Origin of the sequence: Mycobacterium sp. MAC_080597_8934, assembly GCF_000523975.1 — a bacterium.
In the GTDB taxonomy this organism is placed as follows: domain Bacteria; phylum Actinomycetota; class Actinomycetes; order Mycobacteriales; family Mycobacteriaceae; genus Mycobacterium; species Mycobacterium avium.
Map to the genome: position 1 here is coordinate 341,792 of NZ_JAOS01000028.1, position 48,230 is coordinate 390,021.

Below are 48,230 nucleotides of genomic sequence, written 5' to 3' on the forward strand. Positions count from 1 at the left end.
CGTAAGCCACGCAGGGTCCTTCCTATCAGTTCGTGGCGCTCATCCCTGGTCGAACGCTCGGACAACGTCTTGTGCACCCGAAGGTAGCCGGACAACACCAGATCGCCGACCAGGACGCGCGCCACGCCCAGCGGCAGGTCCAGCCGGGCCGAGATCTCGGCGACCGACGGGCTATCCAGGCACAGCCGCACGATCCTGCCGCGCGCGTCGCCGGGCGGCCACCGGTGCGTCAGGCCGGCCTGCAACGTCTGGATCGGCGCCTCCACCGGCAGGTCGACGGTGGTGTCGGTGCGCCCCGACGTCAGCGTGTACGGCCGGACCAGATTCCCGCTGCGGGAGGTCGGCCAGGTCTCGGGGGTGTCCATCGGGCGCTCACGAGACGCTGGACCGGCGGGTGGACTGCACCACCCCGCCCACCTGCTCGACGAGGACGGCCATCTCGTAGCCGATCTGACCGATGTCGCAGGACGCCGCGGCGAGTGTGGCCAGATGCGAGCCGTCCCCGACCTGCATCAGCAGCAGGTAGCCGTTGGACATCTCGACCACGGACTGCAGCACCTGCCCGCCCTCGAACAGCTGGGCGGCGCCCGTCGCGAGGCTGGCCAGCCCGGAGGCGACGGCGGCCAGCTGGTCGGCGCGTTCGCGCGGCAGGTGTTCGCTGGCGGCGACGGGCAGCCCGTCGACGGACACCAGCAGCGCGTGCGCGACGCCGGGGACCTCGCGGGCGAACTTCGTCACCAGCCAGTCCAGCGACCGGTCCGGGGCTGCAGACCAGGAGTTGTCGGGTGCGGTCATTGTTGGTCGTGTCCTTCGCTGCTTTCCCGGGCGTGCGACCGTCCGGTGCGCACGCCACCGAAATGGCTGCTGAACGAGGCGCGGACCGCCTCGGGGTCGCGGGTGACGGCCGCGTGCTGCGGCCGGCGCGGCGCGGGTGAGCGGCCGTTGAGCCCCGGCTCGTCGTCGGGTTCGGCCGCGGCCCCATGGGCGCCACCCGGCACCAGCCGGGCGCCGGGGGTGCGCACGGGCAGGCCGTGGTCGGTGGTGTGCGACTCGACGGGCTTGTCCTCGGCGGCGGCCGCCAGCGTCCAGCCCCGGTCCCACACCGACTGCCAGTCCAGGTCGGGGCTGTTGACCAGGTCGTGCGGGTCGCCCAGCATCTCCGAGAGCATGCGCCGGTAGATGACGTCGTCGTCGGCCGGGCCGGTGCTGGCGGCGGGCGGAATGGAGGCGTCGGGCTTCGGCTTCGGGGCCGGTTTCGGGGGCGGTTTCGGGGGCGCCTCGGGCGGCGTCTCGGTGCGCGGGCGGGCGGCGAAGAAGGCCGAGGTGTCCGACGCCGCACGGGCCGGCCGCGGCGCCGACTGCTGCGGTTCGGGGGCGGGCTCCGGGGCCGGCTGCTGCGGTTCCGGGGCCGGCCTGGGCGCCGGGCTGGCCTCCCACCAGGGCTTCGCCAGCTCACGGCGCTGCCGGCGGGGCTGCGGTTCGGCCGGCGGGGCGGGAACCGCGGCAACATCCGCGATGCCGCTGGACCCAGGATTGCGGCGGGGCAGCAGGGTGACCGGCGGTGTGGACGCGTCGCGGCGTTGCGGGTGCCGCGCGCGCCGGCTGCTGGGTGCCGTCGTGCCGGCCGCCCTCCTCGGCGGGTGCGGCGATGGCGCTGGCGAGTTTGGCGCTCGGCGACGAGACCGCCCGGATGTGCCGGGGCCCGGACGGCTCGGCGACGACCCGGCCGGCGAGCACCGTCGGCGGCAGGTACACCTCGGCGGTGGTGCCCGAGCCGGATTCGTTGGCCGCCGGGCCGCGCAACCCCACCCGCATCCCGTGCCAGGCCGCGATCCGGCCCACCACGAAAAGGCCGAGATGCCGGGCGTTTTCGGGATGCGGGTCGGGGTTGGCGTCGCCGCCGGCCTGCAGCCGCATGTTGGCGATGCGCCGGTCGGCGTCGTTCATCCCCAGGCCGGAGTCGGCGATGCGCACCACCACTCCCCCGTCACCGCCGCGCGACGCCGACACCCGGGCCGAGGTGGTCGGCGGCGAGTACCGCAGCGCGTTGTCGATCAGCTCGGCGAACAGGTGGATGGCGCCGCCGGCGGCCGCCCCGAGCAGCGAGCACTCGGGCAGCCCGGCGATCTCGACCCGGCGGTAGTCCTCCACCTCGGACACCGCGGCGTTGATCACGGTGGCCAGCGGCACCGGATCGCGCTGGTCGCGCGCCAGCTTCGCGCCGGCCAGCACCAGCAGGTTGGCGCTGTTGCGGCGCAGCCGGGCCGCCAGATGGTCCAGCCGGAACAGGTTGTCCAGCCGTTCGGGATTGTCCTCGTTGCGCTCCAGCCGGTCGATGAGCGCCAGCTGCTGGTCGACCAGCGAGCGGCTGCGCCGCGACATGGTCTCGAACATGTCGTTGACCAGCAGCCGCAGCCGCGCCTCGTCGCCGGCCAGCAGCAGGGCCTGGGTGTGCAGCTCGTCCACGGCGTGCGCGACCTGGCCGATCTCCTCGGTGGTGTACACCGGCAGCGGAGCCGGAATCGGTTCGGCCCCACCGGCTTTCACGTGTGCGATCTCCTCCTCGAGATCGGTGTGGGCCACCTTGAGCGCGCCGTCGCGCAGCGTGCGCAGCGGCCGCACCAGGGCCCGCGCCACCAGCAGCACCACCGCCAGCGCGATCACGATGGCGGCCAGCACCAGGGCGGTGTCCAGGATGGCCGAGTTGCGCCGTTCGGCGGCCTGCGCGTGCACCGACTTGGTCACCGACGCGGTGGTGTTCTTGATGACCTGGTCGGCGATGTCGTCGGTGGTCTGGATCGAGCGCAGCAGGTCGGGGTTGTCGACCAGCACGCTGGCCGGGTCGGACATGATCGCCATCCGGCTGACCATCTGCTGTTGCAGCGTCTTGGCCTCGGGCGATCCGGCGCCGAGCACCTCGCTCATGCCGAACAGCGTCGACGGTTCGGTGCCGGCCAGGGTCGCCATCGAGGTGCGCAGCTGCGGCTCGGGCAGCTCGGCTCCCCGGGTGACCAGGATCTTCTGCATGGTCATCTGCCCGCGGGCGCCGACCGCCCGGCTCAGGCCCTGGGCCTGCGCCCGGATCCGCTCGTCGTCGACCCGCACCGACGCGTTGATGACGTTTTCGGCGGTCAACAGGATCGGCGCGTAGAAGGTCACCCGCTCCCGCAGGCCGAGGCTGCCCTCGGCCACCTTGTTCACCAGCATCTGGCCGGCGTCCAGCAGGTTGTTCACCCCGGCGCGGACGTCGTCGGTGACGTCGGTGTCGCCCAGCCGGGTCTGCAGTTCGTTCTTGCGGGCCTCGTAGTTTTTCTTGGCGCCCTCGGCGTCGCGCCCGGCGGAGCCGGCCAGCAGCGCGACGTCCAGCGCCGACATGTACTTGGTGATGGCCGGGACGACGTCGGCGCGGGCGGCGGCCAGCCGCAGGCCCGCCGCGTTGGCCATCGCGCCGTGGATGCGCAGCACCCCGAAAACCGTCGCCAGCATCAGCGGAACCAGGACGATGGCCAGCACTTTCCACCGCACCGGCCAGTTGCTCAGCGACCAGGCCGGCGGGCGTTTGGCCGGCACGGCGCCGCCGCCCAGCGGTGCGGGCCCCGGAGCTTCCGCCACGGCCGGTTCGGCCGGGCGGCTGAACATGGTCACGTCGTCGCGGCCGCGCGACCGGCCGCTGCGCTCAGTGCTGAAACAAACCCGAGGCTCATGAAACTTCCTGCTTTATTTCGCCATTTCGCCCGCCGCGCGCCAGATCGGCGTGTGCGTAAGTGTGGCAACCCGACGAGTATGACAGCCCGCGGCCCAGCCCACCAGAATCGTCACTGAGCAGACAGGTCCCTCCAAGGTGGCGCCGCCCGGCCGTCGTCGGCCCTGGCAAACACCGCGGCGGGCGGAAGGTCAGGCCGGGCGCAGCACGGCGACCAGGAACTCGGAGTCCTCGGTGAACGGCCGCAGGTCCCAGCTGGACAGCAGCAGATCGGGGGCGAACCCGGCGTCGGCCGCGTCGTTGAGGAAGTCGGTGAACTCGTACTCGCGGTAGGCGCCGAAGCCGATCGCGGCGCGGCCGTCGGCGGCCAGGTGTGCGCGCAGCCGGCTCAGCACCAGCACGCGGGTGCTGGGCGCCAGGAACGTCATGACGTTGCCGGCCGAGACGATCACGTCGAACGGGTCGGTGATGCCGCGGGCGGGCAGGTCGAGCTCGGCGAGGTCGCCGACCAGCCAGCGCGGCCCGGGATGGTCGTGCTCGGCGGCTTCGATCAGCGCCGGGTCGACGTCGACGCCGACCACCTGGTGGCCGGCCGCGGCGAGGTAGCTGCCCAGCCGGCCGGGTCCGCAGCCGGCGTCGAGGATGCGGGCGCCCCGGGGCGCCATGGCGTCCACGAACCGGGCCTCGCCGGCCAGGTCGTCGCCGGCGCGGGCCATGGCGCGGAAGCGCTCGATGTACCAGTGCGAATGACCGGGATCGGCAGCGACCTTCTGCATCCAGATGCTCTGCTCGACCATGCGACCATTATCTCGTTGTGTTCAAGCTGATGTTCGTCTCCCCGCGCATCGCCCCCAACACGGGCAACGCCATTCGGACGGCGGCGGCGACCGGCTGCGAATTGCATCTGGTCGAGCCGATGGGCTTCGACCTGTCCGAACCCAAGCTGCGCCGGGCCGGGCTGGACTATCACGACCTCGCCTCGGTCACCGTGCACGCCTCGCTGGCCGCCGCGTGGGACGCACTGACGCCGGCCCGGGTGGTCGCGTTCACCTCGCACGCCCCCGCGTCGTTCGCCGAGCTGCGCTACCGGCCGGGCGACGTGCTGATGTTCGGCCCCGAACCCACCGGGCTGGACGCGGCCACGCTGGCCGACCCGCACGTCACCACCCAGGTGCGCATCCCGATGCTGGCCGGGCGGCGCTCACTGAACCTGTCCAACGCCGCGGCGATCGCCGTCTACGAGGCGTGGCGGCAGCACGGCTACGCCGGTGCGACCTGATTTCATCGCGGCGACCCGCTTCGCCCGGCTGCGCCGCGCTTGCGATCGCCGCGCATTCACCAGCTGTCCCAGTGCGTGACCTGCTCGGCGGGCAGCCGCTTGGCCGGGCGGAAGTCGGTGCCCTTGGTGTAGGCGATCGGGAACAGCCCGCCCTGGCTGTAGCGGTCGTGCGGGATGCCGAGCAGCTCGGCGGCCTGCTTCTCGCCGTCGTTGATCAGGTGCAGCGTGGTCCAGCAGGTGCCCAGCCCGCGCGAGCGCAGCGCCAGGCAAAAGCTCCACGCCGCCGGGAACAGCGACGCCCAGAACGACGCGCTCAGCCCCAGCGGCGCGTTCTCCACCCGCCCCTCCAGGCACGGGATCAGCAGCACCGGCGCCTCGTGCATGTGCTCGGCGAGGTAGACCGCCGAGTCCTTGACCTTGGGCATCCGCTCGCCGCGGGTGTCGCCCTCGGGGTACTCGGCGGCGGGCAGGCTCAGGTAGGCGCGGGCGTTGGCCAGGTAAATGTCGGCGATCGCCTTCTTCTTGTCGGCGTCCTCGACGAAAACCCATTGCCAGCCTTGGGCATTGGACCCGGTGGGCGCCTGCAGCGCCAGTTCCAGGCATTCCATCAGGACCTCGCGGGGCACCGGCTTGTCGAAGTCGAGCCGCTTGCGGACCGAGCGGGTGGTGGTCAGGACTTCGTCGACGGACAGGTTCAGGGTCATGCTTGGAGACTACCGTCGGCCGGCCGGTCGGCCCGTCGGTCGGCCCGTCGCCACCGAACGTGCACTCACGGTGACGTTCACGCGAAATTTTCGCCGCCAGTGCACGTTCGGCGGGCCGGTCAGCGGAAGTCGCGGGAGCGCGAGCCGACGGCCAGGGTGATGCGGCCCAACCGTTCGGCGACGACGGTGATGGCGCCGCTGGCGTTTTGCACCTGCCCGCGCACCAGCAGCGCCGGCGCGGTGTTGGCCAGCTTGCGATGCCGCGCCCACACCCCCGGGGTGCAGAGCACGTTGACCATCCCGGTCTCGTCCTCGAGGTTGAGGAAGGTCACCCCCTGCGCGGTGCCGGGCCGCTGCCGATGCGTCACCGCGCCCGCGATCAGGACCCGGTCGCCGTCGGGCACCGACCCCAGCCTCGCCGCGGGCACCACCCCCATCGCGTCCAGGTCGTCGCGCAGGAACTGGGTCGGATAGCTGTCCGGGGAGATGCCGGTGGCCCACACGTCGGCGGCGGCCAGCTCCAGCTCGCTCATCCCCGGCAGCGCCGGGATGTGCGAGGACGAACCCACCCCGGGCAGCCGGTCCGGCCGCTGGGTGGCCGCCGCCCCGGCCGCCCACAGCGCCTCGCGCCGCGACATCCCGAAGCAGCCGAACGCCCCGGCGGTGGCCAGCGCCTCGGTCTGCGGCACCGAAAGCTGCAGCCGGGCGGTCAGGTCCAGCAGGGAAGTGAACGGGCCGTTGGCCTTTCGCTCCTGCACCAGCTTTTCGGCCAGGTCGTCGCCGATGTGGCGGACGGCACCCAGGCCGAGGCGCACCTCGGTGCCGGCGTTCTCCAGCGTGGCGTGCGCCAGGCTGGCGTTGACGTCCGGGCCGTGCACCGTCACGCCGTGCCGGCGGGCGTCGGCCACCAGCGACTGCGGCGAGTAGAACCCCATCGGCTGGGCGCGCAGCAGCGCCGCGCAGAACGCCGCGGGGTGGTGCAGCTTGAACCACGACGAGTAGAACACCAGCGACGCGAAGCTCAGCGCATGGCTTTCCGGGAAGCCGAAATTGGCGAACGCCTCCAGCTTTTCGTAGGTCCGGTCGATCACCTCGTCGGGGGCGCCGTGCAGCGCCCGCATGCCGTCGTAGAACCGGCCGCGCAGCCGTCGCATCCGCTCGGTGGAGCGCTTGGACCCCATGGCGCGGCGCAGCTGATCGGCCTCGGCGGCGGAGAACCCGGCGCAGTCCACCGCAAGCTGCATCAGCTGCTCCTGAAACAGCGGCACCCCCAACGTCTTTCGCAGCGCCGGCTCCATCGACGGGTGGTCGTAGAGTACCGGGTCCACCCCATTGCGCCGCCGGATGTAGGGATGCACCGACCCGCCCTGGATGGGCCCGGGACGGATCAACGCCACCTCCACCACCAGGTCGTAGAACACCCGGGGCTTCAGCCGCGGCAGGGTGGCCATCTGCGCGCGCGACTCCACCTGGAACACGCCGACGGAATCGGCGCGGGCCAGCATCTCGTACACCGCCGGCTCGGACAGGTCGAGCCGCGCCAGGTCCACCTCGATCCCCTTGTGCTCGGCCACCAGGTCGATGGCGTAGTGCAGCGCCGAGAGCATGCCCAACCCGAGCAGGTCGAACTTCACCAAACCGATTGCCGCGCAATCGTCTTTGTCCCACTGCAGCACGCTGCGATTCTCCATCCGGGCCCACTCCACCGGGCACACGTCGGCGATCGGGCGGTCGCAGATCACCATGCCGCCCGAATGAATGCCCAGGTGTCGCGGCAGGTTGCGGACCTGGTTGGCCAGGTCGATCACCTGCGGCGGGATGCCTTCCACGTCCGGGGAATCCGCCAGACCGCTCCAGCTGCTGATCTGCTTGCTCCACGCGTCCTGCTGGCCCTGCGAGAAGCCCAGCGCGCGGGCCATGTCGCGCACCGCGATCTTTCCCCGGTAGGTGATGACGTTGGCGACCTGGGCGGCGTAGTCGCGGCCGTAGCGGTCGTAGACGTACTGGATCACCTTTTCGCGCTGGTCGGATTCGATGTCCATGTCGATGTCGGGCGGGCCGTCGCGGGCCGGCGACAGGAAGCGCTCGAACAGCAGCTCGTTGGCCACCGGGTCCACCGCGGTGACGCCCAGGGCGTAGCAGACCGCGGAGTTGGCCGCCGATCCCCGGCCCTGACACAGGATGTTGTTCTCCCGGCAGAACCGGGCGATGTCGTGCACCACCAGGAAATAGCCCGGAAACTGCAGTTGCGCAATGACTTTCAGCTCATGCTCGATCTGGGCGTAGGCCCGCGGCGCGTGCTCGGGTGACCCGTAGCGGTCGCGCGCCCCGGTCATGGTCAACTGCCGCAGCCAGCTGTCCTCGGTGTGCCCGTCGGGCACGTCGAACGGCGGCAGCCGCGGCGCGATCAGCGCCAGCCCGAACGCGCACTGCTCGCCCAGCTCGGCGGCGGCGGTCACCGCCTCGGGACACCACGCGAACAGCCGGGCCATCTCCTCGCCGGAGCGCAGGTGCGAACCGCCCAGCGGGGCCAGCCATCCGGCGGCCGAATCCAACGACTCCCGGGCCCGGATGGCGCCCACCGCCATGGCCAGCCGGCGCCGCGACGGCCCGGCGAAATGCGCGCCGGTGGTGGCCACGACGCCGACCCCGAAGCGCGGGGCCAGCGCGGCCAGCGCCGCGTTGCGTTCGTCGTCGAGCGGTTGGCCGTGCCGGGTCAGCTCGATGCTGACCCGCGCCGCGCCGAACCGGTCCACCAGATCGGCCAGCGCCCGCGCCGCCGCGTCCGGCCCGCCGTCGGAAAGCGCTTGGCGGACATGGCCTTTGCGGCAACCGGTCAGGATGTGCCAGTGCCCGCCGGCGGCCTCGGTCAGCGCGTCGATATCGTAGCGGGGCTTGCCCTTCTCGCCGCCGGCCAGATGCGCCGCGGCCAGCTGCCGCGACAGCCGCCGGTACCCCTCGGCGCCGCGGGCCAGCACCAGCAGGTGCGGGCCGGGCGGGTCGGGCGCCTCGGTGCGCGCGCTGGGGCCCAAAGACAGTTCGGCGCCGAACACGGTGCGCACGTCGAGTTCGGCCGCCGCCTCGGCGAACCGCACCGCCCCGTACAACCCGTCGTGGTCGGTGAGCGCCAGGGCGCGCAGGTCCAGCCGGGCGGCCTCCTCGACCATCTCCTCGGGCGTGCTCGCCCCGTCCAGGAAGCTGAACGCGGAATGCGCGTGCAATTCGGCATAGGGAACCGACGAACGGGCCGCCCGGCCCTCGTCGGGCGGCCGGTACGTCGCGCGCCCGCGCGACAGCGGGCCGTCTGGTTCCGGGGCCGGCGACTCACCGGCGCGGCGCGGCTTGCTGTCGAGCACCCGCTCCATCTCCGCCCAACTCGGCGGCCCGTTGAACCAGCCCACGAACCCAAGTATATCGAACTGGTGTTCGATTTAATCGCGGCCCGGTACAACCGTTGTTAAACCGATCTTCAACTCCTAAACAAGGTCTTAACGCTGCGGGGGTTACCGCGGCCGGGGCACTGGACGAATACTGGTACGGGTTCAAAAAAGCGGACACGGGCGGGACCGAGCATGGCGCAGACACTCGATACGGCGTTCCTCAAGGCCCACGATCCGGATCAGCACGCGAGCCTGGCGATCGGGGCGGTCGCCATCGTCGACGGCACCGTGCCCGACCCCGCGCAACTGGAACACCTTGTGGCAGAACGCATCCTGCCGATCGCGCGGTGCACGCAGCTGCTGCGGGCGCACCCGCTGAACCGGGAGTGGGTGGACTGCCCGGACTTCGATCTGGCCCGGCACCTGCGCCGGGTGGCGATCGCGGGCACCGGCGACGAGACCGAGCTGTCGCGGGTGATCGGCCAGGCGCTGCGCCGGCCGCTGGACCCGGGTCGCCCGCCGTGGGAATGCTGGGTGATCGAGGGCCTGCGCGGCAACCGGTGGGCGATGTTGATGAAGACCCATCACGGCCTGCTGGACGGCAACCCGGCCGCCCGCCTGATCACCCGGCTCTGCGACGACGCCGACGCCGACATGTTCGCCAATAATGCTGCGGCACAACCTGTTTCATCCTCGACCGGCTGGCTCGACGCGCTGAGCCGGGTGTCGTCGCTGACCGGTGGGCTGCTCGGGGCGCTCCGGCTCGCCGGGCGGGCCGAGGCGGTGGCGCCGGTGCGCCGCTACGCCACGGTGCGGGTGCCGATCGGCGACGTCGACCGGGTCTGCCGCAAATTCGGTGTCAGCGCCAACGACGTCGCGCTGGCCGCCGTCACCGAGGGATTCCGCACGGTGCTGCTCGACCGCGGCGAGCAACCGCGGGTCGACTCGCTGCGCACCCTGGTCCCGCTGCCGGTCCGCTCGGCGGTGCTCTCGCACCTGCCCGTCGAACACGACGACCCGGTGCGCCGGCTGCAGACCGTGCACGCCCGGTGCAACCCCGCCGCCGGGACGCAGCCGGCCGGCATCGTCGAATCGGCGATCGGACTGCTCCCGAACATGGTGCGCGGCAATCTGATCCAGCTGCTGTCCCGGCTGCCGCAGCGTGCCGTCGTCACGCTGGCCACCAACGTGCCGGGGCCGCGCCGACGGCTGCGGGTGATGGGCCAGACGCTGGAGCGGCTGCTGCCGGTCCCCCCGACGGCCACCCAGCTGCACACCGGGGTCGCGGTGCTCAGCTACGGCGACGAACTGGTTTTCGGCATCACCGCCGGGCCGGGCGACGGGTTCGACGTCACGCGGCTGGCCGCCGCCGTCGAGCTGGGCATGGCGCGGCTGGCGGCCCTCGGCGACGACTCCGTGCTGCTGTTCGCCGACCGGCGGCGCCGCCGCGCGGCCCGCCCGCCGCTGGGCCGGGTGCCGCCCGCGCACCCATCGGCGCCCGGGCACGCGCGTCACTGACCGGCTCGGGGCGCGACCGTGCCGCCGTGAGAAGGTTTTCCTCATGGGCGAATCGGGGCCGGTGGTGATCGATCCGCGCCGCCACGACGCGGTGTTGTTCGGGGTCGGCGACGCGCTGGGCTCGGCACTGGCGAGCCAACTGGGACAGATCGGGGTGGGCACCGCGGCGATCGCGGCGGACGGCCCGGCGGCGGCGGCCGACCGGCTGCGGGTCCGCCCGGGCCGCTGCGTGGTGGTGGCCGGCGACCCCGCGGCCGTCGAGGCGGCCCGCGCCGCCGGGTTCGCGTTGGTGATCGGGCTGGCGCCCGTCGGGCGCGACGGCGACGGGCTGCGCGGGGCCGGGGCCGACGCGGTGGTCGCCGAGCTGGAACAGATCACCGTGCGCACCGGCGACCGCCGGATGTCGCAGCTGCCGGATGCCTCCCAGGCCCTGACCGGCGGCGCCGACGGGCTGGCCGGTCGGCACCCGGCGGTGTTCTTCGACTTCGACGGCACGCTGTCGGACATCGTCGACGATCCCGATGCGGCCCGCCCGGTGGCCGGGGCCACCGCGGCGCTGACCCGGCTGGCCGCGCGTTGCCCGGTCGCGGTGCTGTCCGGGCGCGATCTGGCCGACGTGACGAAACGCGTTGGGGTGCCGGGGATCTGGTATGCGGGAAGCCACGGTTTCGAGCTGACCGCACCCGACGGCAGCCACCACCAGAACGACGACGCCGCCGCAGCCATCCCGGTGCTGGCGCAAGCGGCCGGGCGGCTGCGCGACGAGCTCGGCGCGATCCCGGGTGTTGTAGTGGAGCACAAGCGATTCGGCGTCGCGGTGCACTACCGCAACGCGGCACGCGACCGCGTCGGCGAGGTGGCGGCGGCGGTGCGCGCCGCGGGCAGGCACGACGCGCTGCGGGTGACCACCGGCCGCGAGGTCATCGAGCTGCGCCCGGACCTGGACTGGGACAAGGGCAAGACGCTGCGCTGGGTGATCGAGCACCTGCGCCGGTCCGGGTCGGGTGCGCTGACACCGGTCTACCTCGGCGACGACATCACCGACGAGGACGCGTTCGACGCGGTGCGCGGCGGGCCTGTCCAGGGCGTGCCAATCCTGGTGCGGCACAACGACGACGGCGACCGCGCCACCGCGGCCCTGTTCGCGCTGGACAGTCCCGCCCGGGCCGCCGAGTTCACCGAGCGGCTGGCCGATCAGCTCGAACGCGGCGAGGGTTAGGCGTACTCCACCGCGCCGTCGTCGAGCACCACCCGGGCGTTGGAGCCGTCCGGGTTCGACGCCTCGGTGCGAAACACCGCCTTGCCCGGCTCGGTGCGCCAGATCAGCGTGATCAGCGTCTCGCCGGGGAACACCGGCGAGGTGAACCGCGACGCGATCGAGGTGATGTTGGCCGCGACGCCGCCGCCGAGCTCGGCCACCAGCGCCCGCCCGGACACCCCGTAGGTGCACAGCCCGTGCAGGATCGGCTTGGGGAAGCCGGCCAGTTCCCGGGCGAACCACGGGTCGCTGTGCAGCGGGTTGCGGTCCCCGGAGAGCCGGTAGATCAGCGCCTGGTCCTCCCGGGTGGGCAGCGCGATCCGCGCGTCGGGCTCGCGGTCGGGGAATTCCGGCGCGATCGGCCGCTGCCCGGGCATCCCGCCGAACCCGCCCTCGCCCCGGATGACCAGGGTGGTCAGCGTCTCGGCGATCAGCTGCCCGGAGTCCGGCTCGGTGCCGCGGCCGCGCAACACCAGGATCGCGTTCTTGCCCTCGCCCTTGTCCTGGATGTCGGCGACCTCCGAGACCACCGAGAGCTTGCCCGCCGGCGGCAGCGGCGCGTGCAGCCGGATGCTCTGCGAGCCGTGTAACAGCATGGCCCAGTTGAACTTTCCGACCAGCCCGGCCGCGCCGAAGGCCGGGCAGCAGATCACCGCGTAGGTGGGCAGCACCTGCTGGTCGATGCCGTGGCTGTTCTCGGTGGTGAAGGCCAGGTCGTCGACCCCGGCGCCGACACCGAGCGCATAAAGCAGGGTGTCCCGGTCGGTCCATTCGAACAGCAGGGGTTCGGTCACCGCGCCGACGGCACTCGGGTCAATCGCCATGGGAGTCTCCTTTTCGCGGAATTCGAGAGCTTTTCTCCCGCTAACCATCGCAAACCCTTCCCAGCGGAGCCGTCGGCAGGGCAGGCTATCTCTCATGCCCAAGCGCAGCATGATCCGGAAGGTCTCGGTGGCGCTGGCCGCGCTCATCGCGACGGTGACCGTCGCCGCCTGCGGCGGCTCACCGCAGGCCCGGTCCATCACGGTGACCTTCGTCCGGCACGCCCAGTCCGAGGCCAACGCCAGCGGCACCATCGACACCGAGGTGCCCGGGCCGGGTCTGTCCCCGGAGGGCAAGGGGCAGGCCGAACAGGTCGCCCACCAACTCGGCCGCAAGGACTACGACAGCGTCTACGCCTCCACCATGACCCGGGCCCAGCAAACCGCGGCCCCGCTGGCCGCCGAGCTCGGCAAGCAGGTCGAGGTGCTGCCCGGCATCCAGGAGATCAACGCCGGCTGGTACAACGGCAAACCCGAGTCGATGGCGAAGTCGACCTACCTGGTGGCGCCGGCGAACTGGCTCAAGGGCGACGTCTCCGACAGCATCCCCGGCTCGATCAGCGGCAAGGAGTTCAACGACCAGTTCACCGCGGCCGTCAACAAGATCTACAACAGCGGCCACCGCAACCCGGTGGTGTTCTCGCACGCGAACTCGATCATGGTGTGGACGCTGATGAACACCCGCAACGCCAAGGACAGCCTGATGAACACCCATCCGCTGCCCAACACCGGCCGGGTGGTGATCAACGGCAACCCGATCACCGGCTGGACGCTGGTGGATTGGGACGGGATCCGCGACTTCCGCAGCTAGCCCCCGGCCGCCCCGAAGCTCGCCGCCCAAGCTCGCTCCCCAAGCTCGGCGGTTGACGCGCGAGGCCGGCACCGCCACGATGTCTTCATGCGGTATGTCGTTACCGGCGGTACCGGGTTTATTGGTCGCCGCGTCGTCACTCGTCTTCTGCAAACCCGGCCCGACGCGCAGGTGTGGGTGCTGGTCCGCCGGCAGTCGCTGGGCCGGTTCGAACGGCTCTCGGCGCGGGGCGACACCCCGTGGGGCGACCGGGTGAAACCGCTGGTCGGAGAGCTGCCGGCGCTGGAGCTCAGCGACGAGACCCTGGCCGAGCTGGGACACGTCGACCACCTGGTGCACTGCGCGGCGATCTACGACATCACCGCCGGGGAGGCCGAGCAGCGGGCCGCCAACGTGGACGGCACCCGCGCCGTGATCGAGCTGGCGCAACGGCTCGGCGCCACCCTGCACCACGTGTCGTCCATCGCGGTGGCCGGTGACTTCCCCGGCGAGTACACCGAGGACGACTTCGACGTGGGCCAGCAACTGCCCACGCCGTATCACCAGACCAAGTTCGAGGCCGAGCTGCTGGTGCGCTCGGCGCCCGGCCTGCGTCATCGCATCTACCGCCCGGCGGTGGTGGTGGGCGACTCGCGCACCGGCGAGATGGACAAGGTGGACGGGCCGTACTACTTCTTCGGCGTGCTGGCCAAGCTGGCGGTGCTGCCCAGGTTCACCCCGATGCTGCTGCCCGACACCGGGCGCACCAACATCGTGCCGGTCGACTACGTCGCCGACGCGCTGGTCGCGCTGATGCACGCCGACGGCCTGGACGGGCAGACCTTCCACCTCACCGCCGAGAAGACCATCGGCCTGCGCGGCATCTACCGGGGCGTGGCCAAGGCGGCCGGGCTGCCGCCGCTGCGCGGGTCGCTGCCCGGCGCGGTGGCCGCCCCGGTGCTCAAGGTGCGCGGCCGCGCCCGGGTGGTGCGCGACATGGCGGCCACCCAGCTCGGCATCCCCGCGCAGGTGTTCGACCTGGTCGACCTGGCCCCCACCTTCGTCAGCGAGAAGACGCGAAATGCGTTGGCGGGCACCGGAATCGAAGTTCCCGAGTTCGCCGGCTACGCGCCCAGGCTGTGGCGGTACTGGGCCGAGCACCTCGACCCCGACCGGGCGCGCCGCGACGATCCGCGGGGACCGCTGTACGGCCGGCACGTCATCGTCACCGGCGCCTCCAGCGGCATCGGCCGGGCGTCGGCCATCGCGATCGCGCAGCGGGGCGCCACCGTGTTCGCGCTGGCCCGCAACGGCGCCGCACTCGACGCGCTGGTCGACGAGATCCGCGCCAATGGCGGTGCGGCCCATGCCTTTACCTGTGACGTCACCGATTCCGCGTCGGTGGAACACACCGTCAAGGACATCCTGGGCCGGTTCGACCACGTCGACTACCTGGTGAACAACGCCGGCCGGTCGATCCGCCGCTCGGTGGTCAACTCGACCGATCGGCTGCACGACTACGAACGGGTGATGGCGGTCAACTACTTCGGCGCGGTGCGGATGGTGCTGGCGCTGCTGCCGCATTGGCGGGAGCGGCGATTCGGTCACGTCGTCAACGTGTCCAGCGCCGGTGTGCAGGCACGCAACCCCAAGTACAGCTCCTATCTGCCGACCAAGGCGGCCCTGGACGCGTTCGCCGACGTGGTCGGCTCGGAGGTGCTGTCCGACCACATCACCTTCACCAACATCCACATGCCGCTGGTGCGCACCCCGATGATCGTGCCGTCGCACCGGCTCAACCCGGTGCGGGCGATCAGCCCGGAGCGCGCGGCGGCGATGGTGGTGCGCGGGCTGGTGGAAAAGCCGGCCCGCATCGACACCCCGCTGGGCACCCTGGCCGAGGCCGGAAACTACTTCGCGCCGAGGACTTCTCGGCGGGTCCTGCACCAGCTCTACCTCGGCTACCCGGACTCGGCCGCGGCGCGCGGGGTGGCCACCGAACCCCGGCCGGTGGAACGCACCGAACGCACTGCACCCCGCAAGCCGCGCCGGCCCGTCCGCGCCGTCACGCGCGGCCTGCGCACACCGCGCCCGGTCAGGCGGCTGGTGCGCCTGGTCCCCGGCGTGCACTGGTGATCCGCGCACACGTTTACCCGGGCGCGATCGCGGTACTCCGGCGCGATGGTAGGCAGTGCCGGCCGGGCTGACATCGATCCCGTGGGAGTGGCCGCCGAACTGGTGGCCGCGACGGGCGCGGCGGTGCTGCCCGCGCTGAGTGTGACGCGCAGCCTGGGTGTGGGCCGCAAGGAGTGGACGCGGTTCGCCCGGGACCCGTTGCTGTACAAGGTGATACGGCTGCTGTCCCGGATCGCCGCCGCCCTCGACGAGGTCGGCGAGTGGAACGTCCAGGTGCACCCGTTCCACATCCGGTCGGCGCCGCAGGAGTGCGGCGCCGGCGGTCAACCGACGCCCAGGGCCGGCGGCTGCTGACGGCGACGCTGGCCGAGCCGGGCACCCTGCTGGTCAGCGACGACCGCCGCACCCTGCACCAGGTGTCGCCGATCCGGCCGCTCGAGGGCGACGGCCCGGCCCGCCGGGACGTCCTGGTGATCACCTTCGCGTCCGGCCGGCCCTGATCGTCGCGGTATCGTGGCCGCGGTGACTCCAGTTTTCGTCGATGTCGACACCGGCGTGGATGATGCGCTGGCGCTGATGTACCTGTTCGCCAGCCCGGACGCCGACGTGGTCGGCATCGCATCGACCGGCGGAAACGTTGCGGTGGAGCAGGTTTGCGAAAACAACCTGGGCCTGCTGCAGCTGTGCGGGCTGACCGGCATCCCGGTGTCCAAGGGTTCCGGGCACACCCTGACCGGCCCGATGCGGCTGCCGTCAAAAGTCCACGGCCCCAGGGGATTGGGCTATGCCGAGCTGCCGCCCAGCGACCACCGGGTCACCGACCACGACTCGGCAACCGCCTGGGTGCGCGCCGCGCACGCCCACCCCGGGGAGCTGATCGGGGTGGCGACCGGGCCGCTGACCAACCTGGCGCTGGCGCTGCGGGCCGAGCCCGCGCTGCCGACCCTGCTGCGCCGGCTGGTGATCATGGGCGGCTCCTACGACCATCGGGGCAACACCACCGCGGTGGCGGAATGGAACATCAGCGTGGACCCCGAGGCCGCGGCCGAGGTGCTGGCCGGCTGGGGTGGCGCCGACGTCGGGCGGGAGCGGCTGCCGATCCTGTGCGGGCTGGACCTGACCCGCAAGGTGGCGATGACGCCGGATCACCTGACGCGGCTGGCCACCGCCGCGGACTCCGGCACCCGCCCGCTGAGTGCCGACGACGAACCCGGAACCCGGTCCGCGGCCGCCAACCCGCTGATCCGGGTGATCGAGGACGCGATGCGGTTCTACCTGGAGGCCTATCACGACCTCGGCCACGGCTATCAGGCGCACATGCACGACCCGTTGGCCGCCGCCGTCGCGCTGGACCCCACCCTGGTGGCCACCCGTCCGGCGACGGTGGAGATCGAGCTGACCGGCACCCTGACCCGCGCCATGACGGTCACCGACTGGTCGGGTCGTCGAGAACCCAACGCGCTCATCAGGATTGATGTGGACTCGGCGGCATTCTTCGACCGGTTCATCGAACGGGTGGGGCCGTTCGCCCGCCGGGTGGGCGGCGGCCGGTGACGACGGTATCCGCGAAACGAAGGCGGGCCGTCACACGAAAATCGGCGGTTGCCGGTCACCTGCGCCGGTGACGTCGGCGGATTGTGTTTTCATGAAGATGGACGAGTGGGGGCGCGACGTCACGCGTGGACGGCTCCCGTCAAGTGAAAGGTATCGAGTGTCATGACGGAGCTGGTTACCGGGGAAACGCTGCCGAACGTGGTCGTCACTGGCATCGCCATGACGACCGCGCTGGCAACCGACGCCGATACCACCTGGAAGCTGTTGCTGGACAGTCAAAGTGGTATCCGCAAGCTCGAGGATTCCTTTGTCGAGGAGTTCGACCTGCCGGTGCGCATCGGCGGTCACCTGCTGGAGGATTTCGACGACGGGCTGACCCGGGCCGAGCGGCACCGGATGGGCTACCTGCAGATGATGTCGACGGTGCTGGGCCGGCGGGTCTGGGAGAACGCCGGCTCGCCCGAAGTTGACAGTAACCGGCTCATGGTGTCCATCGGCACCGGCCTGGGCTCGGCGGAGCAGATCGTGTTCAGCTACGACGACCTGCGCGCGCGGGGCATGAAGGGGGTCTCGCCGCTGGCGGTGTCGAAGTACATGCCCGACGGCGCGGCCGTCGCGGTGGGCCTGGAACGGCACGCCAAGGCCGGCGTGATCACGCCGGTGTCGGCGTGCGCGTCGGGCTCCGAGGGCATCGCCCAGGCGTGGCGCAGCATCGTCTTCGGCGAGGCCGACGTCGCGATCTGCGGGGGCGTGGAGGTCCGCATCGAGGCGGTGGCGATCGCGGCGTTCGCCCAGATGCGCATCGTGATGTCGACCAAGAACGACGACCCCGTCGGCGCCTGTCGCCCGTTCGACCGGGACCGCACCGGCTTCGTGTTCGGCGAGGCCGGCGCGCTGATGGTGATCGAAACCGAGGAACACGCCAAGGCCCGCGGGGCCAACATCCTGGCCCGCATCATGGGCGCCAGCATCACCTCCGACGGCTACCACATGGTCGCCCCGGACCCCAACGGCGAACGCGCCGGACACGCCATGAGCCGCGCCATCCAGCTGGCCGGGCTGACCCCGAAAGACATCACCCACGTCAATGCGCACGCCACCGGCACCTCGGTGGGCGACGTGGCCGAGGGCAAGGCGATCAACAACGCGCTGGGCCCGCACGGCGGCAACGCCGCCGTCTACGCCCCCAAGGCCGCGCTCGGCCACTCGGTCGGCGCCGTCGGCGCCGTCGAGTCCATCCTGACCGTGCTGGCCCTGCGCGACCAGGTCGTCCCGCCCACCCTGAACCTGGAAAACCTCGACCCCGAAATCGATTTGGACGTGGTGGCGGGCAAACCGCGGCCGGGCAACTACCAGTACGCGATCAACAACTCGTTCGGCTTCGGCGGCCACAACGTCGCCATCGCCTTCGGACGGTACTGAACCCGCGGTCGCGCCGGCCCTCGTTTGGTGATCCGAGCAGAGGGTAAAGCAGCGACTATGGCCTTCGCCGAGTATCAGAACGAGCTCTACGACCAGTCGTTGCACGGCAACCAGCCGCAGTATCCGATCAGATTCGAGGAGCTGGAGGCCAAGGCGTCGGCGGCGATGACCCCGAAGGTGCTGGGGTATGTCGCCGGCGGCGCCGGCGACGAGCACACCCAGCGGGCCAACTGCGAGGCGTTCAAGCGGTGGGGCTTGTACCCGCGGATGGGGATCGCCCCCGAACAGCGCGACATGTCCGTCGAGCTGTTCGGCACCCGGTTCCCGTCGCCGATATTCATGGCGCCCATCGGCGTGATCGGGGTGTGCGACCCCGACGGCCACGGCGACCTGGCCTGCGTTCGGGCCTCGATCCGCACCGGCGTCCCGTTCTTCGTGGGCACGCTGTCGGCCGATCCGATGGAGGACCTGGCCGACGAATTGGGCGACACCCCAGCGTTTTTCCAGCTCTACACCCCACCGGACCGCAAGATGGCCGCCAGCCTGGTGCACCGGGCCGAGGCGGCCGGCTTCAAGGGCATCGCCGTCACCCTGGACACCTGGGTGACCGGCTGGCGGCCCCGCGACCTGAGCGGCGGGAACTACCCCCAGGTGCCCAGCGGATGCCTGGCCAACTACACCAGCGATCCGGTTTTTCGCGCCGGCTTGAGCCGCGGCGAAGACCCCATCGAGGCGGCGGTGCGCAAGCTGCCGATCTTCGGCAGGCCGTTCCGGTGGGAGGACCTGGAATGGCTGCGGTCGCGGACCAGCCTGCCGCTGATGACCAAGGGCATCTGCCACCCCGACGACGTGCGCCGCGCCAAAGACATTGGGGTGGACGCCGTTTACTGCTCCAACCACGGCGGCCGGCAAGCCAACGGCGGGTTGCCCTGCCTGGACTGCCTGCCCGGGGTGGTCGAGGCGGCCGACGGGTTGCCGGTGCTGTTCGACTCGGGTGTGCGCAGCGGGGCCGACATCGTCAAGGCGCTGGCGCTGGGGGCGACCGCGGTCGGCATCGGCCGCCCCTACGCCTACGGGCTGGCGCTCGGGGGCGTCGGCGGCATCGTGCACGTGCTGCGCTCGCTGCTGGCCGAGGCCGACCTGATCATGGCCGTCGACGGCTACCCCTCGCTGAAGGACCTGACGCCGGACGCGCTTCGCCGCGTCGAACATGTTGCACCACAACGTTATTCGTAGCTTCCCTCCAAATACCACCTCCTTTGCCGGTAGCACAGCAGCAGCGCGCGTTCGCTTTCCAGCAGAACCTGGGCGCGGGCGGTACGGCCCCCGCCCTGACCCCGGTCGTCCCACCACCGCTCGTCGACCGGCCAGGGCCCGCCCCACCAGCACAGCCGCTCGCCCCGGCCGTGAACGACCAGGCGCGCAGGGTCGGCGGAGAACAGCCCCCGGCTGCTGACGCGTATCGGATTGCCTTGGGCGTCAAGCAATTCCACCGGATCGTCGAGCAACACCGCCGGTGACGGCTCGGGCAGCCGGCCGGGCCACGGCAGCTCGGGATCGCACCGCGGCACCGGCTCGTCGCCGAGCGGGATCAAGGTGATGCGCTCGGCCGGGCCGCGGCCACCGGACAGCACCGGCACCTGCACCGCCTCCGGGCCGAGCAAGCCCTGCACCCGCACCAGTGCCCGGCGGGCCCGCAGCCGGTCCTCCTCCCCCAGGCCGCCCCAGAGCGGCAACTGCAGCGCCTCGGCGGAGACCACCTCCACCGCCCGCAGCCGCAACAGCGTCACCGGGGCGGTGGGACGATCGCGCGCGGTGCGGTTGCTCAACCAGCCGTCCAGTTGCCAGCGCACCCGGTCGGCGGTGGCGTCCTCGGTCAAAGGCTCGGCGCACCGCCACACCCGGTGGCGTTCTTCGCCGCTCCCGGTGACGGCGTGAATGGCCAGCCGGGTGCAGCCCACACCGGCGGCCATCAGCGCCTGATGCAGCGTGCCGGCCAGCGAGCGCCCGGCGAACGCCGCGGCGTCCACCCGGTCGATCGGCGGGTCGCAGTCCAGCACGGCCTCGAGCTCGGCCGGGGGTTCCCGCCCGGAGGGCGGCCGTTCGGGTTCGCCGCGGGCCAGCCGGTGCGCGGCCACCCCGTCGGCGCCGAACCGGGACGCCACGTCGCCGCGGGCCAGTGCGGCGAACTGCCCGATGGTGCGAATTCCCATCCGCCACAACAGGTCCGTCAGCTCTTCGCGGCCGGGGCCGGACAGGCTCGGCTCGGTGGCGAGTTGGCGGACGGACAGCACCGACAGGAACTTCGCGTCGCCTCCCGGCTCCACGATCCGGCCCGCCCGCGCCGCCAGGACCGCGGTAGACAACCGGTCGGCGATCCCGACCTGGCACTCGGCGCCGGCCACCGAGCTCACGGCCACCGCGTCGACCAGCCGCTCGGCCGCGGCCTCCTCGGACCCGAAGTAGCGGGCCGCCCCGCGCACCGGCAGCACCAGCAGCCCGGGCCGCAGCACCTCGGCGCGGGGCACCAGGTCGTCCACCGCCGCGATCACCGCTTCGAAGAAGCGGGCGTCGCGGTCCGCGTCGGCGGTGCTGACATGCAGTTGCGGGCACCGGGCCGCCGCCTCCCGGCGGCGCAGGCCTCGCCGCACCCCGGCCGCGCGGGCGGCCGACGAGCAGGCGATCACCCGGTTGGCCAACGTGACCGCGACCGGGGCGGTGGCTGGCAGCTCCGCGGCGGCCGCCGCCGCCACCGCGGGCCAGTCCATGCACCAGATCGCCAAAACCCTTGAACCAGAAGGGGTTACCACCGGAATTCACCCCGCCCGCGCCTGGGCCGCCACCCGCCGTCCCGCGCACATCCCGCTGACCTGCAGCCGCACCCCGCTGATGCGCCCGAACCCCGGGGCGGGTTTTCCCCACTGGGCCGGTGTGACCTCATAGCCACAGACCCGGGCCGCGAGCCGCGTCGGCGCGCCCTGCCAATCGCCGCCGGTGACCAGCAGGGTGCAGCCCTTGCTGCGGGCCCGCGCCACCACCGCCCGGGCCCGGGTCGGCGGCACCCGGCGCCCGCCCAGCCCGAGAACCACCAGGTCCATGCCGTCGACCAGCACCGCGGCCACCTCCACCGGATCGGTCCCGGGGTCCGGGATCACCGCGAGCCGGCTCAGGTCCGCCCCCATCTCGGCGGCGGCCAGCAGCCCGATGTCCGGCTGGCCGACGATCGCGGCGTTGCCCCCGGCCGCCGTCACCGCGGCCACCATGCTCAACAGCAGCGACCGGGCGCCCGAGAGCACCGCCACCGACCCCCGGGGCACCCGCACCGATTCGGCCAGCCACCGCGGCAGGGCCAGCAAAGATTCCGCGCCCAGCAGGTCGGCGGGGGCGGCGGCGCCGGATGCCGCCCCGGACATCCTCCCGGACATCTCCGCCATCCGCCGGCGCAGCGATTCCAGCCGCTCGGCGCGGGTTTCTTCGTGGCGACTGGAGGCGAAAGCCGCGGTCATGACCAGCCTCCTGTCGCCACTCGTCGCCCGAATATTTCGAACGCATGTTCGATTCACTGGGGAGTAAACACCCACCCTCCGACAACCGTCAAGAAACGTAAGGGGCAGCCTTATGCGCTCGGTGCCGGTGGGACGGATGGTGCTTTTTTGCCCCGAGTGGCAATGCCGGGCCGGGCCGGTAGAAAGCCGGCGGAAGCCGCACCGTCGTGCACGGCGACGAGCACGTCATCAAATTCACCGAGGCCTGCTACCGGGAAAACGCCCTCCAGCCCGACCCGCGGTTCGCCGCGGCCGTGCAGACCGCACAGCGGCGGATCGCGCCGCGCGCCCTCGGCGGCGGCGCGGCGACCATCCCGTCCGGCTGACGGCAGCCCGAGCCCATTTCCGGCGGGGCGGCTACTCCCACTCGATAGTGCCGGGCGGCTTGCTGGTGATGTCCAGCACCACGCGGTTGACCTCGGGGACCTCGTTGGTGATGCGGGTCGAGATCCGCTCCAGCACCTCGTAGGGGACCCGGGTCCAGTCCGCGGTCATGGCGTCCTCACTGGTCACCGGCCGCAGCACGATCGGATGCCCGTAGGTGCGGTTGTCGCCCTGCACCCCCACCGAGCGGACCTCACCGAGCAGCACCACCGGGCACTGCCAGATCAGCGAGTCCAAGCCGGCGGCGGTGAGTTCCTCGCGCGCGATCGAGTCCGCCCGCCGCAGCGTGTCCAGCCGCGTCGCGGTGACCTCCCCGACTATCCGGATGCCCAGGCCGGGGCCCGGAAAGGGTTGGCGCGCAACGATTTCCTCCGGCAGCCCCAGTTCCCGGCCGACCGCGCGCACCTCGTCCTTGAACAGCAGCCGCAGCGGCTCGACGAGGGTGAACTTCAGGTCGCCGGGCAGCCCCCCGACGTTGTGGTGGCTCTTGATGTTCGCGGTGCCGCTGCCCCCGCCGGACTCCACCACGTCGGGATACAGCGTGCCCTGCACCAGGAACTCGACCGGCTTGTCCCCCAACACATCTCGCACCGCGCCCTCGAACGCCCGAATGAACTGCCGGCCGATGATCTTGCGCTTGCCCTCAGGGTTGGTCACCCCGGCCAGCGCCTGCAGGAAGGTGTCCGCCGCGTCGACCGTGACCAGGTTGGCGCCGGTGGCCGCCACGAAATCGCGCTGCACCTGCGCGCGTTCGCCGGCACGCAACAACCCGTGGTCGACGAACACACACGTCAAGCGATCGCCGATGGCGCGCTGCACCAGAGCGGCGGCCACCGCGGAATCCACCCCGCCGGACAATCCGCAGATCGCGTGGCCGTCGCCGATCTGCGCGCGGACCTGCTCCACCAGCACACCGGCGATGTTGGCGGCCGTCCAGTCCGCGCCCAGCCCGGCGAAGTCGTGCAGGAACCGGCTCAGCACCTGCTGGCCGTGCGGGGTGTGCATCACCTCCGGGTGGTACTGCACCCCGGCAAGGCGGCGGGCCCGGTTCTCGAACGCGGCCACCACGGCGCCGGGGCTGCTGGCCACCACCTCGAAACCGTCCGGCGCGGCGGTGACCGCATCACCGTGGCTCATCCAGACCGGCTGCACGCCCGGTAGCCCCGAATGCAGTTCGCCCCCAAGCACTTTCAGCTCGGTGCGACCGTATTCGCTGGTGCCGGTGTGCGCGACGGTGCCGCCCAGGGCCTGCGCCATGGCCTGAAATCCGTAGCAGATGCCGAACACCGGCACCCCCAGGTCGAACACCGCCGGATCCAGCTGCGGGGCGCCCGGCTCGTAGACGCTGGACGGGCCGCCGGAGAGCACCAGCGCCCGCGGGTGGCGGGCCTTGATCTCCTCGATCGTCGCGGTGTGTGGAATGACCTCGGAGAAGACCCGCGCCTCACGCACCCGCCGGGCGATCAGCTGCGCGTACTGGGCACCGAAGTCGACCACCAACACGGGTCGAGCGGGCGGTTCGGGCACCTCGGTGGAGGGGGATTCGGCCACGCCAGAAGTCTAGTGGCCGCCTCCGCCGGCCCCGGCCCCCGAGGCCCGCAGCGAAAGCGCGTCACCGAGCGAATTCTATGCCTTCGATATGAGCCTCCCGGTCGCTGCTGATAACGATAATCATTTTCACTTATTTTTTCGGTGATTCCGCAGCCCGCCTAGCCCAGGAGTTGCCGTGACGGCAGTGCCGCGATGACCGCACCGATCTGGATGGCGTCCCCGCCGGAGGTGCACTCGGCGTTGTTGAGCAGCGGCCCCGGGCCGGCGTCGGTGTTCGCCGCCGCGGCGGCGTGGAGCTCGTTGGGCGCCGAATACGCCTCGGCGGCAGAGGAACTCAGTGGGTTACTGGCGTCGGCGCAGGCCGGCGCGTGGCAGGGGCCGAGCGCCGAATCCTATGTCGCCGCGCACGGCCCGTATCTGGCATGGTTGACGCGGGCCAGCGCGCACAGCGCGGCGGCGGCCGCCCTGCACGAGACCGCGGGCACCGCCTATACCGCCGCGTTGGCGGCGATGCCGACGCTGCCGGAGCTGGCCGCCAACCACGCCGTCCACGGCGCGCTGGTGGCGACGAATTTCTTTGGGATCAACACCATTCCGATCGCCGTCAACGAGGCCGACTATGCGCGGATGTGGGTCCAGGCCGCCGGCACCATGGCGACGTATCAAGCGGTCTCCACCGCGGCGGTGGCAGCCGTCCCGCAGCCGGACCCGGCGCCGTCCATCCTGAAATCCACCGCGGCGCACGACCACGAGCACGGGGATGACCACGATCACGACCACGGGTTCGACAGCCCGCTCAACCAGTTCGTCGCCCAGATCCTGCGGCTGTTCGGCATCGACTGGGACCCGGTCGAGGGCACCCTCAACGGGTTGCCGTACGAGGCCTACACCAGCCCCGCGGACCCGCTGTGGTGGGTGGTGCGGGCCCTGGAGCTGTTTTCCGATTTCCAACAGTTCGGGGCTCTGCTGCAGGAAAACCCCGCGGCGGCTTTACAATTCATCACCGAACTGGTGCTGCTCGACTGGCCGACCCACCTGGCCCAGCTCGCGAGTTGGCTTCCGACGCAACCCCAGCTGCTGTTGGTGCCCGCGCTCGTCGCCGCGGCGCCGTTCGGGGCGCTGGCCGGCTTCGCGGGCGTGGCCGGGCAGCCGCCCCTCCCCGCGCCGGTCGCGGAGCCGGCGACCCCATCCGCCGTGGCGCCGACCGGCCTGCCGGCGACGGCCGGCGCGACCCCGATCGCCGCTTCGGCCGCGGCTTCGGTGCCGGCGCCCGCGCCACGCCTGCGCCTACGGCGGCCACCGTGTCCAGCCCGGCACCGCCGGCGCCACCGGCCCCGGGCGCGGCCCCGTTTGCGCCTCCCTACGCCGTCCCACCGCCCGGTGTTGGGTTCGGCTCGAAAGCGAGAGCGAGCGTCGACGCCTACGCGAAAAGCAAGTCACCCCAACCGGATTCGAATGCGGTCAGCGCCGGGGCGGCCGTCCGGGAGGCGGCACATGCCCGGCGCCGCCAGCGGTCGCGGCGGCGCAGCCGCGGCGACGAATTCATGGACATGAATGTCGGCGTCGATCCGGACTGGGACGAGCCGGCGACGACGGCGTCCCCGCGCGGTGCCGGAAACCTGGGCTTCGCCGGCACGGCGCCCCGGGAAACCGTCGCGGCCGCGGGCCTGACCCAGCTGGCCGGAGATGAGTTCGGCGGCGGGGCCGGCATGCCCCTGCTCCCGGGCAGCTGGGCCCCGCCTGTCCCGCGCCACAGCGGGGGCTGACGTCCGGCGCGCCGGTGATCGGTGGCGACATGTCCCTTCCGCATGGTGGAGTGGATACCGCCCGACCCCAACCCCCGGAAGCGAGTGCCCGTGCTGGGTCTGCCCGAGAAAGTGCACGCCTGCCTGTTCGACCTCGACGGCGTGCTCACCGACACCGCCAGCGTGCACACCAAGGCCTGGAAGGCGATGTTCGACGCCTACCTGGCCGACCGGGCCAAGCGCACCGGCGAGACGTTCGTCCCGTTCGACCCGGCCGCCGACTACCGCAAATACGTCGACGGCAAGAAGCGCGAGGACGGGGTGCGGTCGTTCCTGCAGAGCCGGGGCATTCACCTGCCCGACGGCAGCCCGGACGACGCGGGAGACGCCGAGACGATCTACGGCCTGGGCAACCGCAAGAACGACATGTTCCAGAAGGTCCTCAAACAGGACGGCGTCAAGGTGTTCGACGGGTCGCGGCGCTACCTCGAGGCGGCCTCGGCCGCCGGCCTGGGCATCGCGGTGGTGTCGTCCAGCGCCAACACCCGCGACGTGCTCGAGGTCACCGGCCTGGACCGGTTCGTGCAGCAGCGGGTGGACGGCATCATGCTGCGCGAGGAACACCTGGCCGGCAAGCCGGCGCCGGACTCCTTCCTGCGCGGGGCGCAGCTGCTCGACGTCCCCGCCGGCGCGGCGGCAGTGTTCGAGGACGCCTTGTCCGGGGTGGCCGCGGGCCGGGCCGGTAACTTCGGTTTCGTGGTAGGTGTCGACCGGGTGGGCCAGGCCGAGGATTTGCGCCGCAACGGCGCCGACGTGGTGGTCAGCGACCTCGCCGAGCTGCTGGCGTCATGATCACCGACGAATCGTTCCCCGTCGACCCCTGGCACGTGCGCGAAACCCAGCTCAACCTCAACCTGCTCGCCCAGTCGGAATCCCTGTTTGCCCTGTCCAACGGGCACATCGGGCTTCGCGGCAACCTCGACGAAGGCGAGCCCTACGGGCTGCCCGGCACCTATCTGAACTCCTTCTACGAGATCCGGCCGCTGCCCTACGCCGAAGCCGGCTACGGCTACCCGGAAGCCGGCCAGACGCTCGTCGACGTCACCAACGGCAAGATCATCCGCCTGCTGGTCGAGGACGAGCCGTTCGACGTCCGCTACGGCGAATTGATCTCCCACGAGCGCGATCTCGACCTGCGCGCCGGAACGATGACCCGCAGCGCGCACTGGCGCTCGCCCGCCGGCAAGCAGGTCAAAGTGGTATCCACCCGGCTGGTGTCGCTGGCCCAGCGCGGCGTGGCCGCCATCGAGTACGTCGTGGAGGCTGTCGGCGAGTTCGTGCGCGTCACCGTGCAATCGGAACTGGTCACCAACGAGGACCAGCCACGTACCTCGGGTGACCCGCGGGTGTCGGCCATCCTGGACAACCCGCTCGAAGAGGTCGACCACGAAAACACCGACACCGGTGCGGTTCTCATGCACCGCACCCGCAGCAGCGCGCTGATGACGGCCGCCGGGATGGATCACGAGGTCGAGGTCCCCGGGCGCGTCGAGGTCAGCACCGACGCGCGCGCCGATCTGGCCCGGACCACCGTGATCTGCGGGCTGCGCGAGGGCCAGAAGCTACGCATCGTCAAGTACCTGGCGTACGGCTGGTCGAGTATGCGCTCACGCCCGGCCCTGCGCGACCAGGTCGCCGCCGCGCTGCACAGCGCCCGCTACAGCGGATGGCAGGGACTGCTGGAAGCGCAACGCAAGTATCTGGACAACTTCTGGGATTGCGCCGACGTCGAGGTCGAGGGCGACCCGGAATCCCAGCAAGCGGTCCGATTCGGGCTCTTCCACCTGCTGCAGGCCAGCGCCCGCGCCGAACGCCGCGCGATCGCCGCCAAGGGGCTCACCGGAACCGGGTACGACGGCCACGCCTTCTGGGACACCGAGGGATACGTGCTGCCGGTGCTCACCTACACCGCGCCGCACACCGTCGCCGACGCGCTGCGGTGGCGGGCCTCCACCCTGGACCTGGCCAAGGAGCGCGCCGCCGAGCTCGGCCTGGAGGGCGCCGCGTTTCCGTGGCGCACCATCCGCGGGCAGGAATGCTCGGCCTACTGGCCGGCCGGCACGGCGGCCTGGCACATCAACGCCGACATCGCCGCGGCCTTCGAGCGCTACCGCATCGTCACCGGCGACGACGACCTGGAGGCCGAGTGCGGGCTGCCGGTGCTGGTCGAAACCGCCCGGCTGTGGCTCTCGCTGGGCCACCACGACCGGCACGGCGTCTGGCACCTCGACGGCGTCACCGGCCCCGACGAGTACACCGCGGTGGTCCGCGACAACGTCTTCACCAACCTGATGGCCGCGCACAACCTGCGCGTCGCGGCCGAGGCCTGCAACCGCCACCCCGACGGGGCCAAGGCGCTGGGCGTCACCACTGAGGAGACCGCGGCGTGGCGCGACGCCGCCGACGCCGTCAAGATCCCCTACGACTCCGGCCTGGGCGTGCACCAGCAGTGCGAGGGCTTCACCACCTTCGCGGAATGGGACTTCGAGCACAACACCACCTACCCGCTGCTGCTGCACGAGGCCTACGTGCGCCTCTACCCGGCGCAGGTGATCAAGCAGGCCGACCTGGTGCTGGCGATGCACTGGCAGAGCCACGCGTTCACGCTCGAGCAGAAGGCCCGCAACGTCGACTACTACGAGCCGCGGATGGTGCGCGACTCGTCGCTGTCGGCGTGCACGCAAGCGGTGATGTGCGCCGAGGTCGGGCATCTGGAACTGGCCCACGACTACGCCTACGAGGCCGCCCTGATCGACCTGCGCGACCTGCACCACAACACCCGCGACGGCCTGCACATGGCCTCGCTGGCCGGCGCGTGGACGGCGCTGGTGTCCGGGTTCGGCGGGCTGCGCGACGACGAGGGCGTTCTGTCGCTGGATCCCCAACTGCCGGACGGGATTTCGCGGTTGCGGTTCCGGCTGCGGTGGCGCGATTTCCGGGTCACCGTGGACGTCAACCACGCCGATGTCACCTACACGCTGCGCGACGGGCCCGGCGGCGAGCTGACCATCCAGCACGCCGGCGCCGAGCTGGAGCTCAGCACCCAGTCCCCGACCACCGTCGCGGTGCGTCCCCGCAAGCCGCTGCTGCCGCCGCCGCAGCAGCCGCCGGGCCGCGAGCCCACCCACCGGCGGGCGGTGTCGCGGTCGTCGCCGGGTCAGTGAGGGTCGGGGGACCTCAGGATCCGCTCCACCTCGGCGCCGGCCGCCCGGCGTAGCTCGGCGTCGGTCAGCTCCTCGATCCCCGTCGCCGCCCGCAGGATGGGCGCGAACAGCCGCCAACCGAACTGCAGCGCAAGGGCATTGGCAACGGCCAGGCGCGCGTGCAGCTCGTCGTCATGCAGCGGCCGCACCCCGTCGAGCAGGGTGGCGATGTTGGGAAAGCGCTTCTGCAGCTGTCCGGCCGGATACCCGTCGAGCACGGTGCGGGCCATCACCCGCATCTGCCGGTCCAGTGACTGCTCCACCACCTCCGCGGGCGTGTCGGTCGCCAGCAGGGCGCTCAGGTTGGCGCCCAGATGGTCGAGCACCGCGCCGACCAGTTGCTCCTTGGTGCCGAAGTGGCGGAACACCAGCCCGTGATTGACCCCGCAGCGCGCGGCGATGTCGCGGATCGACGTCGCGGCTGGTCCCCGTTCGGCGAACAGATCGGTGGCGGCCTCGAGGATCGCCGCGGCCACTTCCGCCCGGCCGGTGGGCGGTTTCCGGCGACGGGTTGCGGAAGTTGTAGTCATCTGACTACAGTAGCATTTGTAGTCAGTTGACTACACCCGTTTCGGGTCCCCTCTTCAAGCCAAGGACGACGACAATGACAGGTCAGATAACCGTCACCAAGCTGGGCAGCCGGATCGGCGCCCGGGTGGACGGGGTGCGCCTCGGCGGCGACCTCGACGACGCCACGGTCGAGCAGATCCGCCGCGCGCTGTTGACCCACAAGGTGATCTTCTTCCGTCACCAGCACCACCTCGACGACTCCCGGCAGCTCGAGTTCGCCCGGCTGCTGGGCACCCCCATCGGGCACCCGGCCGCCTCGGCGCTGGCCGCCAAGCACCTTCCGGTGATTACGCCGATCGACTCCGAGTACGGCAAGGCCACCCGCTGGCATACCGACGTGACGTTCGCCGCCAACTATCCGGCGGCCTCGATCCTGCGGGCGGTCACCCTGCCCAGCTACGGCGGCTCGACGCTGTGGGCCTCCACGGTCGCGGCCTACCAGCAGCTGCCCGAGCCGCTGCGGCACCTGACCGAAAACCTGTGGGCGCTGCACACCAACCGCTATGACTACGTGCGCACCGACGCCCTGAACGACACCCAGCGGGCGTTTCGCCAGGCGTTCGAGAAGCCGGACTTTCGCACCGAGCACCCCGTGGTGCGGGTGCACCCGGAGACCGGGGAGCGCGCCCTGCTGGCCGGGGATTTCGTGCGCGGTTTCGTCGGCCTGGACGGCCACGAGTCCAGCGTGCTGCTGGAGCTACTGCAGCGGCGAATCACCATGCCGGAGAACACCGTTCGCTGGAGTTGGGCGCCGGGGGACGTCGCCATGTGGGACAACCGCGCCACCCAGCACCGGGCGATCGACGACTACGACGACCAGCCCCGGCTGATGCATCGCATCACGTTGATGGGCGACGTGCCGGTCAACGTGCACGGCGAGCGCAGCCGGGTGATCAGCGGCGCCCCGCTCGAGGTGCTGGCCAGCTAGGAGCCTGCTGAATTAATTCCGCGTGGCGGGACGAGTTGTCCTGGGGTTTTGGGGATGATTGTTGGGTGCAGGGTCGCTCTGATGATCAGCGTGAGTTGTTGGATGCGGAGTCGGTTGCCGGGCATCTTCTGAAGGCCGACAGCATGTTTGCGTTCCTGGCGGCGCACCGCAGCCAGTTGTTTCCCGAGGAGATGTTCGCGGACTTGTTCCCGTCGCAGCGGGGCCGGCCCAGCGTGCCGGCTGAGGTGATGGCCTCGGTGATCACCTTGCAGGCCCTGCACGGTTTTTCGGATAACGAGACCGTGGATGCGGTGACTTTCGATCTGCGCTGGAAAGCAGCGTGCGGGTTGCCGATCACGGCGGGCGCGTTTCATTCGACGACGTTGACGTATTGGCGGCGTCGGTTGGCGGCTTCGGATCGGCCCAACCGGATCTTTGAGGCGGTCAAGACGGTGGTGGCCGAGACCGGGGTGTTGGCGGGCAAGACACGGCGGGCCTTGGATTCCACGGTGCTCGACGATGCGGTGGCCACGCAGGACACCGTGACGCAGTTGATCGCCGCGATCCGACGAGTGCGCCGCGAAGTCCCTGGCGCTGCAGCGGTGATCGAAGCCCACTGCAGCGCCCATGATTACGACGATCCGGGGAAACCCGCGATTGCGTGGGAGGATAAGGCCGCTCGGGATCGGCTGGTGGATGGTTTGGTCGGTGATGCTCACCGGGTGCTGGGCTATCTGCCTGACCAGGAACTCGCGCCGCGGGCTGCTGAGGCGGTGGCGTTGTTGGCGTTGATCGCCGGTCAAGACGTTGAACCGGTCGAGGGCTCTGATGGCACCGACGGGCACTGGCGCATCGCGCAGCAGGTCAGTGGGGATCGCGTGATCTCCACCGTCGATGCCGACACGCGGCACGCTCACAAGACGGTGCACCGCCGCCAGGACGGCTTCAAAGCCCACCTTGCCGTCGAGCCCGACACCGGAATCATCACCGATTGCGCGTTGACCAAGGCCAGCGGCGCGGACAACCACGAGGCCGTCGTCGGGCTGAGCCTGCTCGAGGGTGAACACACCCCGGTGCGGGTCCTGGGCGATTCGGCGTATGGCACCGGGGCCGCCCGGGCGGCACTGGCCGACGCCGGCCATGTCGCGGTGATCAAACCGCTACCGCTACGCCCGCCGGTTCCGGGTGGCTTCACCAGCGACGATTTCCTCATCGATTTCGACGCCCGCATCGTGACCTGCCCGGCTGGACACGGAATGCCGATCCGTCCCAGTGGCGGAGTCACCTTCGAAAGATACTGTCGCTCATGCCCGTTGGCGTCCCGGTGCACGACCGCCACGCGCGGACGCAAACTCACCCTTCATATCCACGAGCAATTATTGCGCGCTGCTCGCGTCGCGGCCCGCGACCCCGATTGGCAAGCCGAATACCGCCAACACCGGCCCATGGTGGAACGCTCAATGGCCTGGCTCACTCGCGGCAACCGCAAGGTCCGCTACCGAGGAACCGCCAAAAACAACCATTGGCTGCACCACCGCGCCGCAGCACTGAACCTACGTCGGCTGCTCACCATGGGCCTGACCCGCACCGACACCACCTGGGCCATCGCCTAACACGCCCTCACACCAAGGCCTTGCCTCAGCCGCCGACCGCTGCCACGCTCAACAACGGCGGGGCGATCTCTTTTCTGTCGACCCACAGGGTCTGACTACAACACGCCGCTAGACGGTTCGAGACGCCCCGCCCCAAAAAATCCCCTAATTCAGCAGGCTCCTAGCTGGCCGAGCTGATCGGCTTGGTCGGTGTCCAGCGCAGCGCGCCCGGCGCCTCGGCCGGGACCACCGGCGCCTTGGGCGCGATCGGATCCAGCCGCCGATACGGCTCGCCCTGCGCGGGGCGCTGGTCGTTCTCGCCGTTGTTGGGCCACAACGCCGCCGCCCGCTCGGCTTGGGCGGTGATGGACAGCGAGGGGTTGACGCCCAGGTTGGCCGAGATGGCGGCGCCGTCCACCACATACAGCGTCGGGTAGCCGTAGACCCGGTGGTAGGGGTCGATGACGCCGTGCTCGGCGTCCTGGCCGATCACCGCGCCGCCCAGGAAGTGGGCGGTCAGCGGGATGTTGAACAGCTCCCCCCAGGTGCCGCCGGCCACGCCGTCGATCTTGGCGGCGATGCGCCGGGTGACCTCGTTGCCGACCGGGATCCAGGTGGGGTTCGGCTCGCCGTGGCCCTGTTTGCTGGTGTACCAACGGATTCCGAGCCTGCCACGCTTGGTGAAGGTGGTGATCGAGTTGTCCAGGTGCTGCATCACCAGCGCGATCAGGGTGCGCTCGCTCCACTGGTGGACATTGAGCAACCGCATCAACCGGCGCGGATCCTCGCGGGCCTGGTCCAGCAACTGCTTCCAGCGCGGCACGTCGGTGCCCTGCGGGCCGGCGCCGTCGGTCATCAGCGTCTGCAGCAGACCCATCGCGTTGGAGCCCTTGCCGTAGCGGACCGGCTCGATGTGGGTGTCCGGCGTCGGATGGATCGACGACGTGATGGCCACCCCGTGCGTCAGGTCCAGGTTGGGGTCGACCTCGAGCTTGCCGGCGCCGACGATGGACTCGGAGTTGGTGCGGGTCAGCACGCCCAGCCGGTTGGACAGCCGGGGCAGCCGGCCCTCGTCGCGCATCTTGAACAGCAGATGCTGTGTGCCCCAGGTGCCGGCGGCCAGGATCAGGTGCTTGGCGGTGTAGGTGCGCCTGTCGCGGCGCACCCAGCTGCCGGTGCGCACCGTGCGGACCTGCCACAGCCCGTCCGGGCGTTGCTCGAACGCCTTCACCGTCGTCATCGGAAGCACATGCGCCCCAGCCGATTCCGCGAGACCCAGGTAGTTCTTCAGCAGGGTGTTCTTGGCGCCGTAGCGGCAGCCGGTCATGCAGCAGCCGCACTCCAGGCAGCCGGTGCGTTCCGGCCCGGCGCCGCCGAAGTACGGGTCCGGCACGGTCTTGCCGGGGGCCTTGGTGCCGTCGGGGCCGAAGAACACTCCGACCGGGGTGGGCACGAACGTGTCGCCGCAGCCCATCTCGTCGGCGACCTCTTTGACGATCCGGTCGGCGTCGGTGAAGGTCGGGTTGGTCACCACGCCCAGCATCCGCTGGGCCTGGTCGTAGTGCGGCATCAGCTCGTCGCGCCAGTCGGTGATGTGCGCCCACTGCTGGTCTTTGAAGAACGGCTCCGGCGGCACGTAGAGGGTGTTGGCGTAGTTCAGCGAGCCGCCGCCCACTCCCGCGCCGGCCAGGATCAGCACGTTCTTGAGCGGGTGGATGCGCTGGATGCCGTAGCAGCCCAGCTTCGGCGCCCACAGGAACTTGCGCAGGTCCCAGGATGTCTCGGCGAAATCCTCGTCGGCGAACCGGCGGCCGGCCTCCAGCACGCCCACCCGGTAGCCCTTCTCGGTCAGCCGCAACGCGCTGACGCTGCCCCCGAAACCCGAACCGATGATCAGGACGTCGTAATCCGGCTTCATCGCACCAGTATGGCCTTACCCGCCGGTAACAAGCCAGGGGCCTCCGGCCGCCGCGCCCGAGCGTCACGCTGGCGTGACGCTCGGCGCCGGCCGTCACGCCAGCGTGACGGCCGGCCGGTGGCCCAAGGCGCAAGGGCGCCTCAAGGCGCGACTAGCTGCCGACCGTCAGGCCCACCTTCTGGAATTCCTTGAGATCGCAGTAACCGGCCTTCGCCATCGACCGGCGCAGCCCGCCGACCAGGTTCAGCGAGCCGAACGGGTCGTCGGACGGCCCGTTGAGCACCTGGCGCAGCGGCGGGCGCTCCCCGATCGCGACCTGCAGCAGCGCGCCGCGTGGCAGCGACGGGTGCGCGGCGGCGGCCGGCCAGAACCAGCCCTCGCCGAGCGCCTCGGCGGCCTCGGCCAGCGGGGTGCCCAGCACCACCGCGTCGGCGCCGCAGGCGATCGCCTTGGCCAGCTCGCCGGAGGTGTGGATGTCGCCGTCGGCCAGCACGTGCACGTAGCGGCCGCCGGTCTCGTCGAGGTATTCGCGACGTGCGGCGGCGGCGTCGGCGATCGCGGTGGCCATCGGGACGCTGATGCCCAGCACCTCGTCGCTGGTGGTCACTCCCCTGGTCGCGCCGTAGCCGACGATGACGCCGGCGGCCCCGGTGCGCATCAGGTGCAGCGCGGTGCGGTGGTCCTGCACGCCGCCGGCGACCACCGGCACGTCGAGCTCGGAGATGAACGTCTTGAGGTTCAGCGGTTCCCCGTCGCTGGCCACGCGTTCGGCCGAGACGATGGTGCCCTGGATGACCAGCAGGTCGATGCCGGCCTGCAGCAGGACCGGGGTGAGTGCCTGGGCGTTTTGCGGGCTGACCCGCACCGCGGTGGTCACCCCGGCCTCCCGGATGCGGGCCACGGCCGAGCCCAGCAGGTCGGGGTTGAGCGGCGCGGCGTGCAGCTCCTGCAGCAGCCGGATCGCCGCGGAGGGTTCGGGTTCCTTGCTGGCGGCCTCGACCAGCTGAGCGATCTTGGCCTCGACGTCGGCGTGCCGGCCGATCAGGCCCTCGCCGTTGAGCACGCCCAGGCCGCCGAGTCGGCCCAGCTCGATGGCGAACTCCGGTGACACCAGCGCGTCGGTCGGGTGCGCCAGCACCGGGATCTCGAACCGGTAGGCGTCCAGCTGCCAGGCCGTCGACACGTCCTGCGAGGAGCGGGTGCGCCGGGAGGCCACGATGCTGACTTCGCTCAGTTCATAGCTGCGACGGGCGGTGCGGCCCATCCCGATCTCGACCATGTGGGCCTCAGCGCGCGTAGTAGTTGGGGGCTTCGACGGTCATGGCGACGTCGTGCGGGTGGCTTTCCCGCAGGCCCGCCGCCGTGATCCGGACGAACTGCGCCTGTTGCAGCGCCTCGATGGTCGGCGAGCCCGTGTACCCCATCGCCGCCCGCAGGCCGCCGGTGAGTTGGTGGATCACCGAGGACAGCGGGCCGCGGAACGGCACCCGGCCCTCGATGCCCTCGGGCACCAGCTTGTCCTCGGAGAGGGCGTCGTCGGCGAAGTAGCGGTCCTTGGAGTAGGACTTGCCGGCGCCGGAACCGCGGCCGGCCATCGCGCCCAGCGACCCCATGCCGCGGTAGCTCTTGAACTGCTTGCCGTTGACGAAGATCAGCTCGCCGGGCGCCTCGGCGGTGCCGGCCAGCAGCGAGCCCAGCATGGCCGTCGACGCGCCGGCGGCCAGCGCCTTGGCGATGTCGCCGGAGTACTGCAGCCCGCCGTCGGCGATCACCGGCACGCCCGCCGGCCCGCAGGCGGCCACGGCTTCCAGGATCGCGGTGATCTGTGGCGCGCCGACGCCGGCCACCACCCGGGTGGTGCAGATCGAGCCGGGCCCCACCCCCACCTTCACCGCGTCGGCGCCGGCGGCCACCAGGGCGGCGGCCGCGGCCCGGGTGGCGACGTTGCCGCCGATCACCTCGACGCGCTCGCCCACCTCGGCCTTGAGTTTGCCGACCATGTCGAGTACCAGCCGGTTGTGCGCGTGCGCGGTGTCCACGACCAGCACGTCCACCCCGGCGTCGACCAGCATCATGGCCCGTACCCAGGCGTCGCCGCCGACCCCGACGGCCGCGCCGACCAGCAGCCGGCCGTCGCTGTCCTTGGTGGCCAGGGGGTGCTGTTCGGTCTTGACGAAGTCCTTGACGGTGATCAGCCCGGTCAGCCGGCCGTGCCCGTCGACGATGGGCAGCTTCTCGATCTTGTTGCGCCGCAACAGCCCCAGCGCCGCGTCGGCGGACACGCCCTCCTGGGCGGTGATCAGCGGGGCCTTGGTCATCACCTCGGCGACCTTCTTGGTCTGGTCGACCTCGAACCGCATGTCGCGGTTGGTGATGATGCCGACCAGCGCGCCGGAGTCGTCCACCACCGGCAGCCCGGAGATGCGGAACCGCGCGCACAGCGCGTCGACCTGGGCCAGCGTGTTGTCGGGGCGGCAGGTGACCGGGTCGGTGACCATGCCGGCCTCGGAGCGCTTGACCATCTCGACCTGGCCGGCCTGTTCGGCCACCGGCAGGTTGCGGTGCAGCACGCCCATGCCGCCCGCCCGGGCCATCGCGATGGCCATCCGCGACTCGGTGACGGTGTCCATCGCCGAGCTGACCAGCGGCACCTTGAGCCTGATCTTCTTGGTGAGCTGGCTGGAAGTGTCGGCGGTGGCGGGCACCACGTCGGAGGCCGCGGGCAGCAGCAGCACGTCGTCGAACGTCAGGCCGAGCATGGCGATCTTGTGCGGGTTGTCGCCCCCGGTGGGCACCGGATCGTCGACGAGGCCACCCACCCGCACGTACGCACTGCCAACCAGGTCAGAGCTGTCTTCCAGGTGGGACGTGCCACGGGTCATCAGTGGGGTCCTCCATACGATGCGGGGTGAGAGACCCATCCTATCGGCTCGGCCGCCCCGGCAGTCCGCTTGCTCGGGCGCGCCGCGCGGGCCAAACGGGACCCGAACGGCGGGTTGCTCCCTGCTGGCGTTATCCCGGCCGGGCTGCGTAGGCTAGAGGCGTGCGCGACCACCTCCCACCGGGTTTGCCGCCCGATCCTTTCGCCGACGACCCCTGTGATCCGTCGGCGGCGCTGGATGCCGTCGAGCCGGGACAGCCGCTGGATCAGCAGGAGCGGATGGCCGTCGAGGCCGACCTCGCCGATCTGGCCGTGTACGAGGCGCTGCTGGCGCACAAGGGTATTCGCGGACTCGTGGTGTGCTGCGACGAGTGCCAGCAGGATCACTACCACGACTGGGACATGCTGCGGGCCAACCTGCTGCAGCTGTTGATCGACGGCACCGTGCGCCCGCACGAGCCCGCCTACGACCCCGAGCCGGACGCCTACGTGACGTGGGATTACTGCCGGGGCTACGCCGACGCCTCACTCAACGAGGCGACGTCGGACGCCGACGGCTTCCACCGCCGGCACTGATTCACTGATTCGGATTCACCGGCGCCACCGCGGGTGGCTGGCCGTGGTGGTGATGCTTGCCCACTGACGGGCTCGGCGACGGGGTCGACACGGGCGCCGGACTGAGCGGGGCGGGCGGTGCCGCCGGGGTCGGCGCGATCGACGCGGCCGGCGGCGGCGCGGCCGGCACGGCGACCGACGGGGCCATCGAGGGGGCCGCCGCGGGCAGCGTGGCATTGGGGTTGCGCGAATCTACCTTGGCGTTGAGCAGGTTCAGCTGCGTCATCAGGTCCTGTTTGGTGGCCGGGTCGTCGATCGAGGCGACCAGGCTGCTCACCTCGGTCAGCTGCGTGCGGGCCTGATCCCACTGCCCCTTGTCGATCGATTCGGCCACCTTGGCCAGGTCGGCCTTGGCCGCCAGCATGACTTGGTCTTTTTCGTTGACCCGCGGCTGGTCGAAGAACATCGCGTGCAGCCCGTACAGGGTGCTGCCGGGGCGGGCCTCGACCACCATCGCGCCGAAGCCGCTGAGCAGCATCAGCGTGGCCGCGACGGACCCCACCACGGCCAGGCCGCGGTGGCCGCGGCGGCGTTCGGCCAGGCCGGCGCGCAGCGCGTTGACCGCCTCCTCGGGCGTCACCAACGCGCTGGCCGGCGGCCACCGCAGGTTGTCGCGCCAGTCCTCCAGCAGGGTGGTCAACATCTGGAAGTCGGGGTCGTCGGGGTCCTCGACCTGTCCCCGGGGAACCGGCCGGCGCTGGGCGAGCGCATCGAGGAGCAGGTCGGTGCGGGCGAATTCATCCAGGGATTCAGGCACAGTCACCTGCCGCGATCATCTCGGACTTCAACCGCGACAGTGCGCGGTGCTGGGCGACGCGGACCGCGCCGGTGGTGCTGCCGACGGCGGCCGCGGTCTCCTCGGCGGACAGGCCGACCACGACGCGCAGGATCAGGATCTCGCGCTGCTTGGCCGGCAGGATTTCCAACAGCTCACTCATCCGGCTCACCGAATCCGCTTCGATGGCAAGCTGTTCGGGCCCCGCATCGTTGGACCAGCGATCGGGGATGGACTCGGTCGGGTAGGCGAGGTCGCGGCCGGCGGCCCGGTGCGCGTCGGCGACCTTGTGGGCCGCGATGCCGTACAGGAAAGCCAGGAAGGGGCGCCCGCGGTCGCGATACCGCGGCAGCGCCGTGATGGTCGCCAAGCACACCTCCTGTGCCACGTCGTCGGCTGACAGGCCACCCCGCTCGACCGTGCCGACGCGTGCCCGGCAATATCGCACGACGATCGGGCGGATGGTCTCCAGCACCTCCCGGAGTGCGTTGTGGTCTCCCGTCACGGCCTTGGCGACCACAGCATCGAGACGTTCCCCTGCTGGAATTGTCATCGACGGTGATATCTCCAACGTTACGAAGCGGACACATCGCGGGCCAACCGGGCTAACTAACGAAATGACAATAACGGGCCGACGGCCGTTTCAAGCGGAACGCCACGTTCCACCGGCGCGCCGCACCTGGCCTGCGCAGACTTCCCGGATTTCGTGCAGTTGCCGTGACGAAAACTCCACACTTCCGATATCGATCAGCAAGCACGCCAGCGCCCAGCGCAGCGGCACCAGTCGCAGCCGGGCGGTGGTGTGCAGCGAGGTGTCGGCGATCGCGCGGGCCCGCTCGATATCCCCGGCGCTGCACAGCGCGGCGGCCAGCACCACCTCGCTTTTGACCTGGTGGCGCGCCGCCGCCCCGGCCGCCGCCGCCTCGACCGCCTCCCCGGCGCGCCGGACGGCGAGTTCGCCGTCGCCGCGGGCCATCGCGAGTTCGGCGGCCACCCAACCGCGGCGCACCGAAATACGGTGGGGCACAATGTTTTCCGAGTCCAGCAGCGGCTCGACGCGGGCCAGCAGCGCCGCCGCGGCCGCGAAGCGGCCGACGCCCAGCGCATCGGCGGCCAGCCCGATCAGCGCGTCGGCGCCCGCCTCGGGGTCGTCGCCGGCCAGCGCCAGGGCGCGTCCGTCCCAGCCCCGCGCCAGCGCGTGCCACCCGAGTTGGCGCAGGAACGACCCCTGGGTGCTGTGCGCCAGCGAGGCGAGCCGCCCGGCGGTCGCGGTGCGGCGCAGCCGCGCCAGATCGTGCAGCGCGGCGCCGTAACGTCCCTGCCCCCCGGCGGCGACGGCGCGCAACCACAGCTGCGCGGGCGTGCCCGCCGCGGGCAGGGGCCAGCGGTCGGGCCGGTCGCCGAATGCGGCCTCGGCCAACAACCGGTCGACGGAGCCGTCAACGTTGGCCTGCACCGCGCCCCCCGACCGCCGAAGTGTGACGAGTTTCAATCACAATGATGTAGTAAACAGTTTGTGGTCTTCTTGTTACCGATCCGTTAATGACTATAGCCCATGGATAAATTCCACCGGACCGTCGCCCGCGCGCTGAGCTGGGAAATCACGTTTCGATCAAGTGCCTGGTAGCAGGGCATTGCTTTGGCAATTTCAGCGGACATGAACGCAACGTTAATTTTGCGCGGACGGGCACATACTTTGCCGGGCTAAGTGGCTATTGACGGAAATTCGCCGTCCCCCCTACCGTCTAGGCGAGACGGGTAGTCATCGGGGACTCCGCTCCACTTAATTTAAGTTGCACACCATCGCTTTCACGACCTGACCTCGAGTGGGCGGTGCAGAGAGGGAACGAACCAATGCCACAGCCGGAGCAGCTACCTGGGCCCAACGCCGACATCTGGAATTGGCAATTGCATGGCTTGTGCCGCGGTGTCGACTCGTCGATGTTCTTCCATCCCGACGGCGAGCGCGGCCGCGCCCGCATGCAGCGCGAGCAGCGGGCCAAGGAAATGTGCCGGCAGTGCCCGGTCATCCAGGAGTGCCGCTCGCACGCGCTGGAAGTCGGCGAGCCGTACGGGGTTTGGGGCGGCCTGTCGGAATCCGAGCGTGATCTGTTGCTCAAGGGCGAGATCGGCCGCGGGCGCGGTATCCGCCGCTCGGCCTGAGACCGCCGTTTCGGCCTGCGCCGATCCGGGTAGGCAGCGCCCATGCACAAGGGCGCAACCTTCGCGGTGGCGGCGGTCACCGCGGCCACCGCACCGCTGGCCGCCTGCGCGAACCAGCAGAGCAGCCAACCCAACACCGCACCGCTGACCAGCTCGGTGCCCGGATCGGAGCGGTTGACCACCCAGCTCAAGACCGCCGAGGGGATCCCGGTCGCCAACGCCAGCTTCGAATTCGCGAACGGCTACGCGACGGTGACGGTGGAAGCCGGCCCGAACCAGGTGCTGAGCCCCGGGTTCCACGGCCTGCAGATCCACGCGGTGGGCAAGTGCGAGGCGAATTCGACTGCGCCGACGGGCGGTTCGACCGGTGACTTCGAATCCGCCGGCGCGGTCTATCAGGCGCCGGACCACACCGGCTATCCCGCCAGCGGCGATTTGACCGCGCTGCAGGTGCGCTCCGACGGCTCCGCGAAACTGGTCACCACCAGCAACGCGTTCACCGCCGCGGACCTGAGGACCAGCTCGGGCAGCGCGCTGATCCTGCACCAGAACGCGAACAACCTGGCCAACACCCCCGCCGCCGATTCCGGTAAACGGCTGGCCTGCGGGGTGATCGCGGCGTCGTCGGCCACCTCCACCACGACCACGCCGACGACCAGCGTCACGACGAGCACCACCACCGTCGCGGTGCCGCCGCCGTCGACCAGCACGAGCACCAGCACGGTCACGGTCACCGGGACGCCGACCGCGACGTCCACCCCGACCACCACCGTGACCACGCCGCCCAGCCTGCCGCCCGGGCGGTGACGCTCAAGCCCACGGGCTGCTCACCGAGTGCTGCTCGGCCTGCTGTGGCCGCACCTCCACTTGCCCGGCGCCTGGGGCGTCACGGCGGTGGCCCTTATCCCTCTCGGTGTGCATCGTGGTGGGCATCGTCATCAGCATCGTTGGGCTCTGACGGCGCTACCGCGCGTGCACGTCCGGCGTGCGGACATGCTCGGGACGGAAACCGCGGCCGACCACAAGTGGCGGAATGGCTTGCAGCGGACCAAAACCCACGATCTTCGGGACGTGGATCGGGGATAGGTCACCGTTCAGGTTCGGCGCGATCGCGTTGTCCTGCATCAGCACCTGGACGGCCTGCACGATGCGGGTGGGCAGTTCGCGTCGCCGCTGCACCTTCGCCAGATCGCGATCGGTCACCCGGCCCTGTTGCAGCGGCGCGCACAGGATGTTGGCGGCGGCCACCGCGTCGGCGACGGCGAGGTTGATCCCGACGCCGCCGGCCGGCGACATGGCGTGCGCGGCGTCGCCGATGCACAAAAGGCCGGTGCGCCACCATGTTTCGAGCCTGTCCACCCGGACGTCGAGCTCGCTGGTGTCGTCCCACGAGGTCAGGTCGTTCACGTGTTCGCGCAACCGCGGCTGCGCGGTGACGATCCGTTCCTTGAACTCCTCCAACGATCCGCCCTTGGGGCTGGCGCCCTTCGGCATCAGATAGGCGACTTGCCAGTAGTCGCCGCGGTAGATCATGGCCATCATCAGGCCCTTACGGAACACGCCGAACAGCTCCCGGGGGTCGCCCGGACGCCATTTCAGCCGGAACCACAGCACGTCCATCGGCGAGTGCGCCTGGGCCGTCCGCAGCCCCGCGGCGGCGCGCACCGCGGATTTGCGTCCGTCCGCGGCGATCACCAGATCCGCCCGCACCTCGTCGTGGGGGGTGCGCACGCCGGCCACTCGATCGTCATCGAGGATCAGGTCGGTCACTTCAGCGTTGCGGATAAGCGTGAATTCCGGGTAGGCAGAAGCCTTTTCGGCGATGAAGTCGAGAAAGTCCCACTGCGGCATCATGGCGATATAGGGCTGGTTGAAGCCGAGCCGCTTGAGCACTTTGAAGTTGCCGAAGGTGCGAATCGAGCCGTCGGTGTCGAAGGCGACGGTGTCGATCTTGGTGTGCGGCAGGCGCAGGAACTCGTCGATGATGCCCAGCTCGTCCATGATCCGCAGCGTGGTCGGATGCACGGTGTCGCCGCGGAAGTCGCGCAGGAAGTCGTTGTGCTTTTCCAAGACGACGACCGGGATTCCGGCCCGGGCGAGCAGCAGCGCGTGCACCATCCCGGCGGGACCGCCCCCGGCAACGCACACCTGAGTCCGGATCACTTGCGCAGGCTACCTCAGGCCGCGATCCGGGCCGGGCTCATCCGCGAGCTACCGCTGCCGTTTGGTGGCCAAGCCCAGTGTTTGGCCCCGATGATGACCGGCGTAGTAACCCGACAGGCTTTGCCAAATGTCACGGCTTGGCCGATGTCCGACCTTGGGGCCGCCTCATTTCAGATCACGTCAACGTCCTCGGGCGGCATGTCGACCACCGCGGTCTGGGTGATCGACTTGAGTCGTCCGACCATGGGCGGTTGGGGACCCGGACACTCGAGACATCACCCCTAGCTGATATCAGCTTTAGCTGATATCATGCGGTAGTGCGGAAATGGGAGGTTGACCTGACTCTCATCGAAGCCTGGATGGACGCCCTCGATGACGAGGAGTACGACAACTTGATAGCAGCGCTCGAGCAGTTGGAGGAACACGGTCCAATTACCCGGCGGCCGTTTGTGGACACCCTTGAAGGGTCACGGCACCCGAACATGAAGGAGCTCCGTCCGCGCCCCACGAAAGCTGGAGCCCACATTCGCGTGCTATTCGCCTTCGATACCCGGTCGCGGGCGATCATGTTGATCGCTGGAGACAAGGCGGGGAATTGGTCCAAGTGGTATGCCAAGCACATTCCCATTGCCGACGAGCTCTTCGATGCTCACCAAAAGCGTTTGCACAAGGCAGCAGCCAAAGCCACAAATCGGAAACCAAGGAAGGGTAAGAAACGATGACCAATCTTGATGACATGCGCCGTCGCCGTCCCGGCAACCGGACCCGTATCGACGCGATCAAGGCGGAGATGGACCGCGAGGTTGCCCACTACCGTCTCCGTGAACTGCGCGAGGCTGCCGGCTACACGCAGACGACTCTCGCTGCGGCTATTGGCGTCGGGCAGAACCGCGTCTCGCAGATGGAACATGGCGATCTCGGCACCAGCCGGGTCGACACTCTCCGCAAGTACGTGGAAGCGACTGGGGGTGAGCTGGAAGTGTCCGTCAAGCGTCCGGACGGGTCACGGGTTCTCCTCAGTCTGTAAAGCGCGACGACCGAGACCCAGGGCGAAGGCTTCGAGAACGGTGTCCAGGTACCGGCTGCGGCTTGTGATTCTCGGGTGCCCTCGGCGCTCAGAAGCAGTCGAATGACGGGGCCATCGATACAGGATCGACGGAGAACCGAAGCAGTACAACAGATCTCGTCGCACATCGGCCTCAACTCGATCGCGGCACAGATCAGGTAACCGTATTCGCGGATGTCGCCAAGACCGACTCCGATGCAACACGATCACCCGTCTAGCACGGCTAGAGACACCTGTCGGACTGTCGCGCGACCGCTGTCGTCCACCGAAGACGACGAGGACACCACGGCGAAGTACCACCCCTTCGGCTCGTCAGATACCCGATCTGCTCGGCGCGCAAAGCGCCGTGGAATGGACCGGGAAGCGATACGCAATCGATCGAGATCCAAAGATCTACAGTGCTGAATGTAAACCATGCCATCCCACTGGGTGGCGAGCGTTCGGCATTCAGCCGAGGCGATGCGAAGGCGTGACGGCTGGGTCGAGGCCGAAAACCGCTGTGGTGGCTGACTTGCCCTTCAGGGCGTGAGTACCCCTGTCGCTCAGTCCGGGCGGTCGAGAAACCAAGGCGTCTACGGTTTGCTGAGTAACAAGGATCGCGTCACCGGTCGTCTTGGTGAGTTGCTCGACGCGGGCCGCAACGTTGACGGCGTCACCAATGAGGGTGAACTCAAGTTTGCCGCCGCCGCCGATGGTTCCGGCGATCACCACACCGGTGTTGATCCCGATGCCGATTCGAAGCACACCGCCGAAACGCTTAGCGACGAGGCGATGAATCAGCAGCGCTGCGCTCACCGCCGCATCCGCATGATCCGCAAGATCATTCGGGGCACCAAACACCGCCAGTGCGCCGTCTCCCAGGAATTTGTTCACATGTCCGCCGCCGTCGACGACCGCAGGCACGACGATCTCAAACAGAGCGTTGAGACGCGCGACGGTGTCCTCGGCGCTATTGACCTCGGCGAACGGCGTGAAATCGCGGACGTCGACGAACATCACGGTGACCTCGCGGCGCTCGCCGGTGAACACGTCATCGCCCTGCTCGAGCAGTCGGGCCGCCAGAGCCGGGTCGACGTAAGTGCCGAAAGCCGCCTGCAGCCGTTGTCGCTCAGTCAATCCCGCCTGCATCCGATTGAAGGACGCCGTCAGCGCGCCGAGATCGTCGTCCTGGACCACCGGTACGCGACGGGTGTAATCGCCTGCCGCAACGCGTTCAGTGCCCTCGGCGAGGTCACGGATCGGATGCAATGCCGGTGAGACAATGGCACCCACGGTGACCGGCGCCGCGAGTGCCGCCGTCGCCACGCAGGCGATCAAGAGGGGCAGCAGCGGGGAATCGCTGACCCGGCCGAGCAGGGCTCCGACCATCATGCCCGCGGTTGTGAAGTTGCACAGAGCGCTGAGCATCGAGACTTCCAACCACCAGGCGAAGGTCGGGCGGGAGCGCGGTAAAGCGTCGCCGATGCCCGAATCCCCCGCCAGCGCTGCTCTCACCGGGCGTAATGATCCCTCCATGAAGGTGTGCAAACTGATCAGTGTCGTGACGATTCCCATAGCGCCACCCGCGATCGCGTACTCGACGACCCGCATCCCATGAGCTCCGGCGAGCACACTGACAATCGGGGAGCGTCCCGGGGAGTGGTGTAAGTGATGGCGGCGTGTCGGTCCCTGACGTAAGAGGGCCATCGCGTGAGTCTCTGTGGTGAAACGACCAAGAATCACTACCGAGAGGAACATCGCGATGGCCCTGGACCAGTCTGCCTTGCTGGAGGTGCTCGACGCACTGCGCACCGCCGATGCCGGTGAGCGGATCACTCAAGCCGCCGAAACGATCTACCAAGCCTTGATCGACGCGGAGTTGACCGCGTTCATCGGGGCTTCTCCCCATGAGCGCACCGAGACCCGCTCCAATCAGCGCAACGGCTCGCGTCCGCGCACGCTGTCCACGGTCGCAGGGGACCTGGAACTGCGGATTCCCAAGCTGCGCACCGGGTCATTTTTCCCGGCGTTGTTGGAGCGGCGTCGCCGGGTCGATCAGTGCTTGTTCGCGGTGGTGATGGAGGCCTACCTGCACGGCACCTCCACCCGCAAGGTCGACGATCTGGTCAAGGCACTGGGTACCGATACCGGGATCTCCAAAAGCGAGGTCAGCCGGATCTGCAAAGACCTCGACACCGAGGTCGCGGCCTTCCGGGACCGGCCGTTGGGTGATCAGCGCTTTCCGTATGTCTTCCTCGACGCCACCTACTGCAAGGCCCGGGTGAATCATCGGGTGGTGTCGCAGGCGGTGGTCATCGCCACCGGGGTGGCCGCTGACGGGCGCCGCGAGGTACTGGGCTTTGAGGTCGGAGACTCCGAGGACGGGGCGTTCTGGACCGCGTTTTTGCGGTCGTTGAAATCCCGCGGTCTGGCCGGAGTCCAACTGGTCATCTCCGATGCCCATGCCGGACTGCGCAGTGCCATTGACGCCGTGCTGATCGGGGCCGCCTGGCAGCGGTGTCGAGTGCACTTCCTGCGCAACGTGCTCGCCCAAGTGCCCAAGGGCTCCGCAGAGATGGTCGCCGCCGCGATCCGCACCGTCTTCGCCCAGCCAGACGCCGAGCACGTGCGCGAACAACTCGACACCATCGCCGGCATGCTCGGCCGCCAGTTCCCCAAGGTCGAAACCATGTTGCGCGAGGCCGCCGCCGACATCACCGCCTTCGCCGACTTCCCGGTGGCCCACTGGAAAAAGATCTGGTCAACCAACCCACTATCCGTTAACCGGCTCTCCGGGGACACGGTTCGGGCTGCAGCGTGAGGTTCACGCACAAGCGCTGAGCACGGATGGATGCTGTCTGCATCTCGGTGGGGGAAGGCGGAGCGGCGATGCGGGTACTCAAGAGCGACAGCGGATATGTCCTGGAGGGCGACTGGGACGGGCAGGACGCGGTGAACGCGTTTCTCAACCATTTGGCGGGACGGGGGTTCAGCGCGGCCACGGTGCGGGCCTACGCATTCGACGTCGCCAATTTGAGCCGGTTCCTCGTCCAGCAAGCGGTCGGGCTCGCCGCGGTCGATGCGCCGTTGGTGTTCGACTGGATCGACTGGCAAGGCGTCCGCCGAACGGACCAGCCCACCGGCGGTCACCGCTCGTCGACCCGCCGGCAGCTTCGACGGTGAACCGCCGGGTCGCGGCAGTGCGCGCGTTATTCGAGTATCTGGTGATGACCGGTGTCTGCACCGACAATCCGGTGCCGTCGCCGCGGCGGGGACAGGGCTGCGCCAGTCGCAGCGGGGTTGCTCGGTCATCTGGTCCCGGGCGTGCACGCAGTGGCGGTAGGTTGGTGCGTCAGCCGCAGCGTCTTCCGGAATCGTTGTCCACCAACGATGTCGACGCGTTCCTGGCGACACTGGCAACGCACCGGGACCGGGCGATGGTGCTGGTGATGCTACTCGGAGGGCTGCGTTCGGCCGAGGCGCGTGGCCTGCTGCTCGCCGACGTCGATATGGGCCGGCGCCGGCTTCGGGTGATCGGCAAGGGCGGCAAGGAACGTCATGTCCCGGTCGATGCGGCGTTCTTCACCGAGCTCGCCGCCTACCTGCGATGGGAGCGGCCGCCGGGGTTGGCGACGCCGCAGTGCTTCGTAGTGCTGCGCGGCCCGACGACCGGTGCACCGGTCAGCGAGGCCGGGCTGCGCAGCCTGTTCCGTCGGCACCGGGAGACCTCTGGCGCCACAAGAGTCCGCCCGCACCGTTTACGGCATACCTACGGCACCGAATTGTCGGCGGCCGGAATCGATCTGCTGGCGTTGCGGGCGTTGATGGGGCATGTCTCGCCGGAGACCACGGCCCGCTACGTGCATTTGTCGATCGAGCAGCTCGCCGCCGAATACGGTGCTGCTCGTGCGACGTTGGCCGGAGCCCGGCAGTGACCACGGTGTTGGTCGGCCAACCCGTAGGCGCCGACGAGGTGGTGGCGGATTATCTCGACCACGTCGCCACCCTGGGTTTGAGCGGGCGGGCGGTACGCGACCGGATTCGGATCGCTCGCGACTTCACCGCACGCCACCGCGACCTGCACGCCTGGATGACGCTGCCGGCAGCCGAGCGGATCGCCGAGATACGGGACACCGGGGCGTGGCCGCTGATCTGTCACACGATCGGCACCGGCCGGTTACGGCTGGACGTCGAGCTGGCCGCGGTCAAACAGTTGACCGGGCTGGGCCGCGCAGTGGAGGACCGGGATCCGAGCGGATTCGCCGCGTTGCGGAATGCGGGAATTCGGTTGGGCTGGAGGAGTTCCTGGGTCGAGACGGTCCTCGGCGAATGTCTGGCGGTAGTGCTGGCACACCACGGCGGAATGGTCGCCGACCTGACCGGCGACGCGCTCGACGACTTCGACGCCGCGCTGTCACGTACCGTGGTGCCGCCATCGTCGCGGCGGGCATACAGGGGCGGCTGGCCAGCCTGCGGCAGCTGTTGTTCGAGACCGCGGTCATCGACACCGCGCCGAAACGCCGGCGG

38 protein-coding genes and 6 pseudogenes (2 of these 44 running past the window's edge) are annotated in these 48,230 nt (G+C 70.2%); 24 read left to right on the forward strand and 20 right to left on the reverse strand.

The features are described from left to right. On the reverse strand, positions 1–10 hold the 5' portion of the coding sequence (locus NF20_RS16740; protein WP_003874387.1) for a GTP-binding protein. 578 nt of this gene lie to the left of the window's left edge; 10 of the gene's 588 nt are visible here — the first part of the coding sequence; it begins with the start codon at positions 8–10; its stop codon lies beyond the left edge, outside the window. Then, a protein-coding gene (locus NF20_RS16745; RefSeq protein WP_003874386.1) for a DUF742 domain-containing protein crosses the window boundary here: on the reverse strand, positions 1–365 show its 5' portion. 10 nt of this gene lie to the left of the window's left edge; the window shows 365 of its 375 coding nt (coding positions 1–365); the start codon lies at positions 363–365; the stop codon falls past the left edge of the window. Before NF20_RS16745 ends, NF20_RS16740 begins: the two co-directional genes overlap by 20 nt. 7 nt (positions 366–372) lie before the next feature. After that, positions 373–795, reverse strand: coding sequence for a roadblock/LC7 domain-containing protein (locus NF20_RS16750; protein WP_019734148.1), 423 nt, complete (start codon positions 793–795; stop codon positions 373–375). Beyond that, a pseudogene (locus NF20_RS16755) lies at positions 792–3,639 on the reverse strand (ATP-binding protein). The gene NF20_RS16750 and the pseudogene NF20_RS16755 overlap by 4 nt, the downstream one beginning before the upstream one ends. Before the next feature lie 255 nt (positions 3,640–3,894). Further along, a complete protein-coding gene (locus tag NF20_RS16760) occupies positions 3,895–4,500 on the reverse strand; it encodes a class I SAM-dependent methyltransferase (RefSeq protein ID WP_019732914.1) in 606 nt (201 codons plus the stop codon). A gap of 17 nt (positions 4,501–4,517) precedes the next feature. On the opposite strand from NF20_RS16760, the gene NF20_RS16765 reads away from it, so the two are divergent. Then, entirely contained in the window at positions 4,518–4,982 is a 465-nt protein-coding gene (locus NF20_RS16765; protein WP_009978861.1) for a tRNA (cytidine(34)-2'-O)-methyltransferase, read from the forward strand. Between the two features lie 56 nt (positions 4,983–5,038). Here the strand turns inward: NF20_RS16765 and NF20_RS16770 are convergent, their stop codons facing one another. Then, a complete protein-coding gene (locus NF20_RS16770; RefSeq protein WP_009978862.1) occupies positions 5,039–5,686 on the reverse strand; it encodes a nitroreductase family protein in 648 nt (215 codons plus the stop codon). A 119-nt stretch (positions 5,687–5,805) separates the two neighbouring features. Then, the gene (locus tag NF20_RS16775; RefSeq protein ID WP_033712587.1) at positions 5,806–9,087 is read right to left on the reverse strand and encodes an error-prone DNA polymerase; all 3,282 of its coding nucleotides are present in this window, start codon (positions 9,085–9,087) and stop codon (positions 5,806–5,808) included. A 171-nt stretch (positions 9,088–9,258) separates the two neighbouring features. On the opposite strand from NF20_RS16775, the gene NF20_RS16780 reads away from it, so the two are divergent. Then, positions 9,259–10,584, forward strand: coding sequence for a wax ester/triacylglycerol synthase domain-containing protein (locus NF20_RS16780; RefSeq protein WP_033712586.1), 1,326 nt, complete (start codon positions 9,259–9,261; stop codon positions 10,582–10,584). Between the two features lie 43 nt (positions 10,585–10,627). Continuing rightward, positions 10,628–11,803 (forward strand): trehalose-phosphatase, encoded by a 1,176-nt coding sequence (otsB, locus tag NF20_RS16785; protein WP_033712585.1) that lies wholly within the window; start codon positions 10,628–10,630, stop codon positions 11,801–11,803. Here the strand turns inward: otsB and NF20_RS16790 are convergent. Further along, complete coding sequence (locus tag NF20_RS16790) at positions 11,800–12,666, reverse strand: MaoC/PaaZ C-terminal domain-containing protein (RefSeq protein ID WP_023874738.1); 867 nt, start codon at positions 12,664–12,666, stop codon at positions 11,800–11,802. The genes otsB and NF20_RS16790 overlap by 4 nt on opposite strands. A 94-nt stretch (positions 12,667–12,760) precedes the next feature. Here NF20_RS16790 and NF20_RS16795 point away from each other — a divergent pair, with 94 nt between their 5' ends. From NF20_RS16795 to NF20_RS16820, 6 genes and pseudogenes are all read left to right on the forward strand, one after another. Beyond that, complete coding sequence (locus tag NF20_RS16795) at positions 12,761–13,474, forward strand: histidine phosphatase family protein (RefSeq protein WP_023880874.1); 714 nt, start codon at positions 12,761–12,763, stop codon at positions 13,472–13,474. 87 nt (positions 13,475–13,561) lie between these two features. Continuing rightward, positions 13,562–15,589 (forward strand): SDR family oxidoreductase, encoded by a 2,028-nt coding sequence (locus NF20_RS16800; protein ID WP_033717356.1) that lies wholly within the window; start codon positions 13,562–13,564, stop codon positions 15,587–15,589. A gap of 81 nt (positions 15,590–15,670) precedes the next feature. Then, positions 15,671–16,089 (forward strand): annotated as a pseudogene (locus tag NF20_RS16805) (2OG-Fe dioxygenase family protein). A gap of 13 nt (positions 16,090–16,102) precedes the next feature. Further along, positions 16,103–17,143, forward strand: coding sequence for a nucleoside hydrolase (locus NF20_RS16810; protein WP_023874693.1), 1,041 nt, complete (start codon positions 16,103–16,105; stop codon positions 17,141–17,143). Between the two features lie 162 nt (positions 17,144–17,305). Next, the gene (gene kasB, locus NF20_RS16815) at positions 17,306–18,565 is read left to right on the forward strand and encodes a 3-oxoacyl-ACP synthase KasB (protein WP_023884280.1); all 1,260 of its coding nucleotides are present in this window, start codon (positions 17,306–17,308) and stop codon (positions 18,563–18,565) included. A gap of 57 nt (positions 18,566–18,622) precedes the next feature. Beyond that, positions 18,623–19,801, forward strand: coding sequence for an alpha-hydroxy-acid oxidizing protein (locus tag NF20_RS16820; RefSeq protein WP_033712577.1), 1,179 nt, complete (start codon positions 18,623–18,625; stop codon positions 19,799–19,801). Here the strand turns inward: NF20_RS16820 and NF20_RS16825 are convergent. Next, a complete protein-coding gene (locus NF20_RS16825; RefSeq protein ID WP_033712575.1) occupies positions 19,792–21,333 on the reverse strand; it encodes a DNA polymerase Y family protein in 1,542 nt (513 codons plus the stop codon). The two genes, NF20_RS16820 and NF20_RS16825, sit on opposite strands and share 10 nt — an antisense overlap. A 48-nt stretch (positions 21,334–21,381) precedes the next feature. Then, complete coding sequence (locus tag NF20_RS16830) at positions 21,382–22,071, reverse strand: hypothetical protein (RefSeq protein WP_009978879.1); 690 nt, start codon at positions 22,069–22,071, stop codon at positions 21,382–21,384. 206 nt (positions 22,072–22,277) lie between these two features. Between NF20_RS16830 and NF20_RS27715 the strand changes: the two genes are divergently transcribed. Then, positions 22,278–22,436, forward strand: a complete 159-nt coding sequence (locus NF20_RS27715; RefSeq protein ID WP_003874441.1) for a hypothetical protein — start codon at positions 22,278–22,280, stop codon at positions 22,434–22,436. 31 nt (positions 22,437–22,467) lie between these two features. Here the strand turns inward: NF20_RS27715 and guaA are convergent, their stop codons facing one another. Continuing rightward, the gene (gene guaA, locus NF20_RS16835) at positions 22,468–24,045 is read right to left on the reverse strand and encodes a glutamine-hydrolyzing GMP synthase (RefSeq protein ID WP_050594187.1); all 1,578 of its coding nucleotides are present in this window, start codon (positions 24,043–24,045) and stop codon (positions 22,468–22,470) included. Between the two features lie 192 nt (positions 24,046–24,237). Here guaA and NF20_RS16840 point away from each other — a divergent pair. The 3 genes and pseudogenes from NF20_RS16840 to NF20_RS16850 all read left to right on the forward strand — a co-directional run bounded on the left by NF20_RS16840 (position 24,238) and on the right by NF20_RS16850 (position 29,014). After that, a pseudogene (locus NF20_RS16840) lies at positions 24,238–25,811 on the forward strand (PPE family protein). A 42-nt stretch (positions 25,812–25,853) separates the two neighbouring features. Continuing rightward, on the forward strand, positions 25,854–26,642 hold the full coding sequence (locus tag NF20_RS16845; protein WP_050593729.1) for a beta-phosphoglucomutase family hydrolase: 789 nt from the start codon (positions 25,854–25,856) through the stop codon (positions 26,640–26,642). Continuing rightward, on the forward strand, positions 26,639–29,014 hold the full coding sequence (locus tag NF20_RS16850; RefSeq protein WP_033712570.1) for a glycoside hydrolase family 65 protein: 2,376 nt from the start codon (positions 26,639–26,641) through the stop codon (positions 29,012–29,014). The genes NF20_RS16845 and NF20_RS16850 overlap by 4 nt, the downstream gene beginning before the upstream one ends. Here NF20_RS16850 and NF20_RS16855 read toward each other — a convergent pair. Beyond that, positions 29,008–29,583 carry a TetR/AcrR family transcriptional regulator gene (locus tag NF20_RS16855; RefSeq protein WP_031348461.1) on the reverse strand — a complete coding sequence of 192 codons (576 nt, stop codon included), beginning with the start codon at positions 29,581–29,583 and terminating at the stop codon, positions 29,008–29,010. The two genes, NF20_RS16850 and NF20_RS16855, sit on opposite strands and share 7 nt — an antisense overlap. A gap of 74 nt (positions 29,584–29,657) precedes the next feature. Between NF20_RS16855 and NF20_RS16860 the strand changes: the two genes are divergently transcribed. Beyond that, a complete protein-coding gene (locus NF20_RS16860; protein WP_019731772.1) occupies positions 29,658–30,551 on the forward strand; it encodes a TauD/TfdA dioxygenase family protein in 894 nt (297 codons plus the stop codon). A gap of 65 nt (positions 30,552–30,616) precedes the next feature. After that, positions 30,617–32,164: an IS1182 family transposase gene (locus NF20_RS16865; RefSeq protein WP_033712567.1), complete on the forward strand. Its 1,548-nt coding sequence runs from the start codon at positions 30,617–30,619 to the stop codon at positions 32,162–32,164. Positions 32,165–32,324: 160 nt separating this feature from the next. Here the strand turns inward: NF20_RS16865 and NF20_RS16870 are convergent, their stop codons facing one another. From NF20_RS16870 to guaB, 3 genes are all read right to left on the reverse strand, one after another. Beyond that, positions 32,325–34,061 (reverse strand): GMC oxidoreductase, encoded by a 1,737-nt coding sequence (locus NF20_RS16870; protein ID WP_033712565.1) that lies wholly within the window; start codon positions 34,059–34,061, stop codon positions 32,325–32,327. Positions 34,062–34,212: 151 nt separating this feature from the next. Next, positions 34,213–35,340 carry a GuaB3 family IMP dehydrogenase-related protein gene (locus NF20_RS16875; protein ID WP_003879524.1) on the reverse strand — a complete coding sequence of 376 codons (1,128 nt, stop codon included), beginning with the start codon at positions 35,338–35,340 and terminating at the stop codon, positions 34,213–34,215. A 7-nt stretch (positions 35,341–35,347) separates the two neighbouring features. Then, positions 35,348–36,943 carry an IMP dehydrogenase gene (gene guaB / locus NF20_RS16880; RefSeq protein ID WP_003874394.1) on the reverse strand — a complete coding sequence of 532 codons (1,596 nt, stop codon included), beginning with the start codon at positions 36,941–36,943 and terminating at the stop codon, positions 35,348–35,350. A gap of 161 nt (positions 36,944–37,104) precedes the next feature. Between guaB and NF20_RS16885 the strand changes: the two genes are divergently transcribed. Further along, a complete protein-coding gene (locus NF20_RS16885) occupies positions 37,105–37,518 on the forward strand; it encodes a DUF5319 domain-containing protein (RefSeq protein WP_003879523.1) in 414 nt (137 codons plus the stop codon). Position 37,519: 1 nt separating this feature from the next. Here NF20_RS16885 and NF20_RS16890 read toward each other — a convergent pair whose 3' ends face one another. The 3 genes from NF20_RS16890 to NF20_RS16900 all read right to left on the reverse strand — a co-directional run bounded on the left by NF20_RS16890 (position 37,520) and on the right by NF20_RS16900 (position 39,788). Beyond that, the gene (locus tag NF20_RS16890) at positions 37,520–38,320 is read right to left on the reverse strand and encodes an anti-sigma-D factor RsdA (protein ID WP_019733849.1); all 801 of its coding nucleotides are present in this window, start codon (positions 38,318–38,320) and stop codon (positions 37,520–37,522) included. After that, on the reverse strand, positions 38,307–38,885 hold the full coding sequence (locus NF20_RS16895) for a sigma-70 family RNA polymerase sigma factor (RefSeq protein ID WP_011726026.1): 579 nt from the start codon (positions 38,883–38,885) through the stop codon (positions 38,307–38,309). Before NF20_RS16895 ends, NF20_RS16890 begins: the two co-directional genes overlap by 14 nt. A 90-nt stretch (positions 38,886–38,975) precedes the next feature. Next, on the reverse strand, positions 38,976–39,788 hold the full coding sequence (locus tag NF20_RS16900) for a hypothetical protein (RefSeq protein ID WP_170945464.1): 813 nt from the start codon (positions 39,786–39,788) through the stop codon (positions 38,976–38,978). A 398-nt stretch (positions 39,789–40,186) separates the two neighbouring features. Here NF20_RS16900 and NF20_RS16905 point away from each other — a divergent pair, with 398 nt between their 5' ends. Together NF20_RS16905 and NF20_RS16910 are read left to right on the forward strand one after the other, a co-directional pair. Beyond that, positions 40,187–40,495 (forward strand): WhiB family transcriptional regulator, encoded by a 309-nt coding sequence (locus tag NF20_RS16905; protein WP_003874400.1) that lies wholly within the window; start codon positions 40,187–40,189, stop codon positions 40,493–40,495. 42 nt (positions 40,496–40,537) lie between these two features. Continuing rightward, positions 40,538–41,302: a superoxide dismutase family protein gene (locus tag NF20_RS16910; RefSeq protein ID WP_023900746.1), complete on the forward strand. Its 765-nt coding sequence runs from the start codon at positions 40,538–40,540 to the stop codon at positions 41,300–41,302. Between the two features lie 156 nt (positions 41,303–41,458). Here the strand turns inward: NF20_RS16910 and NF20_RS16915 are convergent, their stop codons facing one another. Then, the gene (locus NF20_RS16915) at positions 41,459–42,658 is read right to left on the reverse strand and encodes an FAD-dependent oxidoreductase (protein WP_075362332.1); all 1,200 of its coding nucleotides are present in this window, start codon (positions 42,656–42,658) and stop codon (positions 41,459–41,461) included. A gap of 317 nt (positions 42,659–42,975) precedes the next feature. Here NF20_RS16915 and NF20_RS16920 point away from each other — a divergent pair, with 317 nt between their 5' ends. Both NF20_RS16920 and NF20_RS16925 read left to right on the forward strand, forming a co-directional pair. Then, complete coding sequence (locus NF20_RS16920) at positions 42,976–43,380, forward strand: type II toxin-antitoxin system RelE/ParE family toxin (protein ID WP_003873387.1); 405 nt, start codon at positions 42,976–42,978, stop codon at positions 43,378–43,380. Next, positions 43,377–43,685, forward strand: coding sequence for a helix-turn-helix domain-containing protein (locus NF20_RS16925; RefSeq protein ID WP_019732445.1), 309 nt, complete (start codon positions 43,377–43,379; stop codon positions 43,683–43,685). Before NF20_RS16920 ends, NF20_RS16925 begins: the two co-directional genes overlap by 4 nt. 486 nt (positions 43,686–44,171) lie before the next feature. Here the strand turns inward: NF20_RS16925 and NF20_RS16930 are convergent. After that, positions 44,172–45,344 (reverse strand): annotated as a pseudogene (locus tag NF20_RS16930) (adenylate/guanylate cyclase domain-containing protein); the annotation flags it as partial. Positions 45,345–45,465: 121 nt separating this feature from the next. On the opposite strand from NF20_RS16930, the pseudogene NF20_RS16935 reads away from it, so the two are divergent. The 4 genes and pseudogenes from NF20_RS16935 to NF20_RS16945 all read left to right on the forward strand — a co-directional run. Next, positions 45,466–46,479: pseudogene (locus NF20_RS16935) on the forward strand (IS256-like element IS1245 family transposase); the annotation flags it as partial. A 71-nt stretch (positions 46,480–46,550) separates the two neighbouring features. Next, positions 46,551–46,886, forward strand: a complete 336-nt coding sequence (locus tag NF20_RS28955) for a site-specific integrase (protein WP_255322614.1) — start codon at positions 46,551–46,553, stop codon at positions 46,884–46,886. A gap of 194 nt (positions 46,887–47,080) precedes the next feature. Beyond that, positions 47,081–47,638 (forward strand): tyrosine-type recombinase/integrase, encoded by a 558-nt coding sequence (locus tag NF20_RS28960; RefSeq protein WP_050594239.1) that lies wholly within the window; start codon positions 47,081–47,083, stop codon positions 47,636–47,638. Then, positions 47,635–48,230, forward strand: a pseudogene (locus NF20_RS16945) (integrase); the annotation flags it as partial. The gene NF20_RS28960 and the pseudogene NF20_RS16945, both read left to right, overlap by 4 nt.

Bases quoted from the DNA above. Each gene is read 5' to 3' on its own strand.
- NF20_RS16750 (WP_019734148.1), bottom strand. From the start codon at position 795: ATGACCGCACCCGACAACTCCTGGTCTGCAGCCCCGGACCGGTCGCTG.
- NF20_RS16760 (WP_019732914.1), bottom strand. From the start codon at position 4,500: ATGGTCGAGCAGAGCATCTGGATGCAGAAGGTCGCTGCCGATCCCGGT.
- NF20_RS16770 (WP_009978862.1), bottom strand. From the start codon at position 5,686: ATGACCCTGAACCTGTCCGTCGACGAAGTCCTGACCACCACCCGCTCG.
- NF20_RS16780 (WP_033712586.1), top strand. From the start codon at position 9,259: ATGGCGCAGACACTCGATACGGCGTTCCTCAAGGCCCACGATCCGGAT.
- otsB (WP_033712585.1), top strand. From the start codon at position 10,628: ATGGGCGAATCGGGGCCGGTGGTGATCGATCCGCGCCGCCACGACGCG.
- NF20_RS16790 (WP_023874738.1), bottom strand. From the start codon at position 12,666: ATGGCGATTGACCCGAGTGCCGTCGGCGCGGTGACCGAACCCCTGCTG.
- NF20_RS16795 (WP_023880874.1), top strand. From the start codon at position 12,761: ATGCCCAAGCGCAGCATGATCCGGAAGGTCTCGGTGGCGCTGGCCGCG.
- NF20_RS16800 (WP_033717356.1), top strand. From the start codon at position 13,562: ATGCGGTATGTCGTTACCGGCGGTACCGGGTTTATTGGTCGCCGCGTC.
- kasB (WP_023884280.1), top strand. From the start codon at position 17,306: ATGACGGAGCTGGTTACCGGGGAAACGCTGCCGAACGTGGTCGTCACT.
- NF20_RS16820 (WP_033712577.1), top strand. From the start codon at position 18,623: ATGGCCTTCGCCGAGTATCAGAACGAGCTCTACGACCAGTCGTTGCAC.
- NF20_RS16825 (WP_033712575.1), bottom strand. From the start codon at position 21,333: ATGGACTGGCCCGCGGTGGCGGCGGCGGCCGCCGCGGAGCTGCCAGCC.
- NF20_RS16830 (WP_009978879.1), bottom strand. From the start codon at position 22,071: ATGACCGCGGCTTTCGCCTCCAGTCGCCACGAAGAAACCCGCGCCGAG.
- NF20_RS16845 (WP_050593729.1), top strand. From the start codon at position 25,854: ATGGTGGAGTGGATACCGCCCGACCCCAACCCCCGGAAGCGAGTGCCC.
- NF20_RS16850 (WP_033712570.1), top strand. From the start codon at position 26,639: ATGATCACCGACGAATCGTTCCCCGTCGACCCCTGGCACGTGCGCGAA.
- NF20_RS16855 (WP_031348461.1), bottom strand. From the start codon at position 29,583: ATGACTACAACTTCCGCAACCCGTCGCCGGAAACCGCCCACCGGCCGG.
- NF20_RS16860 (WP_019731772.1), top strand. From the start codon at position 29,658: ATGACAGGTCAGATAACCGTCACCAAGCTGGGCAGCCGGATCGGCGCC.
- NF20_RS16870 (WP_033712565.1), bottom strand. From the start codon at position 34,061: ATGAAGCCGGATTACGACGTCCTGATCATCGGTTCGGGTTTCGGGGGC.
- NF20_RS16875 (WP_003879524.1), bottom strand. From the start codon at position 35,340: ATGGTCGAGATCGGGATGGGCCGCACCGCCCGTCGCAGCTATGAACTG.
- guaB (WP_003874394.1), bottom strand. From the start codon at position 36,943: ATGACCCGTGGCACGTCCCACCTGGAAGACAGCTCTGACCTGGTTGGC.
- NF20_RS16895 (WP_011726026.1), bottom strand. From the start codon at position 38,885: ATGACAATTCCAGCAGGGGAACGTCTCGATGCTGTGGTCGCCAAGGCC.
- NF20_RS16905 (WP_003874400.1), top strand. From the start codon at position 40,187: ATGCCACAGCCGGAGCAGCTACCTGGGCCCAACGCCGACATCTGGAAT.
- NF20_RS16910 (WP_023900746.1), top strand. From the start codon at position 40,538: ATGCACAAGGGCGCAACCTTCGCGGTGGCGGCGGTCACCGCGGCCACC.
- NF20_RS16925 (WP_019732445.1), top strand. From the start codon at position 43,377: ATGACCAATCTTGATGACATGCGCCGTCGCCGTCCCGGCAACCGGACC.
- NF20_RS28955 (WP_255322614.1), top strand. From the start codon at position 46,551: ATGGATGCTGTCTGCATCTCGGTGGGGGAAGGCGGAGCGGCGATGCGG.